General features: G+C 27.6%; 54 protein-coding genes (2 of these 54 only partly in view). 31 read left to right on the forward strand and 23 right to left on the reverse strand.

What is annotated here, in order from left to right:
• On the reverse strand, positions 1 to 1,141 hold the 5' portion of the coding sequence (gene glyS, locus BMUR_RS04700; RefSeq protein WP_013113453.1) for a glycine--tRNA ligase subunit beta. The gene continues 953 nt to the left of window position 1, outside the view; only the first 1,141 of its 2,094 coding nucleotides appear in the window; the start codon lies at positions 1,139 to 1,141; the stop codon falls past the left edge of the window.
• 253 nt (positions 1,142 to 1,394) lie between these two features.
• Here glyS and lpxC point away from each other — a divergent pair, with 253 nt between their 5' ends.
• The 4 genes from lpxC (at position 1,395) to hemW (ending at position 6,126) form a co-directional block, all read left to right on the forward strand.
• Positions 1,395 to 2,687: a UDP-3-O-acyl-N-acetylglucosamine deacetylase gene (gene lpxC / locus BMUR_RS04705; protein ID WP_013113454.1), complete on the forward strand. Its 1,293-nt coding sequence runs from the start codon at positions 1,395 to 1,397 to the stop codon at positions 2,685 to 2,687.
• 74 nt (positions 2,688 to 2,761) lie between these two features.
• Positions 2,762 to 3,619: a sigma-70 family RNA polymerase sigma factor gene (locus BMUR_RS04710; protein WP_013113455.1), complete on the forward strand. Its 858-nt coding sequence runs from the start codon at positions 2,762 to 2,764 to the stop codon at positions 3,617 to 3,619.
• Positions 3,620 to 3,747: 128 nt separating this feature from the next.
• A complete protein-coding gene (locus BMUR_RS04715) occupies positions 3,748 to 4,989 on the forward strand; it encodes a hypothetical protein (protein WP_013113456.1) in 1,242 nt (413 codons plus the stop codon).
• A gap of 6 nt (positions 4,990 to 4,995) precedes the next feature.
• Positions 4,996 to 6,126, forward strand: coding sequence for a radical SAM family heme chaperone HemW (gene hemW, locus BMUR_RS04720; RefSeq protein WP_013113457.1), 1,131 nt, complete (start codon positions 4,996 to 4,998; stop codon positions 6,124 to 6,126).
• On the opposite strand, the gene BMUR_RS04725 is transcribed toward hemW, so the two are convergent.
• Positions 6,115 to 6,417, reverse strand: a complete 303-nt coding sequence (locus tag BMUR_RS04725; RefSeq protein ID WP_013113458.1) for a Trp family transcriptional regulator — start codon at positions 6,415 to 6,417, stop codon at positions 6,115 to 6,117. The genes hemW and BMUR_RS04725 overlap by 12 nt on opposite strands.
• Before the next feature lie 162 nt (positions 6,418 to 6,579).
• Between BMUR_RS04725 and BMUR_RS04730 the strand changes: the two genes are divergently transcribed.
• From BMUR_RS04730 to BMUR_RS04770, 9 genes are all read left to right on the forward strand, one after another.
• Complete coding sequence (locus BMUR_RS04730) at positions 6,580 to 7,161, forward strand: ankyrin repeat domain-containing protein (RefSeq protein ID WP_013113459.1); 582 nt, start codon at positions 6,580 to 6,582, stop codon at positions 7,159 to 7,161.
• 119 nt (positions 7,162 to 7,280) lie between these two features.
• Entirely contained in the window at positions 7,281 to 8,408 is a 1,128-nt protein-coding gene (gene dnaN / locus BMUR_RS04735) for a DNA polymerase III subunit beta (RefSeq protein ID WP_013113460.1), read from the forward strand.
• Positions 8,409 to 8,430: 22 nt separating this feature from the next.
• Complete coding sequence (locus BMUR_RS04740) at positions 8,431 to 8,619, forward strand: hypothetical protein (protein WP_013113461.1); 189 nt, start codon at positions 8,431 to 8,433, stop codon at positions 8,617 to 8,619.
• Positions 8,620 to 8,782: 163 nt separating this feature from the next.
• Positions 8,783 to 8,974: a PIN domain-containing protein gene (locus BMUR_RS14920; protein WP_280513018.1), complete on the forward strand. Its 192-nt coding sequence runs from the start codon at positions 8,783 to 8,785 to the stop codon at positions 8,972 to 8,974.
• Between the two features lie 92 nt (positions 8,975 to 9,066).
• Entirely contained in the window at positions 9,067 to 10,134 is a 1,068-nt protein-coding gene (gene recF, locus BMUR_RS04750; protein WP_013113462.1) for a DNA replication/repair protein RecF, read from the forward strand.
• A 26-nt stretch (positions 10,135 to 10,160) separates the two neighbouring features.
• Positions 10,161 to 10,655: a BspA family leucine-rich repeat surface protein gene (locus tag BMUR_RS04755; protein WP_013113463.1), complete on the forward strand. Its 495-nt coding sequence runs from the start codon at positions 10,161 to 10,163 to the stop codon at positions 10,653 to 10,655.
• 267 nt (positions 10,656 to 10,922) lie between these two features.
• A complete protein-coding gene (locus tag BMUR_RS04760; protein WP_013113464.1) occupies positions 10,923 to 13,148 on the forward strand; it encodes a BspA family leucine-rich repeat surface protein in 2,226 nt (741 codons plus the stop codon).
• Between the two features lie 219 nt (positions 13,149 to 13,367).
• Complete coding sequence (locus BMUR_RS04765) at positions 13,368 to 15,632, forward strand: BspA family leucine-rich repeat surface protein (protein ID WP_013113465.1); 2,265 nt, start codon at positions 13,368 to 13,370, stop codon at positions 15,630 to 15,632.
• 388 nt (positions 15,633 to 16,020) lie between these two features.
• Entirely contained in the window at positions 16,021 to 17,862 is a 1,842-nt protein-coding gene (locus tag BMUR_RS04770) for a BspA family leucine-rich repeat surface protein (RefSeq protein ID WP_049768309.1), read from the forward strand.
• 150 nt (positions 17,863 to 18,012) lie between these two features.
• Here BMUR_RS04770 and aroF read toward each other — a convergent pair whose 3' ends face one another.
• Positions 18,013 to 19,056 carry a 3-deoxy-7-phosphoheptulonate synthase gene (aroF, locus tag BMUR_RS04775; protein WP_013113467.1) on the reverse strand — a complete coding sequence of 348 codons (1,044 nt, stop codon included), beginning with the start codon at positions 19,054 to 19,056 and terminating at the stop codon, positions 18,013 to 18,015.
• Positions 19,057 to 19,420: 364 nt separating this feature from the next.
• On the opposite strand from aroF, the gene glgP reads away from it, so the two are divergent.
• Both glgP and BMUR_RS04785 read left to right on the forward strand, forming a co-directional pair.
• The gene (gene glgP / locus BMUR_RS04780) at positions 19,421 to 21,982 is read left to right on the forward strand and encodes an alpha-glucan family phosphorylase (protein ID WP_013113468.1); all 2,562 of its coding nucleotides are present in this window, start codon (positions 19,421 to 19,423) and stop codon (positions 21,980 to 21,982) included.
• Positions 21,983 to 22,088: 106 nt separating this feature from the next.
• Positions 22,089 to 22,787 (forward strand): DUF554 domain-containing protein, encoded by a 699-nt coding sequence (locus BMUR_RS04785; protein WP_013113469.1) that lies wholly within the window; start codon positions 22,089 to 22,091, stop codon positions 22,785 to 22,787.
• A 40-nt stretch (positions 22,788 to 22,827) separates the two neighbouring features.
• Here BMUR_RS04785 and BMUR_RS04790 read toward each other — a convergent pair whose 3' ends face one another.
• Positions 22,828 to 23,904 carry an ankyrin repeat domain-containing protein gene (locus BMUR_RS04790; RefSeq protein ID WP_041749982.1) on the reverse strand — a complete coding sequence of 359 codons (1,077 nt, stop codon included), beginning with the start codon at positions 23,902 to 23,904 and terminating at the stop codon, positions 22,828 to 22,830.
• 211 nt (positions 23,905 to 24,115) lie between these two features.
• Between BMUR_RS04790 and BMUR_RS04795 the strand changes: the two genes are divergently transcribed.
• From BMUR_RS04795 to BMUR_RS04825, 7 genes are all read left to right on the forward strand, one after another.
• Complete coding sequence (locus BMUR_RS04795) at positions 24,116 to 24,535, forward strand: hypothetical protein (RefSeq protein WP_013113471.1); 420 nt, start codon at positions 24,116 to 24,118, stop codon at positions 24,533 to 24,535.
• A gap of 103 nt (positions 24,536 to 24,638) precedes the next feature.
• Positions 24,639 to 25,106, forward strand: a complete 468-nt coding sequence (locus BMUR_RS04800; protein WP_013113472.1) for a TspO/MBR family protein — start codon at positions 24,639 to 24,641, stop codon at positions 25,104 to 25,106.
• 85 nt (positions 25,107 to 25,191) lie between these two features.
• A complete protein-coding gene (locus BMUR_RS04805) occupies positions 25,192 to 27,417 on the forward strand; it encodes a glycoside hydrolase family 2 protein (RefSeq protein WP_013113473.1) in 2,226 nt (741 codons plus the stop codon).
• Positions 27,418 to 27,810: 393 nt separating this feature from the next.
• The gene (locus tag BMUR_RS04810; protein WP_013113474.1) at positions 27,811 to 28,251 is read left to right on the forward strand and encodes a MarR family winged helix-turn-helix transcriptional regulator; all 441 of its coding nucleotides are present in this window, start codon (positions 27,811 to 27,813) and stop codon (positions 28,249 to 28,251) included.
• A 66-nt stretch (positions 28,252 to 28,317) separates the two neighbouring features.
• Positions 28,318 to 28,758, forward strand: coding sequence for a YkgJ family cysteine cluster protein (locus BMUR_RS04815; protein ID WP_013113475.1), 441 nt, complete (start codon positions 28,318 to 28,320; stop codon positions 28,756 to 28,758).
• A gap of 8 nt (positions 28,759 to 28,766) precedes the next feature.
• Positions 28,767 to 30,233, forward strand: a complete 1,467-nt coding sequence (locus BMUR_RS04820) for a B12-binding domain-containing radical SAM protein (protein WP_013113476.1) — start codon at positions 28,767 to 28,769, stop codon at positions 30,231 to 30,233.
• Positions 30,234 to 30,400: 167 nt separating this feature from the next.
• On the forward strand, positions 30,401 to 31,354 hold the full coding sequence (locus tag BMUR_RS04825) for a peptidylprolyl isomerase (protein WP_013113477.1): 954 nt from the start codon (positions 30,401 to 30,403) through the stop codon (positions 31,352 to 31,354).
• A 147-nt stretch (positions 31,355 to 31,501) separates the two neighbouring features.
• On the opposite strand, the gene BMUR_RS04830 is transcribed toward BMUR_RS04825, so the two are convergent.
• The 10 genes from BMUR_RS04830 to BMUR_RS04875 all read right to left on the reverse strand — a co-directional run bounded on the left by BMUR_RS04830 (position 31,502) and on the right by BMUR_RS04875 (position 42,791).
• Positions 31,502 to 32,455 carry an ABC transporter permease gene (locus BMUR_RS04830; protein WP_013113478.1) on the reverse strand — a complete coding sequence of 318 codons (954 nt, stop codon included), beginning with the start codon at positions 32,453 to 32,455 and terminating at the stop codon, positions 31,502 to 31,504.
• A gap of 37 nt (positions 32,456 to 32,492) precedes the next feature.
• The gene (locus tag BMUR_RS04835) at positions 32,493 to 33,608 is read right to left on the reverse strand and encodes an ABC transporter permease (protein ID WP_013113479.1); all 1,116 of its coding nucleotides are present in this window, start codon (positions 33,606 to 33,608) and stop codon (positions 32,493 to 32,495) included.
• A 754-nt stretch (positions 33,609 to 34,362) separates the two neighbouring features.
• On the reverse strand, positions 34,363 to 35,220 hold the full coding sequence (locus tag BMUR_RS04840) for an Rpn family recombination-promoting nuclease/putative transposase (RefSeq protein WP_013113480.1): 858 nt from the start codon (positions 35,218 to 35,220) through the stop codon (positions 34,363 to 34,365).
• A 55-nt stretch (positions 35,221 to 35,275) separates the two neighbouring features.
• Positions 35,276 to 36,811 carry an ABC transporter ATP-binding protein gene (locus BMUR_RS04845; RefSeq protein WP_013113481.1) on the reverse strand — a complete coding sequence of 512 codons (1,536 nt, stop codon included), beginning with the start codon at positions 36,809 to 36,811 and terminating at the stop codon, positions 35,276 to 35,278.
• Between the two features lie 95 nt (positions 36,812 to 36,906).
• Positions 36,907 to 37,983, reverse strand: a complete 1,077-nt coding sequence (locus BMUR_RS04850; RefSeq protein ID WP_013113482.1) for a BMP family lipoprotein — start codon at positions 37,981 to 37,983, stop codon at positions 36,907 to 36,909.
• Between the two features lie 61 nt (positions 37,984 to 38,044).
• Positions 38,045 to 39,121: a BMP family lipoprotein gene (locus BMUR_RS04855; RefSeq protein WP_013113483.1), complete on the reverse strand. Its 1,077-nt coding sequence runs from the start codon at positions 39,119 to 39,121 to the stop codon at positions 38,045 to 38,047.
• Between the two features lie 39 nt (positions 39,122 to 39,160).
• Positions 39,161 to 39,952: a nucleoside phosphorylase gene (locus BMUR_RS04860; RefSeq protein WP_013113484.1), complete on the reverse strand. Its 792-nt coding sequence runs from the start codon at positions 39,950 to 39,952 to the stop codon at positions 39,161 to 39,163.
• Positions 39,953 to 39,954: 2 nt separating this feature from the next.
• Complete coding sequence (locus BMUR_RS04865) at positions 39,955 to 40,770, reverse strand: nucleoside phosphorylase (protein ID WP_013113485.1); 816 nt, start codon at positions 40,768 to 40,770, stop codon at positions 39,955 to 39,957.
• A 32-nt stretch (positions 40,771 to 40,802) separates the two neighbouring features.
• Positions 40,803 to 41,456 (reverse strand): deoxyribose-phosphate aldolase, encoded by a 654-nt coding sequence (gene deoC, locus BMUR_RS04870; protein ID WP_013113486.1) that lies wholly within the window; start codon positions 41,454 to 41,456, stop codon positions 40,803 to 40,805.
• Positions 41,457 to 41,672: 216 nt separating this feature from the next.
• Positions 41,673 to 42,791 carry a DegT/DnrJ/EryC1/StrS family aminotransferase gene (locus BMUR_RS04875; RefSeq protein WP_013113487.1) on the reverse strand — a complete coding sequence of 373 codons (1,119 nt, stop codon included), beginning with the start codon at positions 42,789 to 42,791 and terminating at the stop codon, positions 41,673 to 41,675.
• Positions 42,792 to 43,007: 216 nt separating this feature from the next.
• Here BMUR_RS04875 and BMUR_RS04880 point away from each other — a divergent pair, with 216 nt between their 5' ends.
• Positions 43,008 to 43,448, forward strand: coding sequence for an ATP-binding protein (locus BMUR_RS04880; protein ID WP_013113488.1), 441 nt, complete (start codon positions 43,008 to 43,010; stop codon positions 43,446 to 43,448).
• Here BMUR_RS04880 and BMUR_RS04885 read toward each other — a convergent pair.
• A complete protein-coding gene (locus BMUR_RS04885; protein ID WP_013113489.1) occupies positions 43,445 to 44,749 on the reverse strand; it encodes an MATE family efflux transporter in 1,305 nt (434 codons plus the stop codon). The genes BMUR_RS04880 and BMUR_RS04885 overlap by 4 nt on opposite strands.
• A 301-nt stretch (positions 44,750 to 45,050) precedes the next feature.
• Here BMUR_RS04885 and trmD point away from each other — a divergent pair, with 301 nt between their 5' ends.
• The 7 genes from trmD to priA all read left to right on the forward strand — a co-directional run bounded on the left by trmD (position 45,051) and on the right by priA (position 49,919).
• A complete protein-coding gene (gene trmD / locus BMUR_RS04890) occupies positions 45,051 to 45,785 on the forward strand; it encodes a tRNA (guanosine(37)-N1)-methyltransferase TrmD (RefSeq protein WP_013113490.1) in 735 nt (244 codons plus the stop codon).
• On the forward strand, positions 45,785 to 46,276 hold the full coding sequence (locus BMUR_RS04895) for a GNAT family N-acetyltransferase (protein WP_013113491.1): 492 nt from the start codon (positions 45,785 to 45,787) through the stop codon (positions 46,274 to 46,276). Before trmD ends, BMUR_RS04895 begins: the two co-directional genes overlap by 1 nt.
• A 20-nt stretch (positions 46,277 to 46,296) precedes the next feature.
• Positions 46,297 to 46,506 carry a hypothetical protein gene (locus tag BMUR_RS04900; RefSeq protein WP_013113492.1) on the forward strand — a complete coding sequence of 70 codons (210 nt, stop codon included), beginning with the start codon at positions 46,297 to 46,299 and terminating at the stop codon, positions 46,504 to 46,506.
• A gap of 146 nt (positions 46,507 to 46,652) precedes the next feature.
• The gene (rplM, locus tag BMUR_RS04905; protein ID WP_013113493.1) at positions 46,653 to 47,108 is read left to right on the forward strand and encodes a 50S ribosomal protein L13; all 456 of its coding nucleotides are present in this window, start codon (positions 46,653 to 46,655) and stop codon (positions 47,106 to 47,108) included.
• A gap of 13 nt (positions 47,109 to 47,121) precedes the next feature.
• Positions 47,122 to 47,520, forward strand: coding sequence for a 30S ribosomal protein S9 (gene rpsI / locus BMUR_RS04910; protein ID WP_013113494.1), 399 nt, complete (start codon positions 47,122 to 47,124; stop codon positions 47,518 to 47,520).
• 42 nt (positions 47,521 to 47,562) lie between these two features.
• Complete coding sequence (locus BMUR_RS04915) at positions 47,563 to 47,928, forward strand: TraR/DksA family transcriptional regulator (RefSeq protein WP_013113495.1); 366 nt, start codon at positions 47,563 to 47,565, stop codon at positions 47,926 to 47,928.
• A gap of 5 nt (positions 47,929 to 47,933) precedes the next feature.
• Positions 47,934 to 49,919 (forward strand): replication restart helicase PriA, encoded by a 1,986-nt coding sequence (gene priA, locus BMUR_RS04920; protein ID WP_013113496.1) that lies wholly within the window; start codon positions 47,934 to 47,936, stop codon positions 49,917 to 49,919.
• A 4-nt stretch (positions 49,920 to 49,923) separates the two neighbouring features.
• Here the strand turns inward: priA and BMUR_RS04925 are convergent, their stop codons facing one another.
• Entirely contained in the window at positions 49,924 to 50,532 is a 609-nt protein-coding gene (locus BMUR_RS04925; RefSeq protein WP_013113497.1) for a response regulator, read from the reverse strand.
• 314 nt (positions 50,533 to 50,846) lie between these two features.
• Here BMUR_RS04925 and BMUR_RS04930 point away from each other — a divergent pair, with 314 nt between their 5' ends.
• Positions 50,847 to 51,917, forward strand: a complete 1,071-nt coding sequence (locus tag BMUR_RS04930) for a mannose-1-phosphate guanylyltransferase (RefSeq protein WP_013113498.1) — start codon at positions 50,847 to 50,849, stop codon at positions 51,915 to 51,917.
• 6 nt (positions 51,918 to 51,923) lie between these two features.
• Here BMUR_RS04930 and BMUR_RS04935 read toward each other — a convergent pair whose 3' ends face one another.
• The 7 genes from BMUR_RS04935 to BMUR_RS04965 all read right to left on the reverse strand — a co-directional run.
• Positions 51,924 to 52,763, reverse strand: a complete 840-nt coding sequence (locus tag BMUR_RS04935) for a hypothetical protein (RefSeq protein ID WP_013113499.1) — start codon at positions 52,761 to 52,763, stop codon at positions 51,924 to 51,926.
• A 12-nt stretch (positions 52,764 to 52,775) separates the two neighbouring features.
• Entirely contained in the window at positions 52,776 to 53,762 is a 987-nt protein-coding gene (locus BMUR_RS04940) for a hypothetical protein (RefSeq protein ID WP_013113500.1), read from the reverse strand.
• A gap of 58 nt (positions 53,763 to 53,820) precedes the next feature.
• Entirely contained in the window at positions 53,821 to 54,690 is an 870-nt protein-coding gene (gene ispE / locus BMUR_RS04945) for a 4-(cytidine 5'-diphospho)-2-C-methyl-D-erythritol kinase (protein WP_013113501.1), read from the reverse strand.
• 166 nt (positions 54,691 to 54,856) lie between these two features.
• On the reverse strand, positions 54,857 to 55,090 hold the full coding sequence (locus BMUR_RS04950) for a type II toxin-antitoxin system HicA family toxin (protein WP_013113502.1): 234 nt from the start codon (positions 55,088 to 55,090) through the stop codon (positions 54,857 to 54,859).
• On the reverse strand, positions 55,087 to 55,308 hold the full coding sequence (locus BMUR_RS04955; protein ID WP_013113503.1) for a type II toxin-antitoxin system HicB family antitoxin: 222 nt from the start codon (positions 55,306 to 55,308) through the stop codon (positions 55,087 to 55,089). The genes BMUR_RS04950 and BMUR_RS04955 overlap by 4 nt, the downstream gene beginning before the upstream one ends.
• Positions 55,309 to 55,428: 120 nt before the next feature.
• Positions 55,429 to 57,018: a DUF262 domain-containing protein gene (locus BMUR_RS04960; protein ID WP_013113504.1), complete on the reverse strand. Its 1,590-nt coding sequence runs from the start codon at positions 57,016 to 57,018 to the stop codon at positions 55,429 to 55,431.
• 351 nt (positions 57,019 to 57,369) lie between these two features.
• Positions 57,370 to 57,671, reverse strand: partial view of a hypothetical protein gene (locus BMUR_RS04965; protein ID WP_013113505.1) — the 3' portion only. 115 nt of this gene lie beyond the right edge of the window; only the last 302 of its 417 coding nucleotides appear in the window; the start codon falls outside the window, past its right edge — the gene reads right to left on this strand; the stop codon is at positions 57,370 to 57,372.

Here is a 57,671-nt window from a genome sequence, read left to right on the forward strand (position 1 = left end):
AAAGCTCAGAGTTTTTCTCAAGTCTTTTTACTTTATCGGCAACACTTCCAAGCTCTTTTCTAAACATTAGCATTTCAAGTCTTTCATTCATCTCATCCATACCTTTTCTTATATCTTCTTGGTATAAGAATCTTCCGTCTGAAAGTCTTGCTGTTAATACTCTTATATTTCCAGCTATTATCTGAGGAGTTTTAGGCTGATTTGCAGTTATTACAAATACATTAGTTAAAGATCCGTCTTTTTTACATAATGGGAAGTATTTCTGATGTTCTATCATTTCGCTTGTTAATACTTCTTTAGGAACTTCCAAAAATTTAGAATCAAATTCAGCAGTTAGTAAGTACGGCTCTTCCACCAAATCTACAACTATTTCTGATACTTTTTTCTTAGAAACTGCCTCAAATCCAAACTCTTTTTCTATATTTTCTAACTGACTAATAATATTTTCAAGTCTTTTTTCTCTTGACACAACAACATGTTTTTCAAGCAATACTTTCTCATAATCTTTAGGATTATGAATTTCAGTAAACTCTGGAGAAAGAAGTCTATGTCCTGTTATTTTATTGTTGGTTTCTATTCCAGCAACAGAAGTTTTAATAATTTCATCTCCGAATAAAGCAAGTACATTTCTAATAGGACGTACAAAAGCAAAATCTTTATCAGCCCATCTCATCTTCTTTTTAAAATCTATTTTAGAAACTATATCTTCCAATACTTCTTCAAATAGTTTTTTAGTTTCTACACCCTTTTTCTCTTCTTTTACAAATAAATATTTTTTTCCGTTTACTTCTTTTATATATGGTCTATTGAATGCTTCATTTTCATCTATATTTTTCATTAATCCTGCATCAATATTATGAGATTTTAAAAAACCTTCTCCTGCTTTTGTCAATACCCCGTCTTTTAAAGCACTTTCAAATAAAGGCCCTCTAAACTCTACAACTTCATCTTTAGATTTTTCTTCTACATCTTCAGCAAGAATTGATAATCTTCTCGGAGTTGTATAAGCTGTTACAGATTTGAAGTTTACACCATTACTTTTCAATGTTTCTTCCATAATCTTTTTAAAACTGATACTTGCAGGATAGGCAAAATCTGCAGGTATTTCTTCAACCAATATTTCAATAAGTAAATCTTTCACTTTAATATTCCTTAAAATAATATATTAACTGCTATATTGTATATTTATATATAAAAAAAACAATATTTTTTAACTGATAATTTATAATTTTATTAACTATTTGTTTAATATAAGGTTATAATAAATATAAGGATAATAATATTTGTACAAAATTGTATATAATTGACGATAATCTTACTATTGATTTTATATAATTATTATAATATATTTATAATATAAAAATTTGCAACACAATTATGGAAGATTTTTTAATATGCAGACAATAAAAACAAAACAAAATATATTAATAATAGATGATGAAGAAGACATACTTACAACATGTCAAACTATTTTAGAAGATGAAGGCTATGATGTAGAGATAGCAAAAAATAATAACGAAGCTGAAAAAATACTAGAAAGTAAAAATATTAATTTGGTATTTTTAGATGTATGGCTTCCTAATGTAGATGGGCTTGATATTTTATCACATATAAAAGAAAAATATCCTTCTACAGTTGTTATTATGATGAGCGGACATGCCGGAGTAGAAACAGCCGTAAGAGCTACAAAAATGGGAGCTTATGACTTTTTAGAAAAGCCTATAAGCATATCTAAATTACTTTCAAGCTGCGATGAAGTTTTTAAAGATCATGTTAATAATAATATAGAAATAGAAAATACAAATAATGAACATACAAATAAAAAAACTGAATGCAAATATAAAATACATCAAAGAACAATAGCTAAAAGTGTAGTTGTGAGCGGTTTTGCTCTAATGGAAGGAAGAAAAACTGCATTAACGCTTGTACCTGCAGAAGCTAATACTGGAATAGTTTTTATAGATATTAATACAAATACTCATATAAAATTATCCCCTGAAAATATTTTATCAAAAGATAAGTCCGGAGCCGTTAATTCCACTGCTTTGGTATCTGGAAACAGATATATAAAAACTACAGAACATTTTTTAGCAGCACTTCATATGATGGGCATTACCAATTTAATAGTAAAATGCGACGGAGAAGTTCCTAATGTAGATGGTTCGGCTTTGGTATTCTGCGATGCTTTAAAAGAGGCTGGTTTTGTTGAACAAGATGATTATGCAGATCCTATAGTTATAGATAGTACTTTAACTTACGGAAATGTTAATGATGATGAAACTTACATTATACTATCACCTTATGACGGACTTGAAGTAACTTTGCGTATAGATTTTGCGGGTTCTATAGGCGTTCAGAAATACACTTATAAATTTGAAAACTTTGATCAGTTTACAGAAGAAATAGGTAAAGCTAGATCATTTAATACTATAGATAATATAGACTATGCTCAGAAAATGGGTATGGCTGGAAGCGGTATGATAGGAAGCCATATATTATTATGCGACGGTAAGGTTATAAATACAAAACTTCATTTTGATAATGAGTTTGTAAGGCATAAAATTTTGGATATAATTGGAGATTTATATATTTTATCAAGACCAATAAAAGCTAAAATAACTGCAAATAAATCCTCACATTCTTTTAACCATTCTGTTGTGCATGATTTGGCAAATAGATATTTATAAAATTAAGCATATTGATTTAATAATCAAAAATGTTAAAATATCATACCAAAATTTTTGTTTAAGAGTTATAACATATGGCAGATAGCAGACTAAAAACGAATACAACAGAAGAACAAAATAATATATCTCTATATTTTGCTGATGCTAAAAAGGAAAAGCTATTAACCCGCGAAGAGGAAATAGAACTTACAAAAAGGCTAAAAGAAGGCGATGCAGAGGCAAGGTCTAAACTTATTAGAAGCAATTTAAGATTTGTTATAACTATTGCAAAACAGTATAAAAACAGCGGACTTCTGCTCGAAGATCTTATAAGTGAAGGCAATATGGGGCTTATAATAGCAGCTGATAGATTTGACCCTGATAAAGGATATCACTTTATATCATATGCTGTGTATTGGATAAGGCAGAGTATATTAAGAGCTATCAATGAAAAATCAAGACTGATAAGGCTTCCTCTCAATAAAGCTATGGATTTGGTTGATTTGGAACGTACAGTACATCAATATTACTATAAAAGCGGATATACTCCTGATGTTAATGAGCTTGCTGCTATATTAAATAAAGACCCTAACGATATACTGCATATTATGTCTATGAGTACAGAGCATATATCTCTTGAAGGAGAATATAATTATGATGGAATGAAGGATAGGCTTATAGACACTATAGAGGATAAAACTTCAAAAAATGTTGAAGAGACTGCTATAAATAAAGAGCTTATGGAAGAATTAAAAACTGCTATTGAAAGTTTGTCGGATATAGAAAAACAGATAATCAATGCAAGATATGGTATAGACCAAGAGAGAAAAACGCTTAAAGAAGTTGGAGAGATGTTTTCCTTTACTAAAGAACGTATAAGACAAATAGAAAAAAAAGCATTAAGAAAAATGCATTCTCAGAAATACAGTTCATTAAAAGATTTCTTAAAATAGAATTTATTATAAAAATCAGTAAATTTAATTAATATTTCTTGAGCAATTTCAGATAATTATTATACTTAACACCTATTTATTAGAAAAATAATAAAATTTTAAGTATATTTTTATAAACGGAGGTTATTTTGCAAGATAAAGAACTATTAAATATACTTGATATCTTTATAAAAGAAAAAAATCAAATAATAGAAAAAATAAAAAAAGAAAGAAAAAAATTAATACCTAAAATAAATATTATAGAATACTCTATGTATCCTGAAATATTAAGAAATAAATTATTATATGATATTTTGAAAGTAAATTTTGTAATTGATAATAGCAACAAAGAAATTAACTTTGCAAGAGATTTTGCTGATTATATTATAAAAGATATGCTTAACTTTAATAATATCAATACTGATAAAGATATAAATATTGAAGCGGACATTATTGAAGATAATATAAAAATTGAGATGAGTATATATAATAATGATTTTAAAATCATTATAGAAAGCAAAATAAATATTTTTGACTTAAAAAAACAATTAAAAAATTATTCAAATGATAATTTATTTATTGTTATATTAAGTAAGAATGATTATGAATCAAACATATTGGACAATAAATTAAAAAATTATAATAATGTATGCTGCTTATCAAATAGTGATATTGCCTACTTTATTGATAATAATATCATCAATAAATATGGATTCTTAAAAGATGATAAATATTCATCAATTTATTCAGCATTAATTCAAATTAGAAATAATGAAATAAATATAAGCAGTAAAAAAGAGGAATATAATATGGAAAAAAGTATAATAGAAGAGTTCTTAAACAATAATGAAGTTTATAAATCATTAAACACAATGAAAGATATAGAAGAATGTTCAAAACTATTTTTAGAGGCAAGCAGCATAATAAAATCCCAAAAAATAGAGATAAATCCTATAAAAAATCAAATAGAAATTATTAAAAATATTATAAAATATTTAAAAAGCCATGGACTTAGCAATGATAACTGCAGATATTTAGATGAAAAAATATTCAAAGAAAACATTAAAAACAGTAATACGGCAGCCTCAACTCCTATAATTATTTATTTGAATAAACAGCTTTTAATAAAATTATTCATTAATATACATTACTGCCATGTGAGCATATTTTCAAACAGCAATGATATAATAGATAAACTAAATCAAAAAGAAGTCAAAGATGAAATAAAAAACATATTTTCCCCTTTTGAATTATTTGAAGGAAAAAATGATCCAGACCCATTAGATTATTTGTATGTTTATTATTTTTATATAAATAAAGATGATAAACCTGAAGAAATAGCAAATATTATAATAAAAATATACAACTATTTAAAAAAACAAGATTTCTAATAAAATATGTCTGGGCTTTATATACATATACCTTTTTGTACATATAAATGCAGTTACTGCAATTTTTATTCTATTGTTAATATGAATAACATTGATATATACAAAAAATATACTCGCTTGTTAATAGAAGAACTAAAAATTAGAATAAAAGATTATAAACAAAAAATAGAAACTATATATTTAGGAGGAGGAACTCCTTCTGTATTAGGTCATGATTTATTAAAATATCTATTAGATAATATAAAAGATATTGTTTATACACATAATGAAAATAAATATTTAATAAAAGAAATAACAATAGAATCTAATATAAATAATATAAATGATAATTATATTAATTTTTTGGAAAATATAGAAAATATAAGACTTTCACTAGGCATACAGACATTCAATGAAAAAAGTTTATCTATTATAAACAGACACACAGAAAAAAAAGATATTATAAATGCACTTAAATTAATAAATAAATCATCTCTAGAAAATATATCTATCGATTTTATATGCGGTCTTCCTTTAAACTCAAAAACACAGATAAAAGATGATATATTATTTTCATTTGACCTTCTTCCTAAAATAAAGCATACTTCTCTTTATTATTTAGAACTCACAGAATCACTTAAAAAGAAATGGGAGAAATTACTTCCAAGTGAGGAAGAATCAATTATTTATTATAAATTAGCTTCTGATACATTAGAAGGCTTGGGATTAAAAAGATATGAAATTTCAAATTATTCGCTTCCTGATTATAATTCTATTCATAACAGCAATTACTGGCTTATGAAAGATTATATAGGTATAGGAGTATCTGCCTCAGGCTGCTATAATAATGTAAGATATACAAATGTGAAAATGATTAATGATTATTTTAATTCTATATCTAAAAATAAGATTGCTGAAAAAGAAAGTGAATATTTAGATAAAGATACTAGAAAAAAAGAGTTTATATTCCTTTCACTTAGAACAGTAAAAGGAATAGATATAAACAAATATAATTGCATTTTCAATGAAGATTTTTATTTAAATCATAAAAAAACGATAAACAGCCACAGAGAATATTTTAATATATCCCCTAAATACTTATCTATAAAAAATTCTTATTTTAATTATGCTGATGAGATTAGTATATTACTGCTGTGATTTTATTAAAGATTCCTGAAAGTTTTTGTCATTTATAAGATATTTATCAACTATTACTGCTAAGGCACTGTCTTCTTTTTTTAATTCTTTTGCTCCTCTTGTTATCGAACAAAGGCTGGCATTAAGATGTTTTGCTATTTCATATTGAGGCATTTTTTTCCTTAATAAGGTGACTATCCTAAGCCTTTGCTGTATCATATCCTGCTCGTCCTTAGTAAAAAGTTCCCCTAAAAGCTTCTTAATAAACTCTTCATCTGTTTCTGTTGCTAGAATATGTGCTAAAAGTTCCATGTTTATTCTCCTTTAATCATTACTATTTATAATACTACTATCATAAGTATAGAATAAATATTAATTTTTTCAAGTGAATTTTATATTATTACATACAATTAAATATATTTTAATATATTACAAGTATATAAATATCACTGTTTTTTAAACAAAGGTCTATTTATGAAAAAAACTAATAAAAAAAAGAAGAATAAAAACACTAAAAAAATATCCACAAAAGAAAATGGTATTAATAATATTTTTATTATTATATTTATAATATTTATTTTATTAATGACTACTTTCTATATACAATATAATAAAAAAAACAATAAAAATATAGTTAAAAATATCAATGAAATAGACTCTTCAGGTCTTACAATAGTAATGAAAGCACTTCTCAATGAAAATAATAATCTAAGTATTAATGACATAAAAAGACTTATAAGAGACAACAGAAAAAATATAGACTATAAAATCAGAGACAGCGAGAGTAAAACACTTTTAATGTATGCCGTATTTAATGGAAATATAGAAATAATAAAAGACATATCAAAATATGGCTGCCTATTAGACGAAACTGATAATAATGGGAGAACTGCTTTGCACTGGGCTGTTTATTATAATAAATACGATGCTGTAGTTACTTTAATAGAACTTGGTGCTAAAGACTATATAAAAGACGATTATTCGCTTACTCCTATAGATATAGCACAATATGAGGGTTATGAAGAAATATATAACTACTTATCTTCATTGTACTAAATAATAAGTTTATAAATTAAAACATATTGTAAAAAATAGTTTTTAATGTTAAAATTAAAATACAAATGTTATAAGTTTTTTAGAATTTAATAAAATTAAAATAAATAAAAGAGGAAGCAATGAGATTTAGATGTTTAAAAAAGGATATAGTTAAATCTATCGGAGTTACAGAAAATGTTGTTGAAGGCAAAGTAATTTATAATATAGAAAGCAATGTACTTTTTCATCTTGCTGGAAATATGCTTACATTAACTGCTACTGACGGCTCTGTTTGGGCTAGAAGCAGAATAATACTTGACGACTGTGAGGGTGAAGGTGCTGTTGCTGTATATGCTAAAAAAATAAGCTCTATATTGAAAGAGATGCCAGATGGGCTTATTACTATTAATGTTGAAGAAAATGAAAAAATTAATATAGAATCTGAAAATGGAAAAACTAAACACTTAATCATAGGAATGAAAACTGATGATTTCCCAGCATATCCCGAAAGTAATGGTGATATAAGCTATATAATGCTTCCTACTAAAGAATTAGTTACTATGATTAATAAAACTATTTCTTCTATAGCTAAAGAACCATTTAAACCTGCTTTAAGAGGTATATGCTTTGAAAAAACTGATTCAAAGTTTCTTGCTGTTGCTACTGACGGCAGAAGAATGGCTGTTATAGAAAGAGAATTTGAAGGCGTTGAAAACGGATCTTTCTCTATAATAATAGAGCCTAAAGTATTAAATGAAATACTTGTTACTGCAAATTATGATGAAGTAGAACAGGTAAAAATGGGAGTTGATGGACAGCAGGTTTATTTCCAAATAGGAAAATATGATTTTGTATCAAGCCTTATAGAAGGAAAATACCCTAATTTCAGACAGGTAATTCCAAAAGAGTTTGCATATAGTTTTAGGGTTAATAAAAATGATTTACTTGATGCCATAAGAAGAATTGTACCTATGATTAATGATGTACGTTCAAAAAGAATGATATTAACTGTTTCTGAAGAATCTCTTAAAGTAAAAGGTATTAACCAAGAGATGGGAGAATCTTTAGAAGAGATTGATATAAAATATTCAGGCGAAGAGCATTCTGTTGCTTATAATTACACATACATTCAAGATGTTATAAAACAAATTGATTCTGAAATAGTTACTTTTATGGTTAATAAAGATTCAAGCCCTACTATGGTAAAAGAGATAGAAAGAGAGGATTATTATTACATCATCATGCCTATGAGTATAGGAGAAGAGTAATTCATTTTAATAGGAAGTTATTATGGAAATTTTGGATTTATCTGTATTGGATAATGAATCAAAAAAACAGATAATAGATTTTTATGATTTACTGCTCAATAAACAAAAAAAGTATGGAAAAAATGATTTGAATAAATTTAGCGGAAGTTTAAAAATATTAGAAAAAGATCCATTAGAATTCCAAAAAGAAATAAGAAATGAATGGAAATAATATATTACTTGATACAAATGCAATTATATATTTTCTAAGCGGTAAATTTTTATTAGATAGTGAATACAATGTGTATACATCTATAATATCGGAAATAGAATTACTATGTTATACAAAAATAACATCGAAAGAATAAAATATAATAAAAGATTTTCTTAAAAGTATTGATATTATAAATTTAGATAATTATATTAAAAATGAAACTATTTTAATAAAAAGAGAAATTTCTATAAAACTTCCTGATGCAATTATATTAGCTACTGCAAAAATAAATAATTTAATTTTATTAACTCAAGATGAAGGCATATTAAAATATAATGGGTATAAAAATATACAAATAAAAAAATGTTTCTAATAATAGCTTTTCATTATAATAAAAACACTACTATTTTTAAAACTTTTAATATATAATACTTATCACTAATAAAACAAAAGGCTTAAATAAAAATGATACTCAAAGAACTTACAATTCGTTCTTTTAGAAATTATAATGAAAATGTATTTGAATTTTCTGATAAAATTAATGTGCTTTACGGTCATAACGGATGCGGCAAAACAAATATACTTGAGGCAGTATATATGCTTGGAAACGGCGTGTCATTTAGAACAAGACTTGACAGAGAACTTGTAAAAAATGGAAATGATAACTACTTTTTACGGGGTGTTTTCAGAGAAGATGAATTAAATTATGATACTAATATAGAAATAGCATATCAAAAAAAAGTAAAAAAGGTATTCATTGATAAAAAAGAAGTATCATCAAGAAAAGATTTAATAGGAAGGATACTTTATGTTATATTTCTGCCTAATGATACAGACTTAGTAATAGCAGAGCCTAAATTAAGACGAGATTATTTTAATATGCTTATATCTACAATATCATTAGAATATTTAACAGCACTAATAAAATATAATAAACTCTTAAAAATGAGAAATGTTTGTTTAAGCACAAAGCCTAATGAAGCATATATTTATAATAGTGATATAGCAAAACTCTCTATTTATATAGCTGGTGAAAATAAAAAATATTCTTCTATTTTAGAAGATAAAATGAATGAAATATATAAAAATATTTTCAATGATGAAAACCCTTATGCAATAAAGTATCAGTCCACCATAGAAGACATATTCAATGAAAATGAATACGTAAAAAAACTAGAAAGCACTTTAAACGAGCAAATAAGAATGCGTACAACATATTTTGGAATACACAGAGCAGAGTATCAATTTTTTTATAAAGAATCTCTTTCAAAAAAATTCTCATCTCAAGGCGAGAAAAGAATGTTTACTCTTATAATGAAATTGGCAAGCGAGAAAATATTGTCAGAATACAGGAGAAAATCCCCTATTCTTCTTATTGATGATGCTATGCTTGAACTCGATAATACGAGACGAGATAATATACTAGAATATATAAAAACATTAGGACAGGTATTTATTACTGTTACGGAAAAAGAGAAAGTGAAAAACTTTGAAAACGGAAAAGTATTTGATATACCAAATATCAGAGTATAAAAATTAAAACTAAAGAAAACTATAAAATGAATAAAAAATATATTGTAAAATACAAATATGCTTTACTTGATTTACTAAAAGATGAAAATATAAATCTATCTGATATAGACACAAGTAATATGATTGACATGTCATACTTGTTTCAAGACAGCAAAAGAAAGAATTTTGATGGTATTGAAACTTGGAATGTATCAAATGTTACCGATATGAAATGTATGTTTAATAACGCTTTATATTTTGATAAGGATTTAACTTCTTGGAATATAGAAAAATTAAAAGAGTTTGAAGAAATATTTGATGATTCTTTTAAACATGTAAAAACTATTTTAATGTTTTACAATGCATGCAAAGATAGAAAATATAGAAAGAAGCTTCAAATTATGCTTGAATGCCTTGATATAAAAGAAGTTTATACAGAGTTAAATAATGATAAAATTAATTACAAGAAAAATAAAGAGTTTATAAAAAAGCTTGAAAATGTTTATTATGATGAATTAGAAGAATTAATAAAAAATAAATAGAATGTAAAAATCTTATATACATTTTTATACTTCAATATTTTTTTAATAGATAAAATTATAAATTTATAGCATATAAATTTAATAAAATAATATACAAACAATTTTTAGAATAATCAAACATAAAGAATAATGTATCTATTTATATTTATTTTTTTATAGTATATAATTACACTGTTTTTTTAAGAGAACAATATTTTTTTATTAAAAATTTTATTTTTCACATTAATAAATATTTTATTTAAATTGATTGTAAACTAGGAGGTTATTATGTCAGAAAAACAATTTAAGCCAAAAACTAAAGAAGAATTAAAAAAATTAGTGGAAGATAAAAGTATTAATCTTGGAAACATTGATACAAGTTTAATAACCGATATGAGCCAATTATTTAGAAGTACTGAAAGAGAAGATTTTTCAGGTATAGAAACTTGGGACACTTCTAATGTTAAAAATATGATTAGTATGTTTAACGATGCTAAAAGTTTTAATCAGGATATAAGTAATTGGGATGTATCTAATGTTGAAAGTATGTGGTCTATGTTTGAAAATGCTTTAAAATTTAATCAGCCTTTAAATAATTGGAATGTATCTAATGTTAAAAGTATGGATTCTATGTTTGCAGGTTGTGAGAATTTTAATCAGCCTTTGAATAGTTGGAACGTATCTAATGTTGAAAATATGTCTGGTATGTTTAAAAATGCTGAAAGTTTTAATCAGCCATTAGACAAATGGAATACTTCTAATTTAAAACATATTATGGAGATGTTTAAAGATGCTAAAAGTTTTAATCAAGATATAAATAACTGGTATGTATATAATGTTGACTGTATGATTTCTATGTTTGAAGGAGCTAAGAATTTCAATCAGCCTTTAGATAAGTGGAATACTTCTAATGTTGATGGTATGGGTCATATGTTTGCAGGTTGTGAGAATTTTAATCAGCCTTTAAATAGTTGGGACGTATCTAATGTTACTAGTATGTATGCTATGTTTAAAGGTTGTACTAATTTTAATCAGCCTTTAGATAAATGGGACACTTCTAATCTAACAGGGCTTGCAGATATATTTTGTGATGCTTCTTCATTTAATCAGGATTTAAACAGCTGGAAAACAGAGAAAGTAGAATATATGAATAATGCTTTTTTTAATGCTTCATCTTTTAATCCTGATAATATAAAAAATTGGAGTTTCAAGAAAGTTAAAGAATTTGACAGTATTTTTAATGATGTGTCATTAGAGTTAATAATAAAAATATATTCTTTTCAAAGCTCAAAATCGGCTATAAAAAACTTTGAAGAAATTATAAATAAATTTGATATAAAAGAAGTTTATAAACTTGGATTAAAATACAATAAAAAGGCGGTAACTGAAGTTTTAAAAAAAATAGAAAATACGCATTATGAAGAATTAAAAGAGCTTATTGATAGTAAAGAAGATATTATAAAAGAGTATAAAGAATTAGAAAAGTCAGAAAATAAATCAGAAACAAAAAAAGATAGTAAGCAATCACAAATGCATCAGCCAAAAAACAAAAATGAATTAATAAAACTAATAGCAGAGAAAACAAAACTTGATAAAATAGACACTTCTTTAATAACAGATATGAGCAATCTTTTTAAAGATTCTAAATTAAAAAAGTTTGACGGTATAGAAACTTGGAACGTATCTAATGTAGTAAATATGGAAAGTATGTTTGAAGGAGCATTAGCTTTTAATCATAATATTGAAAGCTGGGACATTTCTAAAGTTGAGAATATGAGTTTTATGTTTAAAAAATGTAAAAAGTTTAATTATCCTATTAATGATTGGAATGTTTCTAAAGTTGTTAATATGAAAAATATGTTTGCTAATTGTGAGAGTTTTGATCAGCCTTTAGACAAGTGGAATGTAAGTAATGTAAAAGATATGTCATATATGTTTTATTATGCTGAAAGATTTAATCAAAATATTAATGATTGGGACGTATCTAATGTTGAAAATATGTCTAGTATGTTTGAAGGTGCTAAGCTTTTTAATAGTACTTTGGATAAATGGAATGTAAGTAATGTAAAAGATATGTCATCAATGTTTTGTTTTACTAAAAGTTTTAATCAGGCATTGAATGATTGGAATGTGTCTAATGTTATTAATATGGAAGCTATGTTTAAATTTTCTAGTTTCAATCAGCCTTTAGACAAATGGAATGTAAGTAATGTAAAAGATATGTCATCAATGTTTGATAATGCTAAAAGTTTTAATCAGCCTCTTAATAATTGGAATGTTTCTAATGTTATAAGTATTAGTACAATGTTTCGTTATGCTTCATCATTTAATCAGCCTTTGGATAATTGGGACATTTCTAATGTGGAATATATGAATTCTGTATTTTATGAAGCTGAAAGTTTTAATCAGAATTTAGAATCTTGGAATGTATCAAAAGCAGAGCCTAATCGTATGAGAGATATGTTTGATAACTCAGCAATGGAAAATAATACGCCTTCTTGGTATAAAGATTAATTTTTATTAAGTTTTAATTAGCTAATAATTTTTTTATAAAGTTATTAGTTAATTAAATTAATAAACCTATATAGCAGTAAAATGAACTAATTAAAGATTATATCAGCTTTTTTACCAAAGATGCAAAAAGAGAAATAATATAATTTATTTAATATAATAAAAATTTAAAAATATTTCAAAAAATATAAAATAAGGTAAAATTAATTAGGATATATAATTATGAAATACAAACCTCAAACAAAAGAAGAATTAAAAAAATTAGTGGAAGATAAAAGTATTAATCTTGGAAGCATTGATACAAGTTTAATAACAGATATGAGCGAATTATTTAGAAGTAGTGAAAGAGAAGATTTTTCAGGTATAGAAACTTGGGACGTATCTAATGTTGAAGATATGAGCAGTATGTTTAAAGGATGCAAAGAATTTAATCAGCCTCTAAATAACTGGAATACCAATAAAGTTAAAGATATGTCGAGAATGTTTGAGAGCTGTTCTAACTTTAATCAGCCTTTGGATAAATGGGACACTTCTAATGTTAGCAGTATGAACAACATGTTTCAAGAATGCAAATCTTTTAATCAAGACATTAGTAATTGGAATGTTTCAAAAGTAACAAATATGAATTCTATGTTTAATGGGTGTACAAGCTTTAATCAAAATATAAGTAATTGGAATATAAAGAGCGTAAAATATATGATTTCTATGTTTGCTAATGCTTCATCTTTTAATCAGGATTTAAATAATTGGGATATAAGCAAGGTAAAAAGTATTAGTTTTATATTTAATCGTGCTAATAGTTTTAAAATAATTCCTTATAAATGGAATTTTGATCATATAAAAGAAGATATTGATTATATATTACCAGAAGAAATGCTTGATGAAATATATTCTAAAAAAGAACCTATTAATTTGTTATGCTATTTATTTTATGATAAATATTATGAAGATAAAAATTTACAAAAAGTAGATGTTAAATTGTGGCATAAGACTTTAAAAAATTCAATTAATAAAAAAATTATTTCTTTTGTTTCAAAATTAGAAAAAGATTTTGAAAATGAACTTAAAAATGAAATAGAAGATCATTCTAATAAAATAATTTTTCAAAATATTGAAGAAGCAGAAGAATATGTTAATAATAATTATGATAAGTCATTTGATAAAAGTATAAAATTTATAGATGATAAATATACTATCTTTACTAAAGACAGAAAAACAAAAATAAGTTTAAATATGATTAGATTTATTTACGGAAGTTATTTAAAAGTGAAAGATAATGTTGTAAGATTAGAAATTATTGATGATATTATTAATTTGCTTGATATAGAAAGTTTTAGAAATGCATCTTATGAAATATTTTTAAGCGACAGAAGTAAATTAGCTTCAAGAATTATTTGCGGGTTATATGGAGATGGTAAAATAGTAGAAGATTATGTAAAAAGTTTAAAAAAAGAGTTTTATCCTCGTTCATACTATGTTTATATTTTAGCTTTAAATAAAAATAAATATGCATTAAGATTACTTTGCGAGACATCTTTAAAATCAAAAATAGAAAGCATAAAAAATGCAGCCGAATTAGCACTTGAAACTATAGCTAATAGAATGAAAGTTGAAAGATATGAATTAGATGATTTATTAGTTCCTGATTTTAATCTTGATAAGAATGGCGAGAGGATAGTATATGCTGAAGATAAAGAATATAAACTTTTTATTGATGATAATATGGAGCTTCATATTATGCATAATAATAAAGAATTAAAAACAGCACCTAAAACTTTTTCTAAAGAGTTAAAATCAGAAATAACTTTTATTAAAAAAGAGATAAAAAACATTGTAAAAAGTCAAAGAGATAAAATGATATATCTTTTAATGAATGGAAGAAAATATTCTTATAATTTTTGGAAATCTGTTTATATAGATAATTATTTTTTTAATGTGTATGCTGTTAAATTAATTTGGAACTTATATGATGAAAATAATTTGTTTTTAACAACATTCAGATATTTAACTGATGGAAGTTTTACTGATTATAATGATAATGAAGTAAAAATCAATGAAAATAATTCTATTAGTTTAGCATATGTAAAAGAAATGGATAATGATATTATAGAGAAATGGAAAAAGCAATTATCAGATTATGAGATTGTTCAGCCTATTAATCAATTAAGAGTTATTGATGATTTAGAAAAAGAATTTTATTCATTTAATGATGAGTATAAATTATCTAATTTAAAAAATTTTGTTAATAAATATCCTTTTAATGAATATTATGAAGATTATTACACAATAGATGGATATAAATTTGAAGAGAAAGTAAGCAGTTTAGTATTAGATATATCAACAAATGGTATTAGCAGAGATAATGCTAATTTTGGAGATATGATAGAAATAGTATTAAAAATATTAAATATATCAGAAAATAATAAAGATTTAGTTGATAGATTTATGTTTGGTTGTATTTTAATGCTTGAAAATTTGGTACAATAATAAATTAGATATTAATAGCGTAGGCGAATATAACAATAACGAATGAGCCGAAGCATCTAATAACTGAAAAGTTATTAGATATTAATAGCGTAGGCGAATATAACAATAACAAATGAGCCGAAGCATCTAATAACTGAAAAGTTATTAGATATTAATAGCGTAGGCGAATATAACAATAACAAATGAGCCGAAGCATCTAATAACTGAAAAGTTATTAGATATTAATAGCGTAGGCGAATATAACAATAACAAATGAGCCGAAGCATCTAATAACTGAAAAGTTATTAGATATTAATAGCGTAGGCGAATATAACAATAACAAATGAGCCGAAGCATCTAATAACTGAAAAGTTATTAGATATTAATAGCGTAGGCGAATATAACAATAATGGAAAAGAAAATGGAAAAACAATTTAAACCAAAAAATAAAGAAGAATTACAAAAATTAGTACAAGATAAAAACATATATTTGGGTGATATTGATACTAGTTTAATTACTGATATGAGCAGATTATTTGAAAATAGTAAGAGAGAAAATTTTGATGGAATTGAAACTTGGGATACATCTAATGTTACAGATATGTCAGATATGTTTATGGGGGCTGTAAACTTTAATTCAAATATAAATAATTGGAATGTTTCAAAAGTTACTAATATGTTTGGAATATTTGCAAGTGCTAAAAACTTTAATCAGCCATTAAATGATTGGAATGTATCTAATGTAACAAATATGGAATTTATGTTTTCTGAAGCCAAAAATTTTAATCAGCCTTTAGATAAGTGGGATACTTCTAAAGTTATCAGTATGAGATGTATGTTTTATAAAGCTGTAAATTTCAATCAGGATTTAAATAATTGGGATACCTCTAATGTAGAAAATATGCAAAGTATGTTTTCAAAGGCTTATAATTTTAATCAGGCTCTTAATAATTGGAATGTCAGCAAAACAGAAAAAATGCTTGGTATGTTTGAGAATGCTTATAATTTTAATCAGCCGCTTGATAAATGGGATACTTCTAATGTTTTATTTATGAACTATATGTTTTTTAATGCGAAAAGTTTTAATCAGGATATTGGAAACTGGAATGTCTTTAATGCAATTAGTATGTCATATATGTTTAGTGGTGCTGAAAGTTTTAATCATTCTATAGAAAATTGGATTATTAATGAGGCTTGTTTTATTAATGATATTTTATCAGGTGCTTCTTCTTTTAAGAATGTGAAGTCTATATTAAATATATATTTTCTTTCCAAAGGAAATGATAGAAAAAAACTTTTATTAATGCTTGAAAACTGCGATATAAAAGAAGTGTATAAAGAAGTTATAAAATATAATAAACTTAAAGATTTTATTAAAAAACTTGAAAATACTTATTATGATGAATTAAAGGAATTAATTGAAAAGAAAGAAGATATTATAAAAGAACATAAAAAATTAAAGGCTAATAATATAAAATTAAAAGAAAATGAAAAATATAAACCTAAAGATAAAATAGAATTATTAAAATTAATAAAAGAAAAAATAAAATTTAATAAAATAGATACTAGCTTAATAACTGACATGTCTGGATTATTTCAAAACTCAAAACTTAAAAAATTTGACGGCATTGAAACTTGGGACACTTCAAACGTAGAAGATATGCATAACATATTTAGAGGAGCTATGTATTTTAATCATAATATAGAAAATTGGAATGTATCTAATGTTATTAATATGGAATATATGTTTTCAGGCTGTACTAGATTCAATCAGCCTCTTAATAATTGGGACGTTTCTAATGTAAAGTATATGAGTTTTATGTTTTCAGATTGTGCAAGTTTTGACAGTGATTTAAGCAGATGGAATACATCTAATGTAGAAATAATGAGTTTTATGTTTAAAAGTGCTTATTCTTTTAATCAGGATATTTCTAAATGGAATGTAAGCAAAGTAAAATATGCAGATGCTATGTTTAAAGATGCTAAGAGTTTTAATCAGCCTTTAAATGATTGGGATATGAGTAATATTAAATCTATAAACGGAATGTTTCATAGTGCTTCAAATTTCAATCAGCCTTTAGATAAATGGAATCTATCTAATATTAAAAATATATCATTTGCATTTTATAACTGCTCAAATTTTAATCAGGATTTAGAATCTTGGAAATTGTCAAATGATGTTAATATGAAATATGCCTTTTCAGATTCGCTTATAGAAAAAAAACCTCCTTCTTGGTATGTAGACATATAGAAATAAGAAATTGACTTAAGATTATATAATACAAAAATCTATCAGTAAACATATAAGAATTTATTATTATAACCTTAATTAAACTGCAATAAAAAATTATAATAAATAGCTGGAATTATAAAAACTCCAGCCATTAAAAAATATTATAAATTACTTAGTATAAATTTTTCCGCCATGACGTTCTTTTATTTTATTTACTGTTTCGCTCATCATATTAACAGACTCCATAATATCCTCAAAAACATCAGGTTTTATTGACTGAGCCCCATCGCATAAAGCATGTTCAGGATCATTATGTACCTCTATGATCATACCGTCAGCACCAGCAGCAAGAGCAGCAAGAGTAAGAGGAAGTGCCATCCAAGATTTACCGCTGGCATGCGAAGGATCTCCTATAACAGGTAAATGGCTCATTCTCTTTATAACAGGTATAGCAGAAACATCAAAAGTATTTCTAGTATATGTTTCAAAAGTTCTTATTCCTCTTTCGCATAATACTACATTGCTGTTGCCTTTATCAAGTATATATTCAGCACTCATAAGCCATTCTTCCATAGTATTTGCAAGTCCTCTTTTTAGAAGTATAGGTTTATTTAATTTACCTACTTCTTTTAAAAGCTCGAAATTCTGCATGTTTCTTGCCCCAATCTGAATCATGTCCACTGTATTTTCAAACTCTTCTAAATGTCTTATTGATACTATCTCGCTTACTATAGGAATACCTACTTCTTCTCTTGCTAATTTCAATATTTTAAGTCCGTCTAAAGCAAGCCCTTGGAAAGCATAAGGTGAAGTTCTAGGTTTGAAAGCCCCTCCTCTAAGTATTGAAGCTCCGGCAGCTTTTACGCTTTTAGCAATATTAATAACCTGCTCCTCGCTTTCAACAGAACAAGGACCTGCTATTATAACAGGTTTAGCTCCGCCTATTTTTACTCCGCTTACATCAACAATAGTATCTTCTTTTTTGAAAGCTCTGTTTGCTCTTTTGAAAGGCTCCTGAACTTTTAATACTCTAGCAACACCGGGTAAAGTAGCCATTAATTCTCTGTCAACTTTTGAAGTATCGCCTACTATACCTATAACAGTACAGTCAACCCCTACTATCTTATTAGTACCAAGTCCTGCTTCAATAAGTCTTTCTGTTATATTGTTTATATATTCTTCTTTAGCATTTGGTTTCATTACGATTATCATATTAGTCAATCTCCTAAATTTAAAATATTATATTAGATGTTTTCAGTTTATTATCATACTGGTATTAAAAAAATTTAATTTTATATATGTTGGTTTGTGAAAAAAATAGAATATACTGGCGTCTTAAACGCCAAAAAAACTAAAAAAGAATGCAAAGCAAAAAGAGTTACTTATGATATTTGAAATAATTTTACCTTTCATAGTAAAATATTATATATAAAAATTAATAAAAGTCAAGTAGAATATGTACAATTAATATATTAAAAATAAATAATCATAAATTAAATAAATTCATTGATTTTATTGTAAAATATTATAGAATAAGTAAAAATATATCTAAAATAATTTTTTAAGGCGGTATGTTATGAAATTAAATAAATATATGGTTTCGCCATCTGTACCAAAAGAATTGGAGCCACTTATAGAAATTACTAAAAACTTTTGGTGGTGCTGGAATCAGAAAGCAGTAACTTTATTAAGAACAATAGATATTGATAACTGGGATAAAAGAGATCATAATCCAATAAGAGTACTTGGAGAATCTTTACAGGAACGTTTTGATGCTATGCTTCAGGACGATGCTGCTATGATGAGTTTAGCAGAAGTTTATGATGAGTTCAAAACTTACATGAAACAGGAAACTTGGTATGATAGTTTAAGCGAAGATAAAAAAGCTCCTAATGAAAAAATAGCTTATTTTTCTTTTGAATATGGTTTGCATGAATCTTTACCTAATTATTCCGGCGGTCTTGGTATATTATCCGGTGATCACTTAAAATCTGCTAGTGATTTGGGACTTCCTTTGGTAGCTATGGGACTATTATATAGAAAAGGTTATTTCAGACAATATTTAAATGCTGACGGCTGGCAGCAGGAATATGATATAGAAAATGATTTCTTTAACTTAGCTTTAGAAAAAGTTTTAGATAAAAACGGCGAAACTATGAAGGTAGATGTTGATTTACCCGGCAGAAAAGTTTATGCTCAAATATGGAAAGCAAATGTAGGAAGAATAGAACTTTACTATTTAGATGCCAACATAGAAGAAAACAGCGTTGAAGACAGAGATATTACAGCTCAGCTTTACGGCGGTAATTTGGAAACTAGAATACAGCAGGAAATACTTTTAGGTATAGGCGGAGTAAAAGCATTAGAAAAATTGGGTATTAAACCTACAATTTATCATATGAATGAAGGACACAGTGCTTTTCTTTCTTTAGAGAGAATAAGACAGTTAATGGAAAATAATCATTTAGATAAAAATACAGCAAGAGAAGTTGTATATAGTTCAAATATATTTACAACTCATACTCCTGTGCCTGCTGGTAATGATATATTCCCTATAGATATGGTTCAGAAATATTTTTATGAATATGTTAAGCATATAGATATGAGTATGGACGAGTTTATAAGACTAGGAAGAATTAATCCAGATGATCAAAAAGAAAGTTTCTGTATGACTGTTCTTGCTCTTAATTTGTCAGCTGAAAATAACGGAGTAAGCGAGCTTCATGGACATGTATCCAGAGCTATGTGGAAAGATATATGGAAAGGTGTTCCTGTTAATGAACTTCCTATAGATTCTATTACTAACGGAATTCACACTTTAAGCTGGATATCTTTTGATATGCAGAACTTACTTGACAGATATTTAGGTCCTCGTTGGAGAACTAAACCTTTAGAATATGAAATTTGGGAGAGAGTTCAAAAAATACCTGATGCAGAACTCTGGAGAACTCATGAAAGAAGAAAAGAAAGACTTATTGATTTCTGCCGTGAAAGATTAAAGGCTCAAATTACAAACAGAGGATTTACAAAAAAAGAAATAGAACATGCTGAACAGATACTTTCTCCTGAAGCCTTAACAATAGGCTTTGCAAGAAGATTTGCTACATATAAAAGAGGTACTTTGCTTTTCAAAGATTTGGAAAGATTAAAAAAGATAATTAATAATTCTGAAAGACCAGTACAAATAATATTTGCAGGTAAAGCTCACCCGCATGATAATGGCGGTAAAGAATTGATAAGAAATATTGCCGAGATTTGCAGAAGAGAAGATTTCAGAGATCATATAGTATTTTTAGAAGACTATGATATAAATGTAGCCAGATATATGGTTCAGGGTGTAGATGTATGGCTTAACAACCCTAGAAGACCTTTAGAAGCAAGCGGTACAAGCGGCATGAAAGTTCCGCCAAACGGAGGATTAAACTTCAGTGTATTAGACGGCTGGTGGGACGAGGCTTATGACGGACAAAACGGATGGGCTATTGGCAACAGAGAAGAGTATACTGACTTGGAATATCAAGATGAGGTTGAAAGTAAAGCTCTCTATAATGTATTAGAAAATGAAATTATACCTCTATTCTATGAAAGAGGAAGAGATGATATACCTAGACAATGGGTTGCTGCTATGAAATGGAGTATGCAGACTGTTTGTCCGGTATTTTCTACTAATAGAATGGTTGCCGATTACTTCCATAAGTTCTACAACAATGCAAGCAAAAGATATCTTAATATGACTGAAAATGAATTTGCTAAAGCTAAAGATTTGAAAACTTGGAAGCAGGATATATTCTCTAAATGGTCTAAAGTATCATTTGAAAATACTATATCTGAAATGCCTTCAAGAAACTTAAAAGTAGGAAGCAAATTTGAAGTAAAAACTATAGTTAATTTGGGCGATATAGCTCCGGATTCTGTAAGAGTAGAACTTTACTATGGTAAATTAAGCATGAAAGAAGATATATTAGATCCAGTTACAGTTGAGATGAAGCATTCTGCTGATTTAGGAAACGGAAGACATTCATTCTCTGGAACTTTGGAATGCATAAACAGCGGTCAAAGCGGTTATGCTATAAGAATGTATCCATATCATAAAGATTTGAGCTACAAATTTGATATGAAGCTAATTATATGGGGTTAATACTCAAAGGGTAACTTATATAAAATTGGGCTTAGACTTGAAAGTTTAAGCCCTTTTTATTATTAATTAATAAAAATACAATAAATAAAATATTTAGGAATATGTTATGATAGCTGTTTTTGTGAATATGATAGCTGTATTAATAGGCTCTCTTGTAGGACTTGTATTTAAAAATAAACTCTCTAAAAAATATGAATCTCCTGTATTCATAGCTGCAGGTATAATATCGCTTACTATAGGTATAAGTATGGCAATAACTACAAAGCATATATTAATATTTGCAATATCAATAATGCTTGGAGGAATTACGGGTACATTTTTGAAAATAGAGGAAAAGATTGAACATTTCGGAGAGTTTTTAAAAAATAAATTCACACTCAAAGAAAATTCAGGCAATTTTGCTTTGGGATTTTTAACTTCATCAATACTTTTCTGTTCCGGTTCTATGTCAATATTGGGATCATTTCAGGCAGGAACTCAGGGGGTATATGACTTGATATTTACCAAAAGTGTCATAGATGGATTTGTTGCTATATTTATGTCTACTGTTTACGGAGTTGGGGTAACATTTTCTGTCATAAGTATTTTTATTTATCAAGGTATTTTAACCATACTTTCTTCATTTTTAGAGCCTTATGTATCTGAAACTATGCTTATAGAAGTTTCTGCAGTAGGAGGTGCTACTGTTATGATGATAGGAATAAACTTACTAAAAATGGCTAAAATAAAAACAGGAGATTTTCTTCCAGCTTTAGTTTTTGCTGTGTTATTGGTTTTGCTCATACCGTATGTGAATTTTTTATAAAAAGCAACAAACTTAATAATTTTATACTATATAATTAAAACTATTTTGAATATTCATCAAAAAGTTTAATTATATCTTCTCTATTATTTTTTGCTGCAAGTCTGTATGCTGTATTTCCATAGCTGTTTCTATCTTTAGGATTAGCACCAGCTTTTAAAAGTTCTTCTATTACATTAATAGGTGTTCCTATAGTCCTGTATACTTTTTTATTTAAACTATGATCTTCAACTGGAGATTCATATTCATACATTACAGCACGTATTAATACAGTATTTCCATTTCTATCGCGGGCATTAACATCAGCACCAAGCTCTATAACTTTTTTAATCAAATCAAAATCTAATTGTCTTTTTTCTATCAGGTACATAAGCAAAGTTTTACCATCGCCCATATTAAAAGAGTTTACATCAGCACCTAAATCTATATATTCATTAAAAATTTCTTTAGAATAACTGCCGTCAAAATTTGCAGATACCATTGCAGCATTATATATAATAGCTTCATTTAAGTTTGTAGCACCTGCATTTACTAATTCTCTTATTATATCAATATTTGATGCAGCAGTTAATGGAGATTTTTTTTCAGCACCCTCATAATTTCTATACGCCTCTATATAAGCTCTTGTATTAACATTAGCACCTCTATCTATTAAATATTCAACTACTTCTAAATTATCACCTTCACAGGCAGAAACTAAAGCAGGATTAATATCTTTAGCACCAAGTTTAATAAGCTCTTCTACTATATCTAATTTTCCGCCAAGTGCCGCATATGATAATGCAATATTATAATTACTAGCACCCGCTTTCATCATTTGTTTAGCAATATCCCAATAACCTTCTGCACATGCTATATAAAAAGAAAAATCAAAATCCTTAGCACCAAAATCAAGAAGTTCATTAACTACGTCTATATTACCAAGCTGAGCAGCATACATTAAAGGACTCATACCATATTTTATATTGTATAAATCTAAATTTTCTCCGTCTCTTAATAAAATTTTTATTCTCTCTAAATTATTATCTCTTATAGAGTCCATAAGCTCATCATTTTGAGCAGAGAATAAAGATACATTAAAAAATATTATCAAAAACAAAAAAATAATTATATTTTTCATCATAAAAACCCAAGCTGTAAAATACCATTTCAATTATCGGAAATAAAAAAACTATTCTTACTAAATAAAAATTTACTAAAAAACAAATAAAAATCAATAATTAGTAAACATAACACAGTAATAATTTTAAATCTGTATTGATATTTATTCTTATAAGTTTATAATTACTAATATAGGGGTAGAATTAATAATATTTAAGAGGTATAAAATTATGGAAATAAGTATACGTAATAATGCTCCTTATATAAATAATAATATAAGAAATAATAATATAGCTAATATTATTCAAGAAGCAAGAGAAAAAACTCCGATTAGTGAAGTAGGCGTATGCAAAACTTGTGCCTCAAGAACCTATCAGGACGGTTCTAATGATATAGGAGTATCTTTCAAAACTCCGACGAGAATAGACCCTTCAAGTGCCCCTTCACTTGTAGCTTCACATGAGCAGGAACATGTTGCAAATAATCAGAGATCAGCGGAAAAAAACGGCGGAGAGGTAATTTTTCAGAATGTAACATTAACTACTAATATATGCCCAGAATGCAAAAGAGTTTATATATCAGGCGGAGTTACAAAGTCAGCAATAGCAAGCTCTTCAAGCAAGGGCAATAATGTAGATACATATGCTTAAAAAATTTAAAAAGTTCTGTTTTTTGTTAAAACTTCAAACTATATAATGATTACTATTTTTACAATTAATATATAATTTTATCATAAAGTTTTGAGGTGCTGAAATGAATAAAAAATTTATTATCACATTAATAATTTCTATAGCTGTATGCTTATCTATTGGTGCTTTAGGAGGACTCAGTGTAAAAGCTGATAACTTTGTATGGTATAACTCTTTAAATAGATCCCCATTAAATCCTCCAAATATACTATTTCCTATAGCTTGGGGTATTCTTTACATACTGCTTGCTGTATCTATTACCCTTGTAATAAATAAAAAACCTGTAAACAAGCAGGCCGTTATAATATTTATAATTCAGTTATTATTAAATTCTTTTTGGACTTTCATTTTCTTCGGATTAAAACAGCCTTTATTTGGTCTTATAGAAATAATAATATTAGATATAATGATAATAATAAATATAATTAAATTTAAACCCATTTCAAAAGCAGCTTCTATTTTACTTATTCCATATTTGGCATGGTGTTTGTTTGCAAGCTATTTAACACTCTATGTAGTAATGTTTAATTAAAAAAATTATTATACAAGTTTCATTGATTTTTTCTTTTTTAAATATAAAATATTTGCCATATAAAAAATTTGGAGTATGTACTAAAATGAGAGAGATAATAAATTTTAATACCAATTGGCAATTTTTTAAAGAATGGAATGATGCTATAAAAACAGAAAAACTAAATGCTGAAAGTGTAACACTGCCTCATACAGTTTCAGAAATACCATTACACTATTTTGATGAATCAGATACTTGGCTTATTACTGGATATCAAAATATATTTAATTATGATAAAGCCAAATTTCAAAATAAAAGAATATTAATTAATTTTGAAGGGGCAATGGCTGCCGCTGAAGTATTTGTTAATAACAAAAGTTTTTCAGAGCATAAAGGCGGATATTTACCTTTTGTACATGATATAACAGATGCATTAAAAGAAGGGGAAAATATAATAGCTGTAAAATTAGACAGTTTAGAAAGAGATGATATACCTCCTTTTGGAAATGAAATAGATTACCTATGCTATGGCGGTATATATAGAGAAGTTCAGATAATAATAGTTGATGATATTTCTATAGAAAATATTATGATAACTGGTCTTGGCAATCAAAATATAACTGGAAAAATAAGAATAAGAAACAGCAAAAAAACAAATTCAAAAGAAACTGTCTCTATTAATCTTTATAATAGAGAATATCATATATGCGAAATAAAAAAAGATATTCAACTACAAAATAATGAACTATTTACAGACATTGAGATTGATGAACATATAGATTCCGACAGAATAGAGCTTTGGACTATTAATAATCCTAGACTTTATAAATTGGAAGTTTCACTTTCTAATGAAGACAGCACTTCTGTAAGAATAGGCTTCAGAGATGTTAAGTTCACAGAAGATGGTTTCTATTTAAACGGAGAAAAAATAAAATTAAGAGGTTTAAATAGACATCAGAGTTTCCCTTATGTCGGTTATGCTATGCCGGAAAGAATACAGAAAAAAGATGCGGATATATTAAAATTTGATATGGGACTTAATATTGTACGTTCTTCGCATTATCCTGCTTCAAGACACTTTTTAGACAGATGCGATGAAATAGGATTAATGGTTTTTGAAGAAATACCGGGCTGGCAGCATATAGGCGATAAAGAATGGCAGAAAGTTTCTATAGAAAATGTAAAAGATATGATAGAAAGAGATTTTCATCATGCTTCTATAATAATTTGGGGAGTAAGAATAAATGAAAGTCAGGACAATCATAATTTCTACAAAGAAACAAATGAAATGGCTCATAAACTTGATAAAACAAGACAAACAGGCGGAGTAAGATATATAGTAGGAAGTGAGCTTTTAGAAGACGTATATACAGTTAATGATTTCAATTATGACGGCAAAGCTGACCCTATAAGAGCACAAAAATGCATAACAAAATTAGATAAAAATGTTCCTTACATGATAACAGAGTATAACGGACATATGTTCCCTACAAAAATGCAGGACTGCGAAGAGAGAACTATAGAACATACTAAAAGACATTATGAAATTATTAATGCTGTTGCAATAGATAAATATTTAGCAGGTTCCACAGGCTGGTGTGCCTTTGATTATCATACGCATTATAACTTTGGTTCAGGAGATAGAATATGTTATCATGGTGTTTATGATATGTTTAGAAATCCTAAATTGGCAGCAAGTGCTTATTCATCACAAATGTGCAAAGACTACAAAATAGTATTAGAACCTATAACAATATATGCAAGAGGGGAAAGAGCTATAGGAGGAGTTTCTCCTTTAATGATTTCTACAAACTGCGACTATATAGAAATATATCATGAAAATGATTTGATAGTAAAAGAATATCCAGCAGCAGGAAAATATCAAGGATTAAAACATGCTCCTGTAATTGTAAATATGGCTGTTAATATACCGGGTGTAAGCGATATGGACTGGGCAGATATAAAAATTGTTGGATATATAGATTCAAAACCTGTTATAGAAAAAAGCTATTTAAAAAATCCTACTTTCAAAGAACTTGAAGTAAAAGCTGATGATTATGAAATTAATTCTATAAGTGAAGGTTCATCTTGGGACTCGACTAGAATTACTGTAAAAGCAGTTGATGCTTTAGGAAATAGACTTCCATATATTAATGAAGCTGTAAAAATAAAGGTTGAAGGCGAAGGCGAACTTATAGGAAATGACAACCCAGTACTAGAAGGCGGTTATTATTCTTTCTGGGTTAAATCTAACAGCAAAAAGGGAGAAATAAAAATTAATGTATCAAATAAAAGAGTTGAAACAAAAACTATATCAATAAAAGTAAATTAATAAATTTAAAAAGTATTTATTAAAATTATTAAAGGGCTTGGAATATTATTTTCAAGTCCTTTTTTAATAATAAAAAAAATTATATACTGAAATGATTTTAGAGGTGCTGCAATTTTTAGTTAATATTAAAAATATACTAATAGTGATCTTCATATATTATTTTTTGTATTAAAATTATAAATACTATTTTAAATTATTATGGAACAATACAAATATATGTATATACAAAACTGAAATAATCCGTAAAAGTATCAATGTTAATAAATTTGGTTTTAAGTCTAAATTTTATATTTTTAGTATTCAAAAATTAATATTCTTTTAATAAACAATACTTGTTTTATTTTAAATATATTGTTTAATATAAATAAAAATTATATAAAAGCAGGTAAAGTCATGAAAAATGAAGAGCTAAAAAAATGCATGGAAGTGATGTATAATTTTTGGTACACTTCCAACAGATTTTATTATTTATGGGCTAAACAATACGGTATAACAGATTCAACTTTATTTACTTTACTTATTATTTATAACAGTAAAGAATGCTCCCAAACTTCCATCACAGAAAAATTATCATTGCCTAAACAGACTATTTGTTCTATATTAGACAATCTTGAAAAAAAAGGATACATAAAGAAAAAAATTAATACAGAAGATAAAAGAAATAAAATTATCACTCTGACAAAAAAAGGAATAACTTTTGCCGAACCTATATTAAAAGATTTAGAAAAAATGGATATAAAAATGCTGAAATGCCTGTCAGCTGAAGAGATAAAAAAATATATAGAACCTCAGAAAAAACTTATTGAGTTTATGGAAAATTATTTTAACGATTAATATATTGAATTTTAATCAATTATTATTATAATATTTATACTATATTTACAAAGGGGTGATTTTATTTTGAAAGTAATACCTTCAGACAGTCTTTTAAAAAACAGACAGGAAAAAGTTAGTGAAAAACTATGTGCAGACTGCAACTCATTATGCTGTCATGACCTTGTTATGGAAATATCTAAACCTAAAAATGAAAGCGAACTTAATACATTAAAATGGTATTTGCATTTTAGGCACTCTTTTATTTTTATATACGAAAATACTTGGTATCATATGATAAGAAGTGAGTGCAGATATTTAGATAAAAAAACATATCTTTGCAAAAACTATGAAAATAGAAATGAAATCTGTTCTAAACATAGTCCGCCTAAATGCGAAAGATATGAAGAGTGGTATGATGTGATTTTTGATGATCAATATGAATTAGAAAAATACGTATATGAAAATAAAATTATTAAAAAGAAAATAAGCAGCACAAAGAAGAAATCTGCTAAAAAAACTAAATAACTATTTTTATGAAAAAAAAACAGATAAGAAAAGTATGCATAACATATCCTCCCTTTGAATATAATATAGGATATCCTTTAATATCTTTAAATAAACAATTTCAATGGTTAAAAAATCCTACATATTCATACCCTATAATACCTTCATATGCAGCTACATTTTTAAAAAATAATGGAATCAATGTTATATTTTTAGACACAATAGCAAGAAATATGACTACTATAGAATGGTTTGACAATATAGATGAAATACAGCCTGATTTGATATTCTTTGAAGTAAAAACTCCTATTATAAACTATATATGGGATACTATAGATGTTATAAAAGAAAAGTACCCTAATACATATATTGTTCTTGCAGGAGATCATGTTACAGCACTTCCAGAAGAGAGTATGGAAAAATCAAAAACAGATTTCATACTTACAGGAGGCGATTATGATATGCTTCTTTTTAATTTGGTTAATCATATTAATAACGGTGATAAATTAAACAAAGGAATATATTACAGAACTTCTAATGGAAACATAAAAAATACAGGTAAATTTGTCTTAGAGGAATCATTAGACAGACTTCCATTTATCGACAGAAACCTTACAAACTGGAAATTATATTCAAAGATAAATGATCATTTTAAAAAAACTCCCGGTACATTTATAATGTCTGGAAGAGGATCTATATATAATAATTATAACAGCAACTCCTCTAATGTACTTTTTAATAATATAAGACTTAGAAATCCTATAAATGTAGCAGATGAAATAGAATATTTAAATAAACGTTATGGTATAAAAGAAGTAATAGATACAACTGTTTATTTTCCTACTGGAGAATGGCTGTCATTATTCTGTGAAACTATGAAAGAGAGAAAATTAAATAAAAAAGTTTATATTGACTGCTATATGTATCTTGGCGTGCTTGAATATCAGGATTATAAAATGATGAAGAAAGCTGGATTTAAAACTATTATATTCAATCTTCCTTCAGGAAATGCTAAAACTATAGAAAAGCTAGGTATTACAGACAATAGCGTAGAAAATATGATTAATTCTATAAAATTAGCAAAAAAAGCAGGACTTTTTACTGATATGATGGTTAAGCTAGGATATCCTTGGGAAAATGAAGAGGATATAATAAATACTTTTGAAATAGTTAAATATTTGATGCTTAACGGATATATAAACTCTATGAATGCCTCTATTTTTGTACCGTATCCGGGAACTAAATTATTTAAGTATTGCGATGAAAATAATCTTATTGATACAAAAAATTGGTTTGATTATGATATGAGGCAAAGCATAATGAAAAATGATATAGAAGATGATAAAATATTTAAATATATTGAGTGTTTTTATAATTTATCTTTTAATCCTCTTTATGTTATGCAAAAAATAAAAAGTATAAGAGATATTTACGATATAAAATATCATATAAAATCTTTTAAAAATATACTTTCATATTATTTAAATAACTATTAATATAAGACAAAGTGTAAAAAAAATTTATACTTGCATATAAGTAGGTTTAATGATATTCTTTTGTCATGGTTTTATATAAATAATAGTTTTATTAATTACAAAAGCTGCAGGCGTATATGCCAACAATTTTTATTAGCAATAAATAACAATTTTAAGGATTAGCTTCAATGAAAAAAACAATCATTTTTATACTATCCATTATTTTTATACAAAGCAATTTATTATTTAATGATGTTGTGAACAGCATAGTAGGAATAGTTGGCTCTATGCCGATTACATATGAAGATTTTATCAGCAGAAAATCATTTTTAACATTGCAGGCCAAATCTATAGGTCAGAAAATAAATGATGATATGGTTTATAAAGACTTAGTTGAAGAGAGAATAATGTATTTAAAACTAAAAGAATATAATTATGTCATAGAAGAAAATGATGTAAGCAGAAGACTTGAAAATATAGCAAAACAATATAATATGACTTTAGACCAATTTGCAAAACAGTTAATGGCGGAAGGTATATCTTATGAAGAATACAGAAACTCTATAAGAAAGCAAATAGCTATGGAAAACTTAAATGGCTTAGTAGTAAATAATACAGAAATTACAGATGAAGAGGCAGATGAGTTCTATAATAACACTAAAGATAAATCAGCATTTGAAGTAGATACTTTAGTACAGCTATCTTGGATCTTTTTTAAAGCAGCAACTTTCACTGAAAAAGGTGAAAAACAGGAATTAGCAAAACAAGTAAGAGGAATGGCAGCTAGAGGGCAGGATTTTGCCGAACTTGCCAGAAAATACAGCGATGATAATGCTACAAAAAATAACGGCGGAGATTTGGGATATAATCTTCTTTATGATGCAGGAAAAAGATCATTGCCGGCACAGATAAATGCAGGACTTAATCTTGCTAAAAGAGGATATAAAGTAGGTACTGTCAGCAGTGTAAGAGAACTTGTAGGAAAAGGTTTCTATATAGTGAAGATTGTAGGAATAGAAAAAGATATGGAAAGCATTAGAACAAGAGTAAAAAACTATCTTGGAGAGATGCAGATGAGAGATTCTTTTGTTAAATGGCTTGATGAAGAAACAAAAAGAGTATCTGTTCAGTTATACAAATAAAATTACATAATAACTAAACAATTATAAATTTTACTGTTACTATATAATGAGTATAATTGCGTGGGAAAAGTTTGACAAACTTAAAAATTAGTTTTATATTTTTGTACTAATCCCACGCTATAACATATTTTTGAAACAAGTATATTATTACCTAGCACCTTTATCATAAGGAACTCCTGATGCTTTAGGAGCCTGTGAATTTTTAGATGTAAATGCCAAAACTATTATGGTAGTGATATAAGGTATCATTTTATATATATTATTTGATATAGGCAGACTTGAAAGTATAGGTATTCCAGAATAAGCAGAAGCCAAAGTTTTCATAAGCCCAAAGAAAAATGCCGCATAAAGTATCTTCATAGGTTTCCATTGTCCGAATATTAATACTGCCAAAGCTAAAAATCCGTAACCTGCCACAGTGGCATTAAAGTTTGTAGAAGTAGGAATAACAAATACTAATCCGCCTAAACCGCCTAAAGCTCCAGATATAGCAACACCTATATAACGCATCTTATAAACATTAATACCTACAGAATCCGCTGCCTGAGGATGTTCCCCGCAGCTTCTAAGTCTAAGACCAAATCTAGTTTTATAAAGTAAAAACCAAGATAAAGCTAATATTATAAAACCTATATATGTTGTTATGTATGTATTTTGAAAAAATAATCCGCCTATTATAGGAATGCTTCCTAGTATTGGAACAGACTCTATTCTAAAATTATTAACAAAACTTATCTGCTGTACTGTTTGGATTGCTCTTGTTACATATATGGCAAAAGCAGGTGCAAATATATTTAAAGCTGTACCGCTTATAACTTGATCTGCACTCATACTAATAGCAGCATATGCATGAAGAAGAGAAAATATTAAACCAGCCAATGCTGATATAATCATAGCAAGAAATAATGTAATAGTAGGAGGAAAATTAGCCCCCAATCTGCTTATAAAAAATATACCAGCAAAAGCCCCTATTATCATTATACCCTCAAGAGCAATATTGACAACACCGCTTCTCTCAGAAAACATTCCTCCCAAAGCTACAAGTAAAAGAGGTATAGAAAAAAACATTGTCTGCTGTACTAAAAAATAAATTGTATCCATTTAAAAAATCTCCTTTTATCTAAAGCAGCTTTAGAGTTTACTCATTAGCATTTTTTGCTTCATTTTTGTTTAACTTCTTAACTATAAATCCAACAATATATTTAAAAAGCAAAGCAAAAGCACTGAAATATATAATAGAGGCAATAATCATCTCTATAATCTCTGGAGTAAAATCATATATCTGCATATAAAATCCTCCAACAGTTATATGAGCAATAAAAAGCCCTGCTATCAATATACCTATAGGGTGAGAAAGTCCAAGCAAAGCAATAGGTATACCCATAAAACCTTCTTCAGCAAGTACATCAACAACCTCTATATGTTTACCTACTCCGGAAAGATATAAAAGTCCGCCGCCTAATCCTGCCAAAGCACCAGCTATAACCATAGAAAGAACTATATTTCTTTTTTCATTAATACCGGCGTATTTGCTAGCATCTTTATTAAAACCGCAAGCCTTAAGCTCAAAACCAAATGTAGTTTTTGAAAGTATTATATATACTATTATTACAACTATTACAGCAATGAAAAAACCTCCGTTGGCACTTGAACCTTTAAATATCACATTAAGTCCCATAGCAGGCATAGCAGCAGAAGGAGGTATATTTTGAGACTGATTTTTAAGCATATCATAAACTGTAAGCGTAACAAGATAATTGACTAAATACATACCGATATAATTCATCATAATGCTTGAAATAACTTCATTAACATTAAAACGGGCTTTCAAAACACCGGGTAAATAAGCCCAAAGACCTCCGGCTATAAAAGAAACTAATAAAGCGGCTAACCAATGTATAGCAGGAGGAAGAAATGTACATTTTATAGCAACAACTACAGCAGCATAAGCACCTACTATAAACTGACCGGGAGCTCCTATATTAAAAAGTCCGTTTTTAAAAGCAAATCCTACAGAAAGACCTGTAAGTATCAAAGGAGTAGCAGTATATATAACCTGACCCAATCCCCTGCTTCCGCCGGAAAAACCGCCAGAAAGTATCGTCATAAAGGCTGGAAAAGCATCATAAACATTACTTACTAAAAGTATTATAAGTCCCAAAAGCAGACCTATAATAATAGCAAGAAAAGAAGAGAATATATTGACAAATCCGTCTTTCTCCAAAATACTAGCTAATTTGTTTTTGAAATCCATTAATCGCTCCTTTTATAACAATACATTTTTATATAATAATTAAAATTTAATATTCTAATCATAAACAGTATATTTAACATGCCATTTTAACGAATGTCATGATGTTCACAAGTTTTTATTTTATTATTGTTATGCTCGCCTTCGCCTTAAATAAGCTAGCGAGTAAACTCACTAGCTGGCTTCGGCTCGCTTGTTTAGTATAATATATCTCATTATTGTTATGCTCGCCTTCGCCTTAAATAAGCTAGCGAGTAAACTCACTAGCTGGCTTCGGCTCGCTTGTTTAGTATAATATATCTCATTATTGTTATGCTCGCCTTCGCCTTAAATAAGCTAGCGAGTAAACTCACTAGCTGGCTTCGGCTCGCTTGTTTAGTATAATATATCTCATTATTGTTATGTTCGCCTTCGCCTTAAATAAGCTAGCGAGTAAACTCACTAGCTGGCTTCGGCTCGCTTGTTTAGTATAATATATCTCATTATTGTTATGCTCGCCTTCGCCTTAAATAAGCTAGCGAGTAAACTCACTAGCTGGCTTCGGCTCGCTTGTTTAGTATAATATATCTCATTATTGTTATGTTCGCCTTCGCCTTAAATAAGCTAGCGAGTAAACTCACTAGCTGGCTTCGGCTCGCTTGTTTAGTATAATATATACCTCATATATTTACAAACGCCCACAAGTTTTTTATTTATTTATTTTTACTATAAAAAACTTGCTCACTTTAAGCATCTGGCAAGTTTACTTGCCAGATGTTCACAAGTTTTTTACTTCTTCTACACTCAAGCCTGTATTCTCACTAATTATTTTTATATCTATGCCTGATTTTTTTAAATTTCTAGCTATAGATATTTGCTGTTCTTTTTTACCTTTTTCTATACCTTCTTCAATACCTTTTACACGCTCTTCATTAAGCATTAAGATATTAAAGTAATCTCTTTCATAATTACTATAACCATTATATAAATCATTGCTATTAACAAATTTATAATATTCATCATATACTTCTTTCATTATAGGATTTTTTTTCACTAGAACTTTCATTATATCCTCCAATTTATTTTTTGAACTTAAAAATTTAAACCAATCTGATAACCCATCATATAAAATATTATCATTTTTAAACTTTTTCAGTTCTAAAAAATGAATCTCTAAATGATTAGTCAATATATGATTAGTTTCCAATTCTTTTATGAAGTAGCAGCTATGTGCTTTATCCGAATCTTTTATTAAATTAAAATCTAAAATATTAATACTTATAACAGGCATCAAATCAGAATATAGATCTTTAGATTTTAAATTTGAAAAATAGTTTTTAGCCCAATAGTATAAACTTCTATATATAAAAGATTGATTACCTATTCTTTGTATCTCTATTAAAATAGTATCTCCAGATTTTGTTTTTCCCTTTACATCTGTTATAGATTCTTTGTCATTTATACTTTCTTTTAAGTTAAAAGAATTTAATACTTCTATACTTTCAAAAGGTTCTTGATTAGCATCTATTCTCACAGAATTAATCAAATTTTTTAAAATATGCTCATGTCCTTTTTGAGCAAACATATAACGCATAAAATAATCATTTAAAACATTAAAATCTTTATTAATTTTCATAGTTCAATTCATAAAAAATATTAAAACCATTTACTATTATTATCAACCATAAACTTTATGCACTCCTCTTAGAGCCTGCCATATAAAGACCAAGTTCATTAATAGTTAAATCTTTATTAAGAACATTAGCTACTATCTCACCTTCATATATAACCAATATTCTATCGCTTAAATTCATAACCTCATCAAGCTCTAATGAAACAAGTAAAACAGCCTTTCCATTATCTCTTTGTGATATTAATTCTTTATGTATATACTCTATAGCACCAACATCAAGCCCCCTTGTAGGCTGAACTGCTATAAGTAAATCAGGATTTCTGTCTATCTCTCTCGCTATAATTACCTTCTGCTGATTTCCTCCGGACATACTTCTTGCTATAGTTTTAGAGCCTTCAGCACTTCTTATATCAAACCTTTTTATAAGCCCATCAGCATAATTATCTATTTCTTTAAACTTCAAAAATCCGTTTTTTTGAAATCTATCTGTAAAATATGTTTGAAGTATAGTATTTTCTGCTAGAGTATAATCAAGAACAAGCCCATGTTTATGCCTGTCCTCTGGAATATGCCCTATGCCGCTTAATGTTTTTTTTCTTATAGATAAATTGGTAATATCTTTGCCGTTTAATGTAACAGTACCGCTTGACATCTCCATAAGACCAGTAAGAGCATATATAAGCTCACTTTGTCCATTTCCATCAATACCAGCAATGCATACTATCTCCCCTGCATGCACATCAAAAGAAACATTTTTTACTATATTTTTTTCGCTTTTATTGTGATGAGATTTAACATTTAAATTTTTTACAGAAAGTATTATATCTTTAGGCTTAGCCTCAGTTTTTTCTACTACTAAAGATACCTTTCTTCCCACCATCATTTCTGACATCTCTTCTTTAGTAGTGCTTTTTACATCAATAGTGCCTATATATTTACCCTTACGAAGAACAGAACATCTATCAGCAGCCTCTTTAATCTCATTTAATTTATGGGTAATAAATAGTATAGATTTACCTTCTTTTACCAATGATTTCATTATCTTCATAAGCTCTTCAATCTCATTGGGCGTAAGTACAGCAGTAGGCTCATCAAAAATAAGTATATTATTATTTCTGTATAGCATTTTTAATATTTCTACCCTCTGCTGCATACCTACAGTTAAATCACTTATAAGAGAGTCCGGATAAATTTCAAGCCCGTAAGTTTTGCTTAACTCCATTACTTTTTTTCTCGCATCATCAACCTGAAGTATTCCATGCTTAACAGTTTCAACGCCAAGCATAATATTTTCCAAAGCAGTAAAATTATGTACTAATTTAAAATGCTGATGCACCATACCAATACCTAATTCATTTGCCGTATTAGGATTATCAATATTTACTTCCTTGCCATTAACTTTGATAATACCCTCTTCCTGTTTATAAAGCCCGAATAATACGCTCATCAAAGTGGATTTGCCAGCCCCATTTTCTCCAAGCAGAGCATGTATTTCCCCGCGTTTTAATTGTATAGTAATATTATCATTAGCTACTATTCCTTTAAAACGTTTTGTAATATTAAGCATTTCAACCACGTATTCTGAATTTTCCATATTTTTATACCTATTTTACTATTAACTATTAAAAATCATAAAAGAGATACCAACATATAAAAGTGTCAGTATCTCCTAAAATTAACCAATTTCAATTATTGTATAAAATTAACATTCACTGCATCTAAAGGCAATTGATTAACATCTTTAGCATCTTTGTCAGTAAGAACTTTTATTTCTCCCACTACCAATTTTTGATATATAGTGTCATAATCAGCCTGAGTAAATTTTTGAAATCTTGAAGTTTCCATAGGAAGACCTATGCCATTAACTTTAGCATCAAGTACAACAGATTTTCCGCCCGGGAATTTAGAATTATAAAAATCATCTATAGCATTATAAACAGATTCTCCAAGCATTTTCATAGCTGAGGTGATAACAGTAGGGGATTCAGCACTTTGATCTATATCAACACCTATAACAAAAGCATTATTCTGTTCAGCAGCACTCATCACAGAGTTGCCGGCTCCGCCAGCAGGTGCAAATATTACCTGCACTCCGCTTTGATACCAAGAGGTAGCAAGAGTCTGATTTTCTGGAGTAGCATTAAAGTTTCCTATATAAGTATAATTAATTTTCACACTTCCAACAGCTAAAGCCATTTCTTTAGCGGCATAATTAGCTCCTTGTACAAATCCGTATCCGAATCTTATAACAGCAGGTACAGCCATACCAGCCATAACACCCAAATTAGTATATCCTTCTTTTACTGCTGCATATCCGGCTAAAAATCCAGCCTGCTCTTCTGCATAAAGTACAGAATAAACATTAGTCTCTATTCTAAAGTCAGTATATGTTCCGTCCTGAGGAGTACCGTCTAAAAGTACAAAAGCAACATTAGGGTGAGTATCCTGAGCTCTATATACTGCAGGTTCAAATAAAAATCCCGGTGTTACAACCAATTTTGCACCTGCTGCCACTGCAAGATCTATAGCATCTACATATGAATCAGTTGTTTTTTGAGTAGGCTGATAATATTTATGAGATATTCCTTTTTCCTGAGCATACTGAGTTAAACCTTCCCAAGCACCTTGATTAAAGGATCTGTCATCTATAGTACCAACATCTGTTATTAATGCCAGCTCATATCCTCCAGACTTTTTTCCGCCGCCGCATGAAACAGTTACTATAAAAGCTGTAACTATGATTATTGAAGTGAGAAATTTCTTCATATTTCTGTCTCCTATTTTTTATTATTTATTGCTCAATTTTTATTAAAGCCTAAATTAATATTTACTTTATATAATCTACATTTACTATGTTCAAAGGCAAATCTTCAATATTTTTTGCATCTGTATCTTTTAATACTTTGATACTTTTATCTACAAGAAGTTTATATATATAATCATAATTATCTTTAGTAAATACATTAAACTTTGAAGTTGACATAGGAAGTCCTATTCCATTAACTCTTGCATCCAATATCATAGTTTTCCCGCCGTCAAATGTTTTATTGTAGTAGGAAGCAGCAGCATTATAAACTGATTCTCTTATCATTTTCATAGCTGAAGTTATAACAGTAGGCGATTCAAAGCTCTGATCTACATCCACTCCTATTACCAAGCCATTATTATTTTCAGCAGCACTCATAACAGAATAAGCAGCTCCTCCAGCTGGGGCAAATATTACCTGCGTACCGCTTTTATACCATGATGCTGCAAGAGTCTGATTTTCGGGAGTAGTATCATAATTGCCTACATAGGTGTATTTTATATTAATATCGCCTTTTTTTAGTTCCATTTCATTTGCCGCATAATCAGCACCCTGTAAAAAACCATAACCAAATCTTACAACTGCAGGGTGAGCAACCCCTCCTATAACACCTAAATTGGTATATCCTTCTTTTACTATAGCATATCCTGCCAAAAATCCGGCTTCTTCTTCAGCATAAAGTATGGCAATAGTATTTGTTTCTGTTCTATAATCAGTATAAGTACCGTCCTGAGGCTCTCCGTCTATTAATATAAAGTTTACATTTGTGTAAATATCCTGAGCTCTATATATAGCTGGCTCAAACTGATACCCCGGAGTTACTATTAATTTAGCTCCGCCTTTTACAGCAAGTTCTATAGTATTTAAATAAGAGTCTATATCTTTATCCGGCACTTTATAATATTTGTGAGTTATACCATAAGTCTGAGCATAATCCTTTACGCCTTCCCAAGAGCCCTGATTAAATGATTTGTCATCAACACTGCCCAAATCTATTAAAACAGCTATTTCAAAACTATTTGGAGTATTATTTTTTTCTTCCTTGCTGCAGGAAAATAAAAGCAAAGACACTGCTAATAATAATATTTTTTTATACATAATCCTTATCCTAAACTATTATTTGTTTTTTTATTTTTATTATTTATTTATATTATCTTTTTCTATTAAAACTTTAATAGATTCTATAATCAAATCTATTGCTTCTTCACCAGTATAATCTTTTGGATCATTAATATTATTTTTAATTCTCTCCTGATTGTGAAGAACAAGCATAGCAGCACCAGTACGTACATTTTTGGAAGCCCCAACAGCAAACAGTGTAGCAGATTCCATTTCAGAAGCCAAACAGCCTGCCTTAATATAACTATCCCATTTATATAAAAGCTCTTTATCAACAGCCATACTCCCCGGAGCATGCTGAGCATAAAAAGCATCTTTACATTGTACAACACCTACATGGCTTTTTGTTTTTATTTTGCGTCCGCCTTCAATCATAGCTTCAAGCACATCGATATTAGGCACACAAGGAAACTCTTTAGGTATATAATTATCCATAGTTCCGCCGCCTTTAACAGCACCATTAACTATAATAACATCGCCAGCAATTACTTTCATATTCATACCGCCGCAAGTACCTACTCGTAAAAAAGTATCAGCCCCAATCTTTATAAGCTCTTCTAATGCTATAGCAGTAGAAGGTCCGCCTATACCATGAGACACTGCAGAAACTTTAACCCCATTTATATATCCTGTGTAAGTAGCATATTCTCTGTAATCAGCTATTAATTTTGCATTATCAAATCTTTTAGCTATTTTGGCACATCTTTTAGGGTCTCCCGGCATTATAATATATCTGCCTACATCCCCTTTTTTTAATTTCAAATGATGAACTAGATTTTCATTTTCTTCATAATAGGCTTTAGGAAACATATTTAATTACCCCTCTTATCTTTTTCATCTAATAAAACTATAGCTTCTAATGCAGTTAATATCATATTTTCTATATTATCACAGTATTTAAGATGAGTACCCATTCTCTCTATCATAGTATTTTCTACTATATGCATTATTGCTCCTGCTCTTACTTTTCTTAAAGAAGCACATGCAAAAAGAGCAGCACATTCCATCTCTGAAGCTATAGCACCGCATAATGTATAGTATTTAAGATTATTTTCAAATTTCTCTCTGAAAAAAGAATTCTCAGGCTCTAATTCTCCGTAAAAACAATCCTTACTATGAACAACACCTATATGATAATTAGCATTTATTTTTTTAGCAGCATCTCTTAAAGCAAACATAACATCAGTATCAGCAATAGCAGGATATTCAAAAGGTATATATTCTCTTGTAGTGCCTTCATCTTTGATTGCAGCCTGAGCTATAGCTAAATCATTAGGTTTTACTTTAAGGCTAAGTCCTCCAGCTGTACCTACCCTTATAAAAGTATCAGCCCCTATATTTATAAGCTCTTCCATAGCTATTGAAGCAGAAGGTCCGCCTATTCCAGTAGAGGTTACAGAAACATCTACACCTTTATATCTGCCTGTTGCTGTAACATACTCTCTGTTATCGGCCTTAATAACTGCATCATCTAAAAACTTAGCAATATAACTTACCCTTTTAGGATCCCCCGGAAGAAGTACATATTTAGCAGCATCTCCTTTTTTTAATTTGATATGATACTGAAGAAGACCTTGTTTATTTGCATCTTCATCATAAAAAGCCTTTATTTCTCTAGCTGATTCCATAGTTTATACTCCATTTTTATTACAGAAATACTTTATTTTTTTTCTGCATTTACTATAGCAATACCGCTGCTAGTACCAAGTCTGTTTGCACCAGCATTTATCATTTTTATAGCATCTTCATATGTTTTTATTCCGCCTGAAGCCTTTACACCTATATCTTTTCCCACGGCTTCACGCATGAGCTTTACATCATGTTCCGTTGCTCCGCCTGAAGAAAATCCTGTAGAAGTCTTTACAAAATCAGCCCCGCATTCTTTGGCTATTTTACATGCCAAAACCTTCTCTTCATCTGTTAAAAGGCAAGTTTCTATAATGACTTTTAATACGCTTGCAGAACAAGCATCGCGTACCTTTTTTATATCGCGTTCAAAAAGGTCTATTTTTCTGCTTTTTAAAAAACCTACGTTTATAACCATATCTATTTCATCTGCACCGCTGTCAATAGCAAATTTGGCCTCATAAGCCTTAGCCTCTTTCATCATAGCTCCCAATGGGAAGCCTACTACTGAACAAACTTTTACATCTGAATGCAGAAGAAAATTATAAGCAACATTTACATAAGCGGAGTTAACACATACAGAATAAAATCCGTATTCTTTTGCTTCTATACATAACTTCCTTATATCGTCTAGTGTTGCCTCTGGTTTAAGAATTGTATGATCGATTAATTTACTTATACTGTTCATTTTTTTCACCTCTGTTTCATATCATATAAAATATAGCTCTATTTGTCAAATTTATTATGTATAAAAGACGTATTTATATATCTTATACACTTATAGTATAATAAATTAATTTGTTTAAATCATGTAAAATATAGAAATAATTTATTGATTTTTATTATTATGATAAAATACAAAATGAAAGCATAAAAAACTTTCATTTTGTACTATATGTAAATATTAATCTTTTACAACTTTTTTTATAGCCTCTATAACTATATCCTGCTCTTCTTTAAGAATATCATTATCTATAGGCAAAGCTATATTATGTTTTGAAGCATACTCAGATACAGGCATATCTCCTTCTTTGTAGCCTAATTTTTTTACTAAAATAGGTGCTAAATGTATAGGGTGAGGATAATAAAGAGCAGTAGGAACTCCCAATTCAGATAATTTGGATCTAACTTCATCTCTGTTATTTTCTACCTGTATAACATACTGTGCATGAACACTTTGAGTATATTCTGCTATTTCAGGCACTTTTACTATATCTTTTAGTTTTTCATTATAATACTCAGCTGCATTTCTTCTATGTTTCATATCATCTTCAAACCCCTTAAACTTCTCAAGCAAAATACCAGCCTGCAAATTATCTAATCTTCCTGTAGTACCTAGTTTTACATGGTTCATGCCGCCTTCATCACCATGATGTCGTAATTGTTTGAGATTTTTGTAGAATTCTTCATTATCTGTAAATACCATTCCGCCGTCTCCAAAACAGCCTAAAGGTTTGGCTGGGAAAAATGATGTAACAGCAATATCTCCCAATTTTCCAGAGCATGATTTTACATTTTTATAACTTGCCCCAAATGATTGGCAGGCATCTTCTATTACAAAAATATTGTTTTTTCTTGCAATATCAAGTATAACATCAAAATTAGAACATTGACCGAATAAATTTACAGGTATAATAGCTGCTGTATTTTTATTTATTAAACTTTCTAGTTTTTTTACGTCCATATTAAAATATTCATCAATATCGCATACTCTCACTTTCATACCTAAAAATGAAGGAGCTTCAGCCGTAGAAAAAAATGTCATAGCAGGTACTATAACCTCTTTACTAGAATGATCCTCTCCCGCATTAAAGCCCAATGCCAAAAGTGCAAGAACTAACCCCACATGCCCAGATGAAACACCTACAGCATATTTTGCCCCTGTATAATTTGCTAATTCTTTTTCTAAAGTATCTAATTCTTCACCAAATACAAACTGACTTCTCTCTATAATAGAAGATATTCTTTTATCAATAGCTTCTTTTCTTTTTTCATATCCCCTGTAAAGATTCATATATTTCATAAAAAATCCTTTATATAAATTGAAATTAAATATAAAATTTATATAAATTGTATTCAAATTATAATTATTGTCAATAGATTTATTAAAAAAAATATTGTTAATAGTAATATTTTAAAAATATAATCTAATAATCCTTGAAATACACATTTTATTTTACTATACTATAATGTATTGATAATAAACTGATAACATAATAAGAACAAGCGGAAATTGATTATGAATATGTACGTTAAGGATTGTCCAAAGCTAGCAGAAAAAATATTATTTATGAAAAAAATACCCAGCGATAAATTATTAATACCAAAAATTTCTAAAGATTTTTTGGATATGCTTCATTCAAATGGGATAGAACAATGTGATGCTCTGCAGGTAGCATTTGAAGAAGCACTTACTAATGCTATATTACATGGTAATAAAAACAATCATAATAAAAATATATATCTCAGCATAAATATAGATAATGAAAAAATAGAAATTATAATAGAAGATGAAGGCGAAGGTTTTGATTATTTTACGGCTATGATAAACCTTACAGAATCGCAGGAAAATATCTATAAAGACAGCGGAAGAGGTATATTCTTAATTTCTCTATATACAGACGATTTTTACTTTGAAGATAATGGAAGAAAAATAGTAATGATTAAGTATAGAAATTAATCGGCAAATACTTTTTTGTTATTTTTTATAAAATAGATTAAAGAAAACAAACTGCTTAAAATCTCCGCTATAGGAAAAGAAAGCCATACTCCGGTCATATCAAAAATATATGATAAAATAAATATTAAAGGCATTATAAATATAAATCCCCTTAAAATTGATATTATAAATGAAGGCTTGGCATTATCCATAGCACTGAAATATACACAAGTTATAATATTATATCCTGCAAATATAAAAGCTGTAAAATATATATGAAGTCCATTAACGGCTATATTTTGAAGAATAATATTATTATCTTTATTAAAAAGTGAAGTTATACTGTCTGCAAATATAAAAGTAAAAATATACACTATAACAGAAACTAAAGATGATAAAATCAAAGCATATTTATATATTTTATTTATATTATTAATATTACCATAATTACTGCTTATTATAGGCTGTATGCCCTGCCCTATTCCTGTAAATATTGCTATAATAACCAATGCTACATTAGCTATTATACCATATGCTGCCACACCGACATTTCCAGATATATTAAGTATTACTATATTAAAAGCTATCATAACAAAACCTGATGATACTTCCGTAATTAAAAAAGAAATACCTAATAATACAGTTTCAAAAATACTTTTTAAGTTTATATTAGGCTTTACTATAAAAAAAGTATTTTGCTTTTTGAAAAATATACTTGATAATATAATAATACTTACAATAGGCGAAAAACCTGTAGCAAGAACTGCTCCGAATATCCCCATTTTTAGAGGAAATATAAAGATATAATCAAAAATAATATTAAATAAACTTCCCATCACCATAGCAAGCATTGCAAGTTTCGGGTGATTGTCATTTCTAACAAAACCTAGTAAAACATTATTAAACATAAACATAGCTGAAAATATAAATATTACTTTTATATATATGTCTGTCATGGCAAGTATTTCATCTCTAGCACCAAGAATATATGATATATCTTTTGTAAAAAATAAAGCTATGATAATAAAAAATAAATAAAGAGATAATACATATATTAAGGCATTGGTAAAAACAATATTTGCTTCATTATCTTTACTTTGAGTTTTTAGTATAGCATACTTTGTAGCAGACCCCATACCTATCATTAACCCCAATCCGTTTATGAAGTTAAAAATAGGTATAGCTATATTCAAAGCAGTAAGCCCGTCAGCACCTATTCCTCTAGCTACAAAAAAAGTATCAGCAAGTATATAGCATGAAAGCCCTATCATTCCAAGTATATTCAAAGATACATATTTTATAAACAAATTAAATATATTCATAAAATGCTCCAAGTAATCTAACTAAAAAACTTATTTTATAATATAGCTAAACAACTATAATTTGTCAATTAAGTTATAAAAAGTATTATTAGTTATTAATAAGATAAGTTTTAAATATATTATAATAACTATATTTTAGTTAAAAAAATTCAGGCGTACTTCGTATAGTTCTTTTGGAGAAGCCAGCGGGAAAAAGAACAACATAAAAATTAACAAACTTATGATATTTTCAGTATATACTAAAAATATCATAAGTAAATAAAACTATTGATATATAAAAACTATAAGGTATAATAAAAGAATGATAATAGATATACTTACACTATTTCCAAAATTCTATGAAAGCCCTACCTCTATGGGAGTAATAGGCATGGCACTAAATGAAAAAAAAATAGATTTAAATATAGTAGACATGCGTTTATACGGAGACGGTAATTATAAAAAATGTGATGATTATACATATGGCGGCGGACCTGGTATGATAATGACCTACAGTATTTTTAAGAAATATTTTGATAGTAATAATAGAGGATATACTCTTCTTTTCTCGCCTTCTGGAAAAATACTCACTCAGAAAAAAATAAAAGAGCTTTCAAATAAAGAGCATATAACTATGATACTTGGGCATTATGAAGGTATAGATTATAGAGTTGAAAAAAAATATGCTGATGAAGTTATAAGTATAGGAGATTATGTATTAAGCGGAGGAGAGATACCAGCTCTTTTACTTGCAGATGCTGTATCAAGATATAAAGGCGTTTTAAATAATAAAGAATCAGTTACAAGTGATACATTTGAAGAAAATTCAAACGGTTTATTAGAATACGAACAATATACAAGACCAGAAGAAATTGATAATATGAAAGTACCTGAAGTCCTTCTCTCTGGAAATCATAAAAAAATTGATGAGTACAGAAGAGAAAGAAGCATAATAAAAACTTTTAAAAAAAGAAAGGATATATTTTCTAAAATAGATTTAACTAAAAAAGATATAGAAAGCATTTTTAATTATCTAAAAAATAAGGGACAGCAATAATGAAAATAAGAAAAACAGAATATAAAGATATTGATAAAGTAATAGAAATATTTGATTATGCAAGAAACTTTATGAGAGAAAATAATAATCCTAACCAATGGATTAACGGATACCCTTCAAGAGAAAATGTAGAAAATGATATAAATAATAAACATAGTTATGTATGCTTAGATGATAATGATAATATTATAGGTACTTTTTGTTTTTTCGTGGGAGAAGATGAAAATTATGATAAAATATATGACGGTAATTGGATTAATGACAAAGAATACGGAGTAATACACAGAATAGCTGTATTAAAAGGAAGAAAAGGTACAGCTTCTTTTTGTCTTGATTACTGCTTTAATCAATGTCATAATATAAGAATAGACACTCATAAAGATAATACACCAATGCTTAATTTCCTTAAAAAAGAAGGTTTTGAAAGATGCGGAATAATATATTTAAAAAATGGTAATGGAGAAAGAATAGCATTTCAAAAAAGTATTTAGTATTTATAATTTTATAGACAATGAAAAACATATACAAAATAATAAAAATAATAGGAATAAAAAAAGCAAAATGCATAATAAAACTTATAGGATTAAAAAATATTATAAAACTAAGAAATGCCAATAATACAAGAGATTTTATCAAGATAGTAGGAATAAAAAAATCCGCTTCAATAATCAAACTAATAGGAATAAAGAAAATAATTGATATAATAAAATCTATACGCTAACACCTATTAATAACATCAAAAATTCATACAAATATATATAATTAAAATTTGACTTTACAATATCTTTATGTTATAATTACGCACCGTTACATTTTTAGATTAAAACTACCAAATTTTTTAAAACGTTAAATCAAGGTGTGTATGTTATGGATAAAAAAACATTAAAAACAAAAAATAATACTTACGTTTTATCCCAAAAAGATATCAAACAAAATTGGCTTATAATTGATGCCAAAGGTAAGTCATTAGGAAGAGTTGCAAGCAGAGCAGCTTATATGCTTAAAGGTAAACATAAAGTAGACTATGCATACAATTTAGACAATGGTGATTATGTAATTATCATCAATGCTAAAGACATAGTTCTCACAGGAAATAAAAAGAAAGGAAAAATTCACTATAGACATACAGGTTATCCAGGCGGAATTAAAGCTGTAAGCTACGGCGAATTATTAGAAAAAAACCCTGAAAGAATGGTAAAAATAGCTGTAAAAGGTATGCTTTCTCATAATCCATTAGGAAGACTTCATCTTAAAAAGTTAAAAGTATATGCAGGAAGCGAACATCCGCATGAAGCTAATAAACCTACTGTAGTAAATATATAATTAGGAGATAAAAATGGCAGCTAAACAATTAACTATTTTTACTGGAAAAAGAAAAACAGCTAATGCTAGAGTACGCATCACTTTAGGCAGCGGTAAAATTTTAATAAATGGAAGAAATTATACAGACTATTTCTGCAACAGAGCAGCACTTATCAAAGTAGTAGAAGATGCCCTAAAAGTAACAGGCAATTTCGGAAAATATGATGTATTAGCAAATGTACATGGCGGCGGAGTTTCTGCTCAGGCTGATGCTGTCAGACATGGTATTGCTAAAGCATTAGTAGGCGAAAGTCAGGATTTCAGAACTACTTTAAAAAGAAACGGCTTTCTTACTAGAGATTCCCGTGTTGTTGAACGTAAGAAATATGGTAGATCTGGTGCTAGAAAACGCTTCCAATTCTCTAAACGTTAAGTTTTTATCCTAGCAATTATAATTTATTTAAGGGTTTTTATAATGACTGCTAAGAAATTAAAAAAATTTAAAGATCTCTTATTAGAGGAAAAAAAGAAAACTTTGGACGAGCTTTTAAGCGGAAATGAAACTTATGAAGCTCTTAAAGAAGATTCGCATGGAGATATGGCTGATATAGCATTTCAGGCTTATGAAAAACAGAATTTAGTAAACTTTTCTCAAAAAGAAAAAGATAAATTGGAAATGCTTAATAATGCACTTAAAAGAATAGAAGACGGCACATACGGTAAATGCATAGACTGTAAAGAAGAAATCAATGAAGAGAGATTAACTGCTTTGCCTTATACTTTAAGATGCGTTAATTGTATGTCTAAATATGAAGATAGAAAACGCCGTGAAAAAATGTAATTATAATGTATGTTAAAGTTATTTTTAATTTACCAATAGATAAAATACTTACATACATAAAACCAGATGAGATTAATGATAGCTTGGTAGGATGTAGGGTTGTAGCTCCTATTAAAGGTAAGAATAGCAAAGGTATTGTTATAGAGGAAACTGAAAAGTTAGACGGAAACTATAAAGTATATCCTATCAAAGCTAGAATTGATCTTGAACCAATATGTTCAGATAAAGAATTTCAATTAGCAAAATGGATGAGCAGCTATTATCACTCATCTTTCGGAGAAGCACTTTTCGCAGCACTCCCAGTGGGTACACCCGCAAAAAAAGAAAAAAAAGCAAAACCAATACCTGCCAAACAAAAACCATACCTAAAACTCAATGATGAACAGGAAGAAGTGATAAAAAAGATTAATGAAAGTTTAGAATCAGAAAAACCAAAAACTTTTCTTCTTCATGGCGTAACAGGAAGCGGAAAAACAGAAGTTTATCTGCAGGCTATTAAAAAAGTCGTTGATATGGGAAAACAGGCTATAGTAATTCTTCCAGAAATATCGCTTACCCCTCAAACTATAAAAAGATTTGCAGAAAGATTTGAAGGCAAAATTGCCGTACTTCACAGTAAACTATCACCAAACTCTAAATACAGATATTGGCAGATGATAAAAAAAGATGAAATAAAAATAGTTATAGGAGCAAGAAGTGCTATATTCTCCCCTACTCCTAATCTTGGAATAATAGTTATAGATGAAGAGCATGAAACAAGCTATAAGGCTGGAGATACACCAAGATATCATGCAAGACAAGTTGCTTTTTACAGAAAAAATCATGAAAATGCTTTACTTCTTCTTGGAAGTGCCACTCCTTCTATAGAAAGTTTTTATTATGCTTCTATAGGAAAAATAGAATTACTTAAACTAAATAAAAGAGCCGCTTCAGTTAATATGCCGGATGTGAAAATACTCGACTTAAAAAAAGAAAAAAGAGCCGAAGTTTTTCCTATGATAACCCAAAAATTGGTTGAAGAGATAAATAAAAAGCTGGAAAAAAAAGAACAAATAATATTATTTCTAAACCGTAAGGGGTACGCTCCTGTTGTAGCATGCTCCTACTGTCAAAGAGTTCTCGAATGTCCTAACTGCTCTGTTTCTTTAACCTATCATAAAAAGAAAAATGTTGTTATGTGTCATTACTGCGGATATACCCAATTTTTAGATAATGAGCTTTGCGATGAATGTAAAATAGGACATTTTGAACGTATAGGAAGCGGTACTGAAAAAGTAGAAGAGCATTTAAATATACTTTTTCCAAATGCTGTCATAGAAAGAATGGATCAGGATACCGTAGGAGGTACCAAAAACTATGAAAAAATATTTAAAAGATTTTCTGATGGGGAAATAGATATACTTGTAGGAACTCAAATGATAGCTAAAGGTCTTGATTTTCCTAATGTTACTTTAGTAGGTGTTTTGCTTGCTGATATGTCGCTTCATATACCAGATTTTAGGAGTGCCGAAAGAACTTTTAATCTTATTACTCAAGTAGCTGGAAGAAGCGGGAGAGGAGAAAAAAACGGAGTAGTATATATTCAAACATATTCTCCTAATAATTATAGTATAGAATGTGCTAAAAATCATGATTACATAGCATTTTATAATCAGGAAATAGAAAAAAGAAAATACCCAATTTATCCGCCTTTTACGAGACTTGTAAGACTTGTAATAAGAGGATTAGATGAAGAAAAAGTTGAAAGCGACGCTAATATAATAGCTGATATGCTTAGAATGGAAACTTATGAAAACTCAGATAAAATTACTATACTTGGAGCTGCGGCATGTACCATAAGTAAGCTAAATAAATATTATAGATGGAATATATTAATAAAAACACCTTCACATTCTCTATTAAACGGATTTTTCTATAAACTTAATAATAATTTTAAAGCCCAAAAAGGTAATTATATAGAAATAGATATAGATCCTATAAGCATGCTATAGATAGTTAAACATCTACATAAAATCTTACAGCATTTCTTATTCTTGCTTTAAGTTCATTTTGACCTACTGGTTTTTTAACATAATCGCAGGCACCTTTCTCAAGACCATTAACAACATCATCTTCATTATATCTTTTAGTAATGATAATAATTAATGCTGTTCTTAAAGATATTTCATTTTTTATCTCTTCAAGTAAATAGAAATAATCTTTATCTTCTGATAAATTAATATCCATTAAGATAATATCAGGGGAAATCTTTTTAAGTTCTTTAAGAGGAGAAGTAAGATTAGAAATACATACAACATCATAGTCTTCGCTAAGCCATTCTACATAATTTTTTCTTGTAATCTCCATAGGCTCTATAATGGCTATTTTATATCTTGTATGTTTTCTTTTGAGCTTTACTCTTTTTTCTTTTTTATTAAAAGCTAAAAATGCCTTTAGATCAGCATAACGAATTTTATATCTTTTTCCGGGAGTAACATCAGCTTTAAGTCCGTAGTGACGAACCCAATAGTTGACAGTTGTTCTTGAAACGCCGACTACTTTTGCTGCATCAATAGGCGACAACATGTCATCATCATCATATATTAACTCTTCAGTATTATTCATATAGCCTCTCACAAATTATCATTAATAAAAAATCTCCCTATTATAGTAATAAAGATTAATATATAATTAGTTTTTTGTCAAATAAAAAATATTTAATTTGCAATTAATAATAGTAGATTTATATTTATAATATTACAAATAACTACATTTTTTACAAAAAATGAATTTTTTTTTATTTAATGTATAAAATGTAAATACATATTTTTTTAAAAATTGTATAATGAAGAATATGAAATTATACAAATAAAATAAACAAACTTCTTGTTTTTTATTAATTTTTTAATTATACTATATATAAAAAAAGGATATAAAAAATGGAAAAAGCTGTACTCATTATGGCAGGCGGTATAGGGGAAAGACTATGGCCTTTAAGCAGAGAAAGCAAACCAAAACAATTTTTAAATATAATAGAAAATAAATCATTAATAGAACAGACCATAGAAAGGGCTTTAAAAATTACAAAAGAAGATAATATATTTATAATTACTGGAAAAAGATATAAAGAAGCATTTGTCAAATATATACCTTCATTTAAAAAAGAAAATATAATATACGAACCAATAGGAAGAGATACAACTGCAGCTATTGCTTTAGGAGCATTATATATAAAAGAAAAAATAGGAAATGCTATAGTATCTATACTTCCAGCTGATCCTATAATAAAAAATGAAGACATGTTTTTAGATACTATTGAAAATGCTATTGAAGTAAGCAAAAATACTGATAACATAGTGATAATAGGAATTAATCCAAACAGACCTGAAACGGGATACGGATACATAAAATTAAAAGATAAGATTAAAGATAATGAATATAATGTTGACAGGTTCGTAGAAAAACCAGATTATGAAAATGCATGCAAATTTTTAGAAGATGGGCATTACCTATGGAACAGCGGAATATTTATTTGGTCTATTGATAATATACTTAAATCTATAAGCGAATTGATGCCTGAAACTCATGATAAAGTAATGAAAACATTAAAAGAAAAAGATGATATAAAAAAACAGGAAATTTTTAAAGCTATAGATAAAATATCTTTTGACTTTGGCATAATGGAGAAATTAGAGCATATTATATGTATAAAGGCACATTTCTTTTGGGACGATTTGGGAGCTTTTTCAGCACTTGGAAGAATACACGATAAAGATGAAAGCAGCAATGTAATAGTTGGAAATGTATATACTAAAGAAGCAAATGGAAATATTATTATTAATGATGATGACAGCACTTTTATAGCTATAGACGGAGTAAATGATTTAACTATAGTAAAATCCGAAGGGGTATTATTAATATATCCAAATAACAAAGATTCTAAAATAAAAGATATATTAAAAGATATTAGAGAAAAAGATGAACTAAAAGATAAGAGACATTTACTATAATAAAAACTATTTCTTTTTGGAATATTTTAAAAGTGTTTCTTTAGACATATTATCTTTGGCTTCTTTAATTTTTTCTAGTTCTTTATCTCTCTTTTCTTTTTCTTTTTTCTCTTTTTGATTGTCTTCTATAAGAACGCCGTTTATAACAACATTTTTGAACTCTATATTTTTATTTTTTGCTATTTCTATAGGTATAGTACTGCCTTTTATTTCTACATTTTCAAATCTTAATGATTTATAAAACTTAATATTTCTAAAATCAGCATCGCCCTCTATAATAATATTTTCAAAACTAGCATCTCCCTGCAAACTACTATTAAGAAGACTAAAATTATTTTTAAAATATGTATGGTTAAACTTAAATTTATCTATTATATCAGTATTAGACATATTAAAATTACAGTCTATAGTAATATTATCAGCATCTATAGAGTATATATTTGATAAGGACATATTAAAGTCCATATTAATTTTTGAGTTTTTTAAGATTATACCTTTATGAACATTAGACATAGTAATAATAATACCGCTGTCAAAATCAGAATCTGTAAAGTCCAAAGAAGCCTGTAAATTAAAATTTCTAATTACAAAAGGTCCGTAAAATGATGAGTTTCTAAAGAGTAAATCAGCATTTTTATCTATCTTTAATCCTTCAAAATTAAATCCTTCATAACTTATCATATAGGAAAAATTATAAAATCCTCTATAAAAATCATCTCTTATAATACGCCTAAAAAGCCCATCTGGTTTATCACTACCATCATGATGAATAATGCATAAACCGTCTTTATACTCTTCTCTATCGCAATTTTCTGTATTGGATATTTTTTGTTTACAAACAGCCATAAATCAATAAACCTAAAACATAAAACTCATACCTATATTATGCGAAATATTATCCTTACTAAAATTATCAAAAACAATAGCATAATCAAGTCTAAATAATTGCACATAAACAGATAAACCCAAAGAAGCCCCATTATTGCCAACACCTACTCTTGCCAAAATACCGCTAGGTAATTTAGCAGCAAATCTTTTTTGTATAGCACTAGGAGCATCTAATATAGTTTCTGGTAAATCATCATACCAAGCACTTTTTTCTTTAAATAATCCTAATTTATTAAAATCTACTATCATAGCCTCTATACCAACAGATATACTATGAGTAACAGAAGGAACTGATATAGTATACTCAGCTGCTACAGAAAAACTTCCATCACTTTTAGTGTATGCTAAAGAAGCTATTATATCAGTATCAACTTTTGCAAATACATTATCATAAAATCCAAAATTCCTAACACCCACACCTAGTTTGAAATTCGGAGTAAAAAGAGACTGCATATATGATAAATCTAAAAACATTCCGAAATTATTATCTTTTTCGCTATTATTAATAACAGTCTTTATATTTGCCCCTATAAAAGAACTTTCATTAATAGCATAAGAAGCACCTACATTAATCAAATAAAGTCCGCTGTATATATCATTTCTCCTAGTACCAAAACTATCATATGAATAAACTTTATTAATATCTCCTGCAAATCCTAAGCCTACAGCATAAGAAGCTCCTATATGTGCATAAGAAGCATTAAATATATATTCACTTTGAGGATTAGAAGTAACTGTATAATTTAAATTAACACTGTCTCTAAGTACTCCCATTAAAGAGGCCGAGTTCATAAATATAGAAGAAGAATCATTACCAAGCAAAAAAGCACTGTTCATCATTCCCATAGATCTTGTGCTTGTTGTTTCAAGTACAGAAAGAGAATGTTTTGAAGATAAGTTTTTAGCATAAAATATAGAACTGCTTATAAGAAGTATAACAAATATTTTCTTTATCATATTATTTTCTTCTCTTTATATTTTTTATAATAAAATTTAATTATAACATAATAAAACATTAAATCAAACTTAATTTATAAATATTATAATTCATTTCTGATTTTAATTTATTAAAGTCATCATCTATTTTTTTATCATTATTTTCATATAAAGCAAAAAGCGAAGACCCAGAACCGCTCATGGATACTTTTCTTTTTATTATATTTTCTGCATGTAGTTTTATATCTTCTATTCTTTTATCCAAATTAAATACATTTTTTTCAAATATATTATACGTATTAGAAACTATATCGTTAAAATTAATATCTTTATTAAAACCTTCTCCATTATCAAGCATATTTTTTATAGCAAATATATCAGATTTATTAAAATCATCTTTAACAAACTTTGAATAAGCTAATTTTGTAGATACATGTATATTAGGATATATCAAAATAATATTATAAGGCAGTATAAAGTTATAATTTTTTATCTTCTCACCTATTCCAGAAACCCAAACTAAACCTCCCCTTATAAAAAAAGGAATATCAGCACCAAACCTAGAAAATGATTCTATCAAACTATCATTAATATCAATATTAAGTTCGCTTAAAAAAAACTTGATAATATTAGCAGCATCAGAAGATCCTCCGCCAAGACCTGCTCCTGTAGGAATATTTTTTTCAATATTTATATTATAATTATCAATAAGCCCCATTTCATTTTTAAAATAATTAAATACTTTAGTTACTATATTATCTTCCTCATCATCTTTTAATGCAAACATTCCATTTGTATGAATGCTGTATTTATCAGACTTTTCTATACTTATAATATCATATAGATTTACTGTATGAAATAAAGATTCTATGAGATGATATCCGTCTTCTCTTTTTGATGTAATATCGAGAGAAATATTAATTTTGCATGGAGCTTTTATTATATGCATGTTATTTCCTTAAAGTGATAAGTTATTATTGTAGTATATTTATAATTTTTTGCAAATTATAAAATACAATATATTTATTAAAAAACTATATTGATATTATAATTTAATAATATAAAAAAGAATATTATTTTTTAAAATCTCGGAAAATTACAAATTTGAAAAGGTATCATATTTTTTCTATCAGATTATTATATTCTTCTACATCAAGATTTATTTCATTTAATATTTTTCTCATAAGCGGTCTTGATATTACCTTATTTGAGTGAAAAGGAATAACCGTGCATCTTCCATCTTCATGTTTATAAAAAGCATGACTTCCTTTTTGTCTTTGTTTAATAAATCCTAATAAAAGCAGTAATTTTTCTATAGTTTTAGAATCTTTTAAAATTAGCTTACTCATACCAGTTCTATTTCTTCTATTTTTACAAACTCTGGAATGGCATTCTTCTCTTCATTGTCCATCTCTTCAAAACATAAATCCAAAACTTCTTTTAATTTTATATGCAATTCTTCCAAAGTATCAGCCTGTGTATGAGCACCTACTATTGAAGGAATATATCCAACATAAACATTACTTTCTTTATCATATTCTATATAGGCAAAAAATTTTTTATTCATTGATAAACCCTCGAAGTTATATATTTTTATTATAACAGAAATTATTATTAATTTAAGCCCCTTTTGAAAATTTCCTAAACGCTTGAACAGTCTGCACCGAACCATACCAGAATAAAATACTTATTGATTAAATAAAAAATATATTAACCTTTCTTTTATATTATTAAATCTTTTTTCACATTCTTTTGGAGTCCATTTTTTTAGCTTACATAATTCTTTTTGTACATCTATAATTTCAGAAGTTTTATATATTTCTTTCTTTTTATCAAAAAATTCATTTTTAGCTTTAATATTATTTTTCTTTTCAAGAAGCGTTAAATTTCCTAAAGTATTTAAATAAAAATTATATTCTTCCATATTCCAATTATCATAATTTTGAGGAGCTTTAGGTAAAATATGCTCAATATGTAGTTTATTATAATCAAATTGTATATAATTTTGTTTTTCATTTAAATTATGATATAAAAATAATATTGATTTTGTATATTTATCTCTATTAGTTAAATTAGATAGGCTATCAATAAATTTCTTTTTTTCTTTTTGAATATTTGGAAATATATTTTTAACTTTTTTCTGCATTATATTTACATAAGCTTTATATATATCATGCTTTATTGAATTTGCTGTTCTATATATTATACCCTTTACATAAACATATTTTATTAAATCTATTAATATATTTTTTAAATTATTTAAATCTTTATCAATTAATTCTAAATATCCTTCATCATTTAAATATGAATATTTATACATAAATACATAATATATATTTACGATTATATCCACAGGGTAAGACCACATTAAACTTAGATATTTATTTATTTCTTCATTACTATAATTATCTATTAATAAAATTTTTTTTATATCTTTTATTATATTTTGAACATTATCTTTTTTTATTCTATCTTTAAAAAATTTTCTTAAATTTATTTCATTTTCTTGTATTTCTTCTTTAGCTCTTAAAATATGCATATATATTCTAAAATACCAATCATATGATGAATTAATATTATTATTCCAAAAATTTATAAACTCATCTTTTTTTTCTTGAGTAGTTAGATTATTATATATATGTGATTTAAATATATCCGAATCATTTAAAGGAGTTCCTCTATCATTTAAAGTCTGGAATATTTTTAAAGCATTTTCTTCAGTACCACAATCTATTGGTAAAATCTTTACATTATTTAATAGAAAACGTGTAAAATCTTCTAAATCATTATTTTTTTTCCATTCTTTAATTTTTTCTTTTAGAAATTCATAATTTATTTTAAAAATATTTTTTGAATCTAAACTAACACCATCTTCTGATATTATATTGAATAAGTCTTCTTTATTTTGTTCAATTACTTTTGATTCTATTTTTATTTTACTTTTATCTACATCATCACTTAAACTATCAAATATATACATCTTTCTTTCTATACCTTTAAATTGATGATGATCATATAAAGCTCTTAATAAAAGCATCAAAGAAGTTAACCTTTGTTGACCATCTATAACTTCAAAAACATTATCTTTTTTTATAAGAACCATAGTACCTAAAAAATACTCATTTTCTTTATTTTCTTCATATTGTCCTTTTATATCATTCCATAGGTCTTCACATTTTTCTTCGTCCCAAGAATATGGTCTTTGATATTCAGGTATTACATATATTTTATCAAAAATTTCACTAACAGATTCTGGATTTGCTTTAATTACTTCCATAAATATAAAACTCCAAATTTAATATTTTATGATTATAAACCAAATATACAAATCATCAACAATAGACTTGGATCAAGAACTATTAACAAATAATTTTTCTAGTTTGTTATTTTATAATAGATTGCATAATATTACTACACAAATAAATATTTTACATGTTGTATAGATTATATATTTAAGTTATCAAAATGTAGTTCTTTTGGTTCTTTTATACCACGCCACAGGCGGACAGGCGTCATAAAAGAACTGGGGTGCTGCGTAGCACACAGCGTGGTGGGCAAAGCCCTTCAAAATATATAAATTCGAAAATTAATTTTTTACTAAATATAATTGTTTAGCTATATATAATCACTATCTTAATGGAAGTCTGTCTATAGATTCTATTTTCCATTTATTAGCTTCGTTTATTAGTCTTATATAATAATATGTAGGAGAAAACTCACTATTTCTTATTATATAATATCCTCTATAGGCACTGGTATTGTCTCCTATTGTATAATTTATAGTTACAGAATATTCACCGTTCGGAGATGAAAGCAAATTTTTTATAGAATCTTTATTGTCTGTAATAATATTTTTTATGCTTTCTATATTATCTATATTAGAGTTTTTTTCTATCCAGTTTATATTATCATTAAGTATCTGAGATTTCA

It is taken from the genome of Brachyspira murdochii DSM 12563 (genome assembly GCF_000092845.1).
GTDB classification, from domain to species: domain Bacteria; phylum Spirochaetota; class Brachyspiria; order Brachyspirales; family Brachyspiraceae; genus Brachyspira; species Brachyspira murdochii.

Coding starts and splice junctions, on each gene's coding strand:
- BMUR_RS04755 (WP_013113463.1), top strand. CDS start 10,161: ATGAATAAAAAATATATTGTAAAATACAAATATGCTTTACTTGATTTA.
- BMUR_RS04785 (WP_013113469.1), top strand. CDS start 22,089: ATGATAGCTGTTTTTGTGAATATGATAGCTGTATTAATAGGCTCTCTT.
- BMUR_RS04820 (WP_013113476.1), top strand. CDS start 28,767: ATGAAAAAAAAACAGATAAGAAAAGTATGCATAACATATCCTCCCTTT.
- recF (WP_013113462.1), top strand. CDS start 9,067: ATGATACTCAAAGAACTTACAATTCGTTCTTTTAGAAATTATAATGAA.
- BMUR_RS04925 (WP_013113497.1), bottom strand. CDS start 50,532: ATGAATAATACTGAAGAGTTAATATATGATGATGATGACATGTTGTCG.
- BMUR_RS04725 (WP_013113458.1), bottom strand. CDS start 6,417: ATGGAACTTTTAGCACATATTCTAGCAACAGAAACAGATGAAGAGTTT.
- BMUR_RS04810 (WP_013113474.1), top strand. CDS start 27,811: ATGAAAAATGAAGAGCTAAAAAAATGCATGGAAGTGATGTATAATTTT.
- BMUR_RS04730 (WP_013113459.1), top strand. CDS start 6,580: ATGAAAAAAACTAATAAAAAAAAGAAGAATAAAAACACTAAAAAAATA.
- BMUR_RS04770 (WP_049768309.1), top strand. CDS start 16,021: ATGGAAAAGAAAATGGAAAAACAATTTAAACCAAAAAATAAAGAAGAA.
- hemW (WP_013113457.1), top strand. CDS start 4,996: ATGTCTGGGCTTTATATACATATACCTTTTTGTACATATAAATGCAGT.
- aroF (WP_013113467.1), bottom strand. CDS start 19,056: ATGATAATCGTAATGAAACCAAATGCTAAAGAAGAATATATAAACAAT.
- BMUR_RS04875 (WP_013113487.1), bottom strand. CDS start 42,791: ATGAAATATATGAATCTTTACAGGGGATATGAAAAAAGAAAAGAAGCT.
- BMUR_RS04760 (WP_013113464.1), top strand. CDS start 10,923: ATGTCAGAAAAACAATTTAAGCCAAAAACTAAAGAAGAATTAAAAAAA.
- BMUR_RS04915 (WP_013113495.1), top strand. CDS start 47,563: ATGACTGCTAAGAAATTAAAAAAATTTAAAGATCTCTTATTAGAGGAA.
- priA (WP_013113496.1), top strand. CDS start 47,934: ATGTATGTTAAAGTTATTTTTAATTTACCAATAGATAAAATACTTACA.
- BMUR_RS04960 (WP_013113504.1), bottom strand. CDS start 57,018: ATGGAAGTAATTAAAGCAAATCCAGAATCTGTTAGTGAAATTTTTGAT.
- ispE (WP_013113501.1), bottom strand. CDS start 54,690: ATGCATATAATAAAAGCTCCATGCAAAATTAATATTTCTCTCGATATT.
- rpsI (WP_013113494.1), top strand. CDS start 47,122: ATGGCAGCTAAACAATTAACTATTTTTACTGGAAAAAGAAAAACAGCT.
- lpxC (WP_013113454.1), top strand. CDS start 1,395: ATGCAGACAATAAAAACAAAACAAAATATATTAATAATAGATGATGAA.
- dnaN (WP_013113460.1), top strand. CDS start 7,281: ATGAGATTTAGATGTTTAAAAAAGGATATAGTTAAATCTATCGGAGTT.
- BMUR_RS04710 (WP_013113455.1), top strand. CDS start 2,762: ATGGCAGATAGCAGACTAAAAACGAATACAACAGAAGAACAAAATAAT.
- BMUR_RS04835 (WP_013113479.1), bottom strand. CDS start 33,608: ATGGATTTCAAAAACAAATTAGCTAGTATTTTGGAGAAAGACGGATTT.
- BMUR_RS04885 (WP_013113489.1), bottom strand. CDS start 44,749: ATGAATATATTTAATTTGTTTATAAAATATGTATCTTTGAATATACTT.
- BMUR_RS04830 (WP_013113478.1), bottom strand. CDS start 32,455: ATGGATACAATTTATTTTTTAGTACAGCAGACAATGTTTTTTTCTATA.
- BMUR_RS04855 (WP_013113483.1), bottom strand. CDS start 39,121: ATGTATAAAAAAATATTATTATTAGCAGTGTCTTTGCTTTTATTTTCC.
- BMUR_RS04900 (WP_013113492.1), top strand. CDS start 46,297: ATGAAAAACATATACAAAATAATAAAAATAATAGGAATAAAAAAAGCA.
- BMUR_RS04850 (WP_013113482.1), bottom strand. CDS start 37,983: ATGAAGAAATTTCTCACTTCAATAATCATAGTTACAGCTTTTATAGTA.
- BMUR_RS04790 (WP_041749982.1), bottom strand. CDS start 23,904: ATGAAAAATATAATTATTTTTTTGTTTTTGATAATATTTTTTAATGTA.
- BMUR_RS04825 (WP_013113477.1), top strand. CDS start 30,401: ATGAAAAAAACAATCATTTTTATACTATCCATTATTTTTATACAAAGC.
- BMUR_RS04740 (WP_013113461.1), top strand. CDS start 8,431: ATGGAAATTTTGGATTTATCTGTATTGGATAATGAATCAAAAAAACAG.
- BMUR_RS04950 (WP_013113502.1), bottom strand. CDS start 55,090: ATGAGTAAGCTAATTTTAAAAGATTCTAAAACTATAGAAAAATTACTG.
- BMUR_RS04955 (WP_013113503.1), bottom strand. CDS start 55,308: ATGAATAAAAAATTTTTTGCCTATATAGAATATGATAAAGAAAGTAAT.
- BMUR_RS04895 (WP_013113491.1), top strand. CDS start 45,785: ATGAAAATAAGAAAAACAGAATATAAAGATATTGATAAAGTAATAGAA.
- BMUR_RS04765 (WP_013113465.1), top strand. CDS start 13,368: ATGAAATACAAACCTCAAACAAAAGAAGAATTAAAAAAATTAGTGGAA.
- BMUR_RS04940 (WP_013113500.1), bottom strand. CDS start 53,762: ATGATAAAGAAAATATTTGTTATACTTCTTATAAGCAGTTCTATATTT.
- BMUR_RS04880 (WP_013113488.1), top strand. CDS start 43,008: ATGAATATGTACGTTAAGGATTGTCCAAAGCTAGCAGAAAAAATATTA.
- rplM (WP_013113493.1), top strand. CDS start 46,653: ATGGATAAAAAAACATTAAAAACAAAAAATAATACTTACGTTTTATCC.
- BMUR_RS04795 (WP_013113471.1), top strand. CDS start 24,116: ATGGAAATAAGTATACGTAATAATGCTCCTTATATAAATAATAATATA.
- BMUR_RS04860 (WP_013113484.1), bottom strand. CDS start 39,952: ATGTTTCCTAAAGCCTATTATGAAGAAAATGAAAATCTAGTTCATCAT.
- deoC (WP_013113486.1), bottom strand. CDS start 41,456: ATGAACAGTATAAGTAAATTAATCGATCATACAATTCTTAAACCAGAG.
- BMUR_RS04840 (WP_013113480.1), bottom strand. CDS start 35,220: ATGAAAATTAATAAAGATTTTAATGTTTTAAATGATTATTTTATGCGT.
- BMUR_RS04845 (WP_013113481.1), bottom strand. CDS start 36,811: ATGGAAAATTCAGAATACGTGGTTGAAATGCTTAATATTACAAAACGT.
- BMUR_RS04865 (WP_013113485.1), bottom strand. CDS start 40,770: ATGGAATCAGCTAGAGAAATAAAGGCTTTTTATGATGAAGATGCAAAT.
- BMUR_RS04805 (WP_013113473.1), top strand. CDS start 25,192: ATGAGAGAGATAATAAATTTTAATACCAATTGGCAATTTTTTAAAGAA.
- BMUR_RS04935 (WP_013113499.1), bottom strand. CDS start 52,763: ATGGCTGTTTGTAAACAAAAAATATCCAATACAGAAAATTGCGATAGA.
- BMUR_RS04930 (WP_013113498.1), top strand. CDS start 50,847: ATGGAAAAAGCTGTACTCATTATGGCAGGCGGTATAGGGGAAAGACTA.
- trmD (WP_013113490.1), top strand. CDS start 45,051: ATGATAATAGATATACTTACACTATTTCCAAAATTCTATGAAAGCCCT.
- glgP (WP_013113468.1), top strand. CDS start 19,421: ATGAAATTAAATAAATATATGGTTTCGCCATCTGTACCAAAAGAATTG.
- BMUR_RS04800 (WP_013113472.1), top strand. CDS start 24,639: ATGAATAAAAAATTTATTATCACATTAATAATTTCTATAGCTGTATGC.